The organism is Exiguobacterium sp. PHA03 (assembly GCF_041945985.1).
Taxonomy (GTDB): Bacteria; Bacillota; Bacilli; order Exiguobacteriales; family Exiguobacteriaceae; genus Exiguobacterium_A.
Map to the genome: position 1 here is coordinate 1,085,086 of NZ_JAUTYQ010000001.1, position 57,671 is coordinate 1,142,756.

The 57,671-nt window shown below is 43.7% G+C and carries 60 protein-coding genes and 1 tRNA gene (2 of these 61 only partly in view); 17 read left to right on the top strand and 44 right to left on the bottom strand.

Annotated elements, in window-relative coordinates:
- Both Q7C19_RS05860 and Q7C19_RS05865 read left to right on the top strand, forming a co-directional pair.
- Window positions 1-469 carry the 3' portion of a transporter substrate-binding domain-containing protein gene (locus tag Q7C19_RS05860; RefSeq protein WP_035407369.1) on the top strand. It extends 374 nt beyond the left edge of the window, so the window shows 469 of its 843 coding nt (coding positions 375-843); the start codon falls outside the window, past its left edge; the stop codon is at window positions 467-469.
- The gene (locus tag Q7C19_RS05865) at window positions 469-1,149 is read left to right on the top strand and encodes an amino acid ABC transporter permease (RefSeq protein ID WP_035407367.1); all 681 of its coding nucleotides are present in this window, start codon (window positions 469-471) and stop codon (window positions 1,147-1,149) included. Before Q7C19_RS05860 ends, Q7C19_RS05865 begins: the two co-directional genes overlap by 1 nt.
- An 83-nt stretch (window positions 1,150-1,232) precedes the next feature.
- On the opposite strand, the gene Q7C19_RS05870 is transcribed toward Q7C19_RS05865, so the two are convergent.
- Window positions 1,233-3,074, bottom strand: coding sequence for a putative bifunctional diguanylate cyclase/phosphodiesterase (locus Q7C19_RS05870; protein ID WP_375091867.1), 1,842 nt, complete (start codon window positions 3,072-3,074; stop codon window positions 1,233-1,235).
- Between the two features lie 145 nt (window positions 3,075-3,219).
- Between Q7C19_RS05870 and Q7C19_RS05875 the strand changes: the two genes are divergently transcribed.
- Window positions 3,220-3,849, top strand: coding sequence for an FMN-dependent NADH-azoreductase (locus Q7C19_RS05875; protein ID WP_375091868.1), 630 nt, complete (start codon window positions 3,220-3,222; stop codon window positions 3,847-3,849).
- On the opposite strand, the gene Q7C19_RS05880 is transcribed toward Q7C19_RS05875, so the two are convergent.
- From Q7C19_RS05880 to Q7C19_RS05910, 7 genes are all read right to left on the bottom strand, one after another.
- Window positions 3,846-4,721, bottom strand: coding sequence for a helix-turn-helix domain-containing protein (locus Q7C19_RS05880; protein WP_290775043.1), 876 nt, complete (start codon window positions 4,719-4,721; stop codon window positions 3,846-3,848). The two genes, Q7C19_RS05875 and Q7C19_RS05880, sit on opposite strands and share 4 nt — an antisense overlap.
- A gap of 28 nt (window positions 4,722-4,749) precedes the next feature.
- A complete protein-coding gene (locus tag Q7C19_RS05885; protein WP_375091869.1) occupies window positions 4,750-5,616 on the bottom strand; it encodes a helix-turn-helix domain-containing protein in 867 nt (288 codons plus the stop codon).
- 36 nt (window positions 5,617-5,652) lie between these two features.
- Complete coding sequence (locus Q7C19_RS05890; protein ID WP_035407355.1) at window positions 5,653-6,534, bottom strand: helix-turn-helix domain-containing protein; 882 nt, start codon at window positions 6,532-6,534, stop codon at window positions 5,653-5,655.
- Between the two features lie 83 nt (window positions 6,535-6,617).
- Entirely contained in the window at window positions 6,618-7,508 is an 891-nt protein-coding gene (locus Q7C19_RS05895) for a helix-turn-helix domain-containing protein (RefSeq protein ID WP_375091870.1), read from the bottom strand.
- A 7-nt stretch (window positions 7,509-7,515) separates the two neighbouring features.
- Window positions 7,516-8,403, bottom strand: a complete 888-nt coding sequence (locus Q7C19_RS05900) for a helix-turn-helix domain-containing protein (RefSeq protein ID WP_290751079.1) — start codon at window positions 8,401-8,403, stop codon at window positions 7,516-7,518.
- Window positions 8,404-8,491: 88 nt separating this feature from the next.
- A tRNA-Thr gene (locus Q7C19_RS05905) sits at window positions 8,492-8,562 on the bottom strand.
- Between the two features lie 85 nt (window positions 8,563-8,647).
- The gene (locus Q7C19_RS05910; RefSeq protein WP_035407347.1) at window positions 8,648-8,845 is read right to left on the bottom strand and encodes a hypothetical protein; all 198 of its coding nucleotides are present in this window, start codon (window positions 8,843-8,845) and stop codon (window positions 8,648-8,650) included.
- Between the two features lie 156 nt (window positions 8,846-9,001).
- Between Q7C19_RS05910 and Q7C19_RS05915 the strand changes: the two genes are divergently transcribed.
- Window positions 9,002-10,177 carry a MalY/PatB family protein gene (locus Q7C19_RS05915; RefSeq protein ID WP_052018998.1) on the top strand — a complete coding sequence of 392 codons (1,176 nt, stop codon included), beginning with the start codon at window positions 9,002-9,004 and terminating at the stop codon, window positions 10,175-10,177.
- 260 nt (window positions 10,178-10,437) lie between these two features.
- The gene (putP, locus tag Q7C19_RS05920) at window positions 10,438-11,910 is read left to right on the top strand and encodes a sodium/proline symporter PutP (protein ID WP_375091871.1); all 1,473 of its coding nucleotides are present in this window, start codon (window positions 10,438-10,440) and stop codon (window positions 11,908-11,910) included.
- Window positions 11,911-11,963: 53 nt separating this feature from the next.
- On the opposite strand, the gene Q7C19_RS05925 is transcribed toward putP, so the two are convergent.
- Together Q7C19_RS05925 and Q7C19_RS05930 are read right to left on the bottom strand one after the other, a co-directional pair.
- The gene (locus Q7C19_RS05925; RefSeq protein WP_052018997.1) at window positions 11,964-12,755 is read right to left on the bottom strand and encodes a class I SAM-dependent methyltransferase; all 792 of its coding nucleotides are present in this window, start codon (window positions 12,753-12,755) and stop codon (window positions 11,964-11,966) included.
- Window positions 12,756-12,795: 40 nt separating this feature from the next.
- Entirely contained in the window at window positions 12,796-13,110 is a 315-nt protein-coding gene (locus Q7C19_RS05930) for a hypothetical protein (protein ID WP_023468579.1), read from the bottom strand.
- 202 nt (window positions 13,111-13,312) lie between these two features.
- Between Q7C19_RS05930 and Q7C19_RS05935 the strand changes: the two genes are divergently transcribed.
- From Q7C19_RS05935 to Q7C19_RS05945, 3 genes are all read left to right on the top strand, one after another.
- Window positions 13,313-13,795 (top strand): GNAT family N-acetyltransferase, encoded by a 483-nt coding sequence (locus Q7C19_RS05935; RefSeq protein ID WP_035407341.1) that lies wholly within the window; start codon window positions 13,313-13,315, stop codon window positions 13,793-13,795.
- A gap of 127 nt (window positions 13,796-13,922) precedes the next feature.
- Window positions 13,923-14,621 carry a queuosine precursor transporter gene (locus Q7C19_RS05940; RefSeq protein ID WP_035407338.1) on the top strand — a complete coding sequence of 233 codons (699 nt, stop codon included), beginning with the start codon at window positions 13,923-13,925 and terminating at the stop codon, window positions 14,619-14,621.
- A gap of 57 nt (window positions 14,622-14,678) precedes the next feature.
- Window positions 14,679-15,050, top strand: coding sequence for a PilZ domain-containing protein (locus Q7C19_RS05945; protein WP_308101709.1), 372 nt, complete (start codon window positions 14,679-14,681; stop codon window positions 15,048-15,050).
- 52 nt (window positions 15,051-15,102) lie between these two features.
- Here the strand turns inward: Q7C19_RS05945 and Q7C19_RS05950 are convergent, their stop codons facing one another.
- The gene (locus Q7C19_RS05950; protein WP_375091872.1) at window positions 15,103-16,773 is read right to left on the bottom strand and encodes a glycoside hydrolase family 13 protein; all 1,671 of its coding nucleotides are present in this window, start codon (window positions 16,771-16,773) and stop codon (window positions 15,103-15,105) included.
- Window positions 16,774-16,998: 225 nt separating this feature from the next.
- Here Q7C19_RS05950 and Q7C19_RS05955 point away from each other — a divergent pair, with 225 nt between their 5' ends.
- The 3 genes from Q7C19_RS05955 to Q7C19_RS05965 are packed head-to-tail and all read left to right on the top strand — an operon-like array spanning window position 16,999 to window position 18,941.
- Window positions 16,999-17,616, top strand: coding sequence for a hypothetical protein (locus tag Q7C19_RS05955; RefSeq protein ID WP_035407330.1), 618 nt, complete (start codon window positions 16,999-17,001; stop codon window positions 17,614-17,616).
- A 51-nt stretch (window positions 17,617-17,667) separates the two neighbouring features.
- Entirely contained in the window at window positions 17,668-18,462 is a 795-nt protein-coding gene (locus tag Q7C19_RS05960; RefSeq protein WP_029341960.1) for a thymidylate synthase, read from the top strand.
- On the top strand, window positions 18,459-18,941 hold the full coding sequence (locus Q7C19_RS05965) for a dihydrofolate reductase (RefSeq protein WP_375091873.1): 483 nt from the start codon (window positions 18,459-18,461) through the stop codon (window positions 18,939-18,941). The genes Q7C19_RS05960 and Q7C19_RS05965 overlap by 4 nt, the downstream gene beginning before the upstream one ends.
- A gap of 46 nt (window positions 18,942-18,987) precedes the next feature.
- Here Q7C19_RS05965 and Q7C19_RS05970 read toward each other — a convergent pair whose 3' ends face one another.
- Both Q7C19_RS05970 and fumC read right to left on the bottom strand, forming a co-directional pair.
- Window positions 18,988-20,505: a diguanylate cyclase gene (locus Q7C19_RS05970; protein WP_375091874.1), complete on the bottom strand. Its 1,518-nt coding sequence runs from the start codon at window positions 20,503-20,505 to the stop codon at window positions 18,988-18,990.
- A gap of 81 nt (window positions 20,506-20,586) precedes the next feature.
- Entirely contained in the window at window positions 20,587-21,981 is a 1,395-nt protein-coding gene (gene fumC / locus Q7C19_RS05975) for a class II fumarate hydratase (protein ID WP_035407319.1), read from the bottom strand.
- 115 nt (window positions 21,982-22,096) lie between these two features.
- On the opposite strand from fumC, the gene Q7C19_RS05980 reads away from it, so the two are divergent.
- Window positions 22,097-23,401, top strand: coding sequence for a hemolysin family protein (locus Q7C19_RS05980; protein WP_056062124.1), 1,305 nt, complete (start codon window positions 22,097-22,099; stop codon window positions 23,399-23,401).
- A gap of 22 nt (window positions 23,402-23,423) precedes the next feature.
- On the opposite strand, the gene Q7C19_RS05985 is transcribed toward Q7C19_RS05980, so the two are convergent.
- From Q7C19_RS05985 to Q7C19_RS05995, 3 genes are read right to left on the bottom strand one after another with little or no spacing between them, the layout of a single operon-like run.
- Window positions 23,424-23,825, bottom strand: coding sequence for a reverse transcriptase-like protein (locus Q7C19_RS05985; protein WP_035407314.1), 402 nt, complete (start codon window positions 23,823-23,825; stop codon window positions 23,424-23,426).
- Entirely contained in the window at window positions 23,818-24,777 is a 960-nt protein-coding gene (locus Q7C19_RS05990) for a CobW family GTP-binding protein (protein ID WP_035407311.1), read from the bottom strand. The genes Q7C19_RS05985 and Q7C19_RS05990 overlap by 8 nt, the downstream gene beginning before the upstream one ends.
- An 11-nt stretch (window positions 24,778-24,788) precedes the next feature.
- Window positions 24,789-25,979 carry an HD domain-containing protein gene (locus Q7C19_RS05995; RefSeq protein WP_214854342.1) on the bottom strand — a complete coding sequence of 397 codons (1,191 nt, stop codon included), beginning with the start codon at window positions 25,977-25,979 and terminating at the stop codon, window positions 24,789-24,791.
- Window positions 25,980-26,121: 142 nt separating this feature from the next.
- Here Q7C19_RS05995 and Q7C19_RS06000 point away from each other — a divergent pair, with 142 nt between their 5' ends.
- Window positions 26,122-26,607: a hypothetical protein gene (locus Q7C19_RS06000; protein WP_375091875.1), complete on the top strand. Its 486-nt coding sequence runs from the start codon at window positions 26,122-26,124 to the stop codon at window positions 26,605-26,607.
- A gap of 270 nt (window positions 26,608-26,877) precedes the next feature.
- On the opposite strand, the gene Q7C19_RS06005 is transcribed toward Q7C19_RS06000, so the two are convergent.
- From Q7C19_RS06005 to yvfG, 11 genes are all read right to left on the bottom strand, one after another.
- Window positions 26,878-27,444 carry a deoxycytidylate deaminase gene (locus tag Q7C19_RS06005; protein WP_056062130.1) on the bottom strand — a complete coding sequence of 189 codons (567 nt, stop codon included), beginning with the start codon at window positions 27,442-27,444 and terminating at the stop codon, window positions 26,878-26,880.
- Window positions 27,445-27,493: 49 nt separating this feature from the next.
- Window positions 27,494-28,702, bottom strand: a complete 1,209-nt coding sequence (locus tag Q7C19_RS06010; protein ID WP_035407301.1) for a toxic anion resistance protein — start codon at window positions 28,700-28,702, stop codon at window positions 27,494-27,496.
- A complete protein-coding gene (locus tag Q7C19_RS06015; protein ID WP_035407298.1) occupies window positions 28,689-29,432 on the bottom strand; it encodes a 5-bromo-4-chloroindolyl phosphate hydrolysis family protein in 744 nt (247 codons plus the stop codon). The genes Q7C19_RS06010 and Q7C19_RS06015 overlap by 14 nt, the downstream gene beginning before the upstream one ends.
- A 254-nt stretch (window positions 29,433-29,686) precedes the next feature.
- On the bottom strand, window positions 29,687-31,030 hold the full coding sequence (locus Q7C19_RS06020; RefSeq protein WP_035407296.1) for a sodium-dependent transporter: 1,344 nt from the start codon (window positions 31,028-31,030) through the stop codon (window positions 29,687-29,689).
- Window positions 31,031-31,203: 173 nt separating this feature from the next.
- On the bottom strand, window positions 31,204-32,076 hold the full coding sequence (locus Q7C19_RS06025) for a diacylglycerol/lipid kinase family protein (RefSeq protein WP_035407293.1): 873 nt from the start codon (window positions 32,074-32,076) through the stop codon (window positions 31,204-31,206).
- Window positions 32,073-33,590: an ABC transporter permease/substrate-binding protein gene (locus tag Q7C19_RS06030; RefSeq protein WP_375091877.1), complete on the bottom strand. Its 1,518-nt coding sequence runs from the start codon at window positions 33,588-33,590 to the stop codon at window positions 32,073-32,075. Before Q7C19_RS06030 ends, Q7C19_RS06025 begins: the two co-directional genes overlap by 4 nt.
- Entirely contained in the window at window positions 33,587-34,318 is a 732-nt protein-coding gene (locus Q7C19_RS06035; RefSeq protein ID WP_035407287.1) for an ABC transporter ATP-binding protein, read from the bottom strand. The genes Q7C19_RS06030 and Q7C19_RS06035 overlap by 4 nt, the downstream gene beginning before the upstream one ends.
- Window positions 34,319-34,505: 187 nt before the next feature.
- Window positions 34,506-35,135, bottom strand: a complete 630-nt coding sequence (locus Q7C19_RS06040; RefSeq protein ID WP_290775013.1) for a 3D domain-containing protein — start codon at window positions 35,133-35,135, stop codon at window positions 34,506-34,508.
- 351 nt (window positions 35,136-35,486) lie between these two features.
- On the bottom strand, window positions 35,487-35,696 hold the full coding sequence (locus Q7C19_RS06045; RefSeq protein ID WP_023468601.1) for a hypothetical protein: 210 nt from the start codon (window positions 35,694-35,696) through the stop codon (window positions 35,487-35,489).
- A gap of 60 nt (window positions 35,697-35,756) precedes the next feature.
- Window positions 35,757-36,368, bottom strand: a complete 612-nt coding sequence (locus tag Q7C19_RS06050; RefSeq protein ID WP_035407281.1) for an NUDIX hydrolase — start codon at window positions 36,366-36,368, stop codon at window positions 35,757-35,759.
- Window positions 36,365-36,586: a protein YvfG gene (gene yvfG, locus Q7C19_RS06055; RefSeq protein ID WP_035407279.1), complete on the bottom strand. Its 222-nt coding sequence runs from the start codon at window positions 36,584-36,586 to the stop codon at window positions 36,365-36,367. Before yvfG ends, Q7C19_RS06050 begins: the two co-directional genes overlap by 4 nt.
- 88 nt (window positions 36,587-36,674) lie before the next feature.
- On the opposite strand from yvfG, the gene Q7C19_RS06060 reads away from it, so the two are divergent.
- Window positions 36,675-38,249 carry an FAD-dependent monooxygenase gene (locus Q7C19_RS06060; RefSeq protein WP_035407276.1) on the top strand — a complete coding sequence of 525 codons (1,575 nt, stop codon included), beginning with the start codon at window positions 36,675-36,677 and terminating at the stop codon, window positions 38,247-38,249.
- 33 nt (window positions 38,250-38,282) lie between these two features.
- The gene (locus tag Q7C19_RS06065; protein ID WP_056062146.1) at window positions 38,283-38,600 is read left to right on the top strand and encodes a hypothetical protein; all 318 of its coding nucleotides are present in this window, start codon (window positions 38,283-38,285) and stop codon (window positions 38,598-38,600) included.
- Window positions 38,601-38,643: 43 nt separating this feature from the next.
- Here Q7C19_RS06065 and Q7C19_RS06070 read toward each other — a convergent pair whose 3' ends face one another.
- From Q7C19_RS06070 to recU, 7 genes are all read right to left on the bottom strand, one after another.
- Window positions 38,644-39,198, bottom strand: a complete 555-nt coding sequence (locus tag Q7C19_RS06070; protein ID WP_290751162.1) for a nuclease-related domain-containing protein — start codon at window positions 39,196-39,198, stop codon at window positions 38,644-38,646.
- Window positions 39,199-39,326: 128 nt separating this feature from the next.
- The gene (gpsB, locus tag Q7C19_RS06075; protein ID WP_035407267.1) at window positions 39,327-39,641 is read right to left on the bottom strand and encodes a cell division regulator GpsB; all 315 of its coding nucleotides are present in this window, start codon (window positions 39,639-39,641) and stop codon (window positions 39,327-39,329) included.
- 5 nt (window positions 39,642-39,646) lie between these two features.
- A complete protein-coding gene (locus Q7C19_RS06080) occupies window positions 39,647-40,207 on the bottom strand; it encodes an SLOG family protein (RefSeq protein WP_035407264.1) in 561 nt (186 codons plus the stop codon).
- Window positions 40,204-41,409: a ribonuclease H-like domain-containing protein gene (locus tag Q7C19_RS06085; protein WP_035407260.1), complete on the bottom strand. Its 1,206-nt coding sequence runs from the start codon at window positions 41,407-41,409 to the stop codon at window positions 40,204-40,206. The genes Q7C19_RS06080 and Q7C19_RS06085 overlap by 4 nt, the downstream gene beginning before the upstream one ends.
- Window positions 41,406-43,670: a DEAD/DEAH box helicase gene (locus tag Q7C19_RS06090; RefSeq protein WP_056062151.1), complete on the bottom strand. Its 2,265-nt coding sequence runs from the start codon at window positions 43,668-43,670 to the stop codon at window positions 41,406-41,408. The genes Q7C19_RS06085 and Q7C19_RS06090 overlap by 4 nt, the downstream gene beginning before the upstream one ends.
- Before the next feature lie 97 nt (window positions 43,671-43,767).
- Window positions 43,768-46,464: a PBP1A family penicillin-binding protein gene (locus Q7C19_RS06095; protein WP_375091878.1), complete on the bottom strand. Its 2,697-nt coding sequence runs from the start codon at window positions 46,462-46,464 to the stop codon at window positions 43,768-43,770.
- Window positions 46,465-46,484: 20 nt separating this feature from the next.
- Window positions 46,485-47,111, bottom strand: a complete 627-nt coding sequence (recU, locus tag Q7C19_RS06100; RefSeq protein WP_215148244.1) for a Holliday junction resolvase RecU — start codon at window positions 47,109-47,111, stop codon at window positions 46,485-46,487.
- Window positions 47,112-47,185: 74 nt separating this feature from the next.
- On the opposite strand from recU, the gene Q7C19_RS06105 reads away from it, so the two are divergent.
- On the top strand, window positions 47,186-47,488 hold the full coding sequence (locus tag Q7C19_RS06105; protein WP_023468613.1) for a DUF1798 family protein: 303 nt from the start codon (window positions 47,186-47,188) through the stop codon (window positions 47,486-47,488).
- Between the two features lie 173 nt (window positions 47,489-47,661).
- Complete coding sequence (locus Q7C19_RS06110; protein ID WP_023468614.1) at window positions 47,662-48,576, top strand: DUF3800 domain-containing protein; 915 nt, start codon at window positions 47,662-47,664, stop codon at window positions 48,574-48,576.
- A gap of 38 nt (window positions 48,577-48,614) precedes the next feature.
- Here the strand turns inward: Q7C19_RS06110 and nth are convergent, their stop codons facing one another.
- The 10 genes from nth to panB form a co-directional block, all read right to left on the bottom strand.
- On the bottom strand, window positions 48,615-49,271 hold the full coding sequence (gene nth / locus Q7C19_RS06115) for an endonuclease III (RefSeq protein WP_375091879.1): 657 nt from the start codon (window positions 49,269-49,271) through the stop codon (window positions 48,615-48,617).
- 4 nt (window positions 49,272-49,275) lie between these two features.
- Window positions 49,276-49,854, bottom strand: a complete 579-nt coding sequence (locus Q7C19_RS06120) for a DnaD domain-containing protein (protein ID WP_023468616.1) — start codon at window positions 49,852-49,854, stop codon at window positions 49,276-49,278.
- Between the two features lie 75 nt (window positions 49,855-49,929).
- Window positions 49,930-51,228 (bottom strand): asparagine--tRNA ligase, encoded by a 1,299-nt coding sequence (asnS, locus tag Q7C19_RS06125; protein WP_290751179.1) that lies wholly within the window; start codon window positions 51,226-51,228, stop codon window positions 49,930-49,932.
- 20 nt (window positions 51,229-51,248) lie between these two features.
- Window positions 51,249-52,430, bottom strand: a complete 1,182-nt coding sequence (locus Q7C19_RS06130) for a pyridoxal phosphate-dependent aminotransferase (protein ID WP_375091880.1) — start codon at window positions 52,428-52,430, stop codon at window positions 51,249-51,251.
- 14 nt (window positions 52,431-52,444) lie between these two features.
- A complete protein-coding gene (locus tag Q7C19_RS06135) occupies window positions 52,445-52,912 on the bottom strand; it encodes a hypothetical protein (protein ID WP_035407242.1) in 468 nt (155 codons plus the stop codon).
- Window positions 52,909-53,079 carry a YpmA family protein gene (locus tag Q7C19_RS06140; RefSeq protein WP_012370646.1) on the bottom strand — a complete coding sequence of 57 codons (171 nt, stop codon included), beginning with the start codon at window positions 53,077-53,079 and terminating at the stop codon, window positions 52,909-52,911. The genes Q7C19_RS06135 and Q7C19_RS06140 overlap by 4 nt, the downstream gene beginning before the upstream one ends.
- Before the next feature lie 62 nt (window positions 53,080-53,141).
- Window positions 53,142-55,955, bottom strand: a complete 2,814-nt coding sequence (dinG, locus tag Q7C19_RS06145; protein WP_313492043.1) for an ATP-dependent DNA helicase DinG — start codon at window positions 55,953-55,955, stop codon at window positions 53,142-53,144.
- A gap of 104 nt (window positions 55,956-56,059) precedes the next feature.
- Complete coding sequence (gene panD, locus Q7C19_RS06150; protein ID WP_029341994.1) at window positions 56,060-56,443, bottom strand: aspartate 1-decarboxylase; 384 nt, start codon at window positions 56,441-56,443, stop codon at window positions 56,060-56,062.
- A 2-nt stretch (window positions 56,444-56,445) separates the two neighbouring features.
- Window positions 56,446-57,276, bottom strand: a complete 831-nt coding sequence (gene panC / locus Q7C19_RS06155) for a pantoate--beta-alanine ligase (RefSeq protein WP_035407239.1) — start codon at window positions 57,274-57,276, stop codon at window positions 56,446-56,448.
- On the bottom strand, window positions 57,273-57,671 hold the end of the coding sequence (gene panB / locus Q7C19_RS06160; protein ID WP_035407228.1) for a 3-methyl-2-oxobutanoate hydroxymethyltransferase. Its footprint extends 441 nt past the window's final position; 399 of the gene's 840 nt are visible here — the last part of the coding sequence; its start codon lies off the right edge, out of view; its stop codon occupies window positions 57,273-57,275. The genes panC and panB overlap by 4 nt, the downstream gene beginning before the upstream one ends.

A 57,671-nucleotide genomic window follows, 5' to 3' on the forward strand; every position in this document is an offset into this window, starting at 1 on the left:
TACGTATGGTACGGCAATCGTCCGTAAAAGTGATTTGTCAGGCATCAAGTCTCTAGAAGATCTAAAAGGAAAAAAAGCTGCCGGAGAAGCAACAACGACATATATGCAGATTGCTAAAAAATACGGTGCAAAAGAAGTCACTTACGATAATGCGACGAACGATCAATATCTACGAGATGTCTCAAATGGTCGCACAGACGTCATCTTGAATGATTATTACTTGCAAACACTGGCTGTCGATTTCTTCAAAGACTTCGATATCACGATTCATCCGGACATCGCCTATAACCCGAGCCAAGTCGGTTTAATCATGGATTTAGACAATAAAGAACTTCAATCCAACATTAACGAACAACTCGATAAAATGAAGGAAGACGGTACATTAAAAGACATTTCGAAGCAATTTTATGCCGGAAAGAATGTTTCCCAAATGCCTGACGTCAAAACGACGATTGTCGATGTGAACTAATGATGTCATCGATTGATTGGCGGTCCGTCTTCAATCCTGAATTGGCGGTTGATTCGTTTCCATATATTTTAAGTGGACTTGGACAAACATTATGGATTTCTTTGCTCAGCATGGCGATTGGTCTTGGAATTGGGTTAATTCTTGCGCTTTGTCGTCTCTCTCATTTTCGAGTATTGCGTATTGGAGCGAGCGCCTACATCTCATTTATGCGTGGTGTACCCATCCTTGTGCTATTGTTCATGTTGTATTTCGGGCTGCCAGTCATCAATATTCAACTGAACGCGTTGACTGCTGCGATTACTGGTTTTAGTTTAAATAGTGCGGCATACATGGCAGAAATCATTCGTTCTTCCTTACTCTCGATTGATCGTGGGCAGGAAGAGGCAGCGGCGTCCCTCGGTTTATCTAGGTATCGGACGTTTGTTGGCATCATTTTGCCGCAAGCGATTCGAATTGCCATCCCACCGCTTTCGAACGTCTTGCTAGATCTTGTTAAAGCTTCGTCGCTTGCTGCCATGATTACAGTCCCTGAAATTTTTCAAAAGGCAAAAATCGTTGGTGGGCGTGAATTCGACTATATGACCGTCTATTTTGTCGTTGCGTTCATTTACTGGGGTATATGTTCATGTATCGCAGTCATCCAAGAGATTCTCGAGCGTCGTTTTGCCCGGTATCTCTGATTTATTATCTCCTATATGGTAATACAAACAGGCGATGGACATGATCCTTCGCCTGTTTGTATTTTCAATTGTTTGATATCTGTTTAGCCTTCTCGATACATCGCTAAAAAATGTTCTAATTGTTGCGGCTGTAGCGGTCGATAGAATAGATATCCTTGCAACGTATGACACCCCATCTGTTCGAGCAATGTTGCCTCTTCTTCAAGTTCGATTCCTTCTGCTACGATTGCCATATTTAATCGTTTTCCTAATTGAATGATCGTCTCGATCATTGCTCGTTTCCTTTCAGAATGAATCGCTTCTTGAACGATTTCTTTTGGAATTTTTAATTGATCGAACGGTAGTTCCACGAGTGGTTGCATGGATGAGAATCCAGTTCCAAAATCATCAAGAGCGATTCGAATGCCATACAAATGGAGTGCGTTTAATGTTTTGATAATTTGCTCGGTTCCTTCGATAAAGATATGTTCTGTCATCTCGATTTCAAGTAGGGATGGAGGAAAACCTGTTTGCTTTAATATAGTGAGCACTCGATTCGTAAAATCAGCTTGTCGTAATTCCCACGGTGAAACATTAACCGAAATCGTCAGAGGTTCCTTCCCTTCCTCCAACCAAGCTTTTCCTTGAAGACAGGCTTGACGCATGACCCATCGCCCTAATGTCTCAATAAATCGTGTTCTTTCCGCGAGTGGAATGAACTCAACTGGTGGAACAAGACCGTATTCCGGATGATTCCAACGAATTAAAGCCTCTACACCTGTAATTTGACGCGTTCTCGCATTGACTTGAGGTTGAAATAAAATAAAGAAGTCTCGATCCAATTCTGCATCATATAAATCGCGCGTTAACTGGAGTGCTCGCTTCCGTTCATTTTGTGTTGCTAAGTCTGTGATCGCATACGTGTTCTTTCGATTTGCTTTGGCTGTAAATAATGCAATCTCCGCGTCATTGATGACATGGTCCGTCGATTCATCATTAATATAGGAAACACCAATACTCGCAGTAACATTGATTTGCTTAAAGTCAATTTGTACACGTTCTGATACACTTGATAAAATATCGTCACAGAGGACTCGTGCATCATGATGATAAGGCGCATGAAGTAAAAAAGCACTACCGCTCGCTTTCGCAATCGTACAATCTGAAAAACGATTCATCAATCGTCGACCAATGATGTGTAATGAACGGTCACCAGTTCGGTAACCGAATGCATCATTTACTGTTTTGAAATCATCCAAATCCACGAGACAAATCATATCGCCATCTTGTTTTTTCTTATCTACTTCAATGACAAACGAAGAGCGGTTTGGTAAACCTGTCACGGGATCCGTAAATGCTTGTTCCTGTAAACGGGCTAAGTATTCAATATTTCGTTCAAGACGGGTAACATATTGATTATGGATCAGTAAACTAATGATCGTCGCAATCAAGATAAGTCCAATACGCGCGATGTGATCGGATACAAACATCGAAGTGTTTTCAAGTGATGGAGTTTGATACCAAATATAAAGAAGAGAAACCGTCGTGATGCTTGTTGCGTACAGTAGCATCGTTCGGTTGATGACGACTAAGGAAGCTAATATGAATAGAAGGGCACATGCCCAAACTGTCTGGACTCCCCTACCGATGAATGGATGATAAATATATGGAATCAATAAAAAAACGCTAGACATCATATGTGGCTTTAGTCGGTCTGATAATGTACTTTTACCGATGAAGTATTGAACACTCCCAGCACTCGCAATGACAAGTGCACGTATCCAATCCTCTCCTTTCAAACCATAACTACTAAATGTATTGGCAACGATATATAAAACGGCACCACAACTCGTCAAAATAAAAATGATCATCCCGAACAATTGATAATTTGCCCGAATTTCTCGATGATATTGCTGACTATTGGAAGAACGTCGCTGTGTATTCATCGCCATCCCCTCTTTCAAGTTCCTGTCGTTTATTTTCCTTATCAGAACCAAAATAAAACTTGAATTTTCTAAAAATAATAAAATAATGGGAAGTCATGATTTTAAGCAAAATGGGAATAGATAGGTATAGAAAGGAGCGATCACTATGTCTCATTTACTATTCATCGAAGCAAACGATAGCACGCATCAAAAAAAAGGCATTAGTTCTGAATTAAACGATGCCTTTCTGAATGCTTATCGTGAAAATCATCCTGAGGACAAAATTACGGTTTTGAATTTATTCGAGGAACGTCTTCCCTTCTTTGATCTAAAACTTGCGAACGCGGCAGGGCGGCTATTTAAAGGGGAAGAATTAACTGGAGATGATGCGACTCATGCACAACGGCTTCAAGAATATTTAAACGGATTCTTAGATGCCGATAAAGTTGTCTTTTCATTTCCGATGTGGAACTTAACGGTTCCGGCACCGCTTCACAATTACATGGATTATCTCGCCCAGGCTGGTCAAACGTTTCGTTATACAGCCGAAGGTTCGATCGGACTTGTTGAAGACAAACAAGTGCTGTTGATTCATTCACGCGGTGGTGATTACTCGACAAAAGAGAAAGCCCCAAGTGAACACGCGGTTCGCTATATGTTGAACTTGTTAGCATTCTTTGGGATCAATGATGTATCAACTGTCATTTTAGAAGGACATCAGCAATACCCAGATCGTGCATCTGAATTGATCGAACAAGCGCTTCAAGAGTGCCGACAATTCGGTCGTTCGTTTTAAATTGGGAATAGAACATACTCTGCATATTCTTCCAGAAGACGTTTTTCATGAATCGGCATATCAAATGCACAAAATAAGGAATAGGCCATCGTAAAATCACGCTGGATATCTGAGAGATCACCATTTAATTGCTGCTTAAAGTATCCCCTTTGAAAGTAAAAGTGACCTAAGAAATGACCGTCTTCCAATTGAAGACTCTCCTGAATACCTTGTTCGGTGATTTTTAGACCAGCAAGGTATTTTTTTTGCAGTGAAAGTTGTTGTCCATAGTTATATAAAATCTTGATTCGAACTTTTTTTAATTCGATCGTTTCGTATTTTGCTTGAATCAAATTCTGAAAAAGATCATCCGCTAATTCAAAGTCACCGTGTTCGACATACAGATTCGCCATCCCCATCTGAATCCGTAGATACAAGGTAGCTGATTCAAACCAGAGTTGTTCTTTATTTAGTAACCGTTCGAGCGATTGAACAGCTTTTAAGTAATGAATTTGACCACTTCTTTCCTGCACAATGATTTGATAATATCTTGCTAAATTACGTACCTGTTCATATTCAGTTGTAGACAGTACGTGTTCGCTCAATTTCAGAGCATCTACATATTTATTAGTACGTAACAAGTCCGCTAATTGTTCATCATATGATTGAAAGACATCACTTCGTAAATGATCTTGAAACAACATCGATAATGGTACTTTCAGCCGTTTTGCCACTTGTTGGAGTAAATCAATGGTAGGTGAATTTTTACCGTTTTCGACTTTACTAATTTCAGCTTGGCTACAGATGCCTTCACATAATTCTGCTTGTGTGATCTTTTTTTCTTTTCGAAGTCGCTTGATTTCATAGCCAATGGAGACGGGTAAATGATTCAAATTATACTCCTTTCTTTTACTTCCATGATTACATTTGAAAGTAGAGAAACTGGTTTTTTCCTTTTAATACTAGCGCGGCATGATTTTCATTACCAAAAGCAGTAAAAAGAGAATAGGCGTAGGTAAACGCGTCACGAATATCACTTTCTGCGTAACTCAATTCTTCATAGAAACATCCCTTTTGATAAAAGAAGTGTCCTAACATCGCTGTATCTTTTCGCTCAACGGATAAGGCGATTCCTTTTTCAGTAATCTCTAACCCTGTTACAAAATCATTTTGAAAATAGAGCTGTTGCGCATGATTATATAAAATTTTACATTGTAACTTTTTCAGCGTATCCGTCGAGTAATCATAGGTTAGTAATTCTTGATAAATTTTTCTCGCGTACGGATACTGACTGTTTAAATAATAATAGTTTGCAACAGACATCCGGATACGTAAATAAAGAACAGGGTACTCTGTTTCCATTTGTTGTTCATCCGATAACCGAAGCAACTGTGAGATACATGTTCGATAATCGATATCTTTTTTCCCTTCGCGAGCGACCCATTCAAAATAACGAATCAATAACTGAACGGAAGGAGGAAGACTAGTTGGTAAACATCTCATGAAATCAAGCATCTCATCATAACGACGTTGTCTAGAAAAGTCCGCTAGTTGTACCTCATAGCGCTGAAATAGTTTTACTTCATTTGAATCGATGAAAATCTGATCCATTGAAATATGTAACTTTTGAGACAAACGCTGAACAAGATCAATTGTTGGTATAGTTTTCCCGTTTTCAATCTTACTTAATTCAGCTTGACTGCATACATCCTTCGCTAATTCTTTTTGTGTCAACTTCCTCTCGATCCGTAGTTGTTTGATCTGTTTACCAAATGATTCAATACGCAACGTTTCTCCTCTTTTCTCGTTTGTTAAGCAATGACCTCATTCAGGCATAGACTGCAAAAAAGAACGTTTCACCTCTAGAACGATGTCAGCATATTGTTTCATCTGAAAGGCAGAGAATAATTCGTAGGCCATCGTATAATCATGTTTCGTCTGCAAGATATCTACACCCATTCGCTCATGAAATTCACCACGTTGATAATAGAAGTGCGCTAAATAGGATGTCTGTTTCAATTTTCGACTGAGCAGTATCCCTTCCTCGATGATACGAAGTCCCTTTTCTGACTGATTAACTTTATATAATAATTTCGCATAATTATAAAGAATCTTAAGTCGTTCTTCTTTTAAACCGCTAATTTCTGTCGTGAACTGTAATACGTCAGTATATATTTTTTCTGCTTGTTGATACTGTTCGCACTCCGCATATAAAATGGATAGTGCCATCTTGACTCGAAAGTAAAGAATCGGATCCTGCACCTGTAAACCTTCTTGATCGATCAATCGTGCAAATAAGACTGAGGTCGTTCGATAATCAACGTGCTGTTGCCGATAGGCGATCACGATTTCATAGTATCTCACTATTCGCCTTACTTCGTCAGAAGATCGACGGGATGAGACTTGTTTCATTACACGAAGGCATTTATCAAATTTATTTTCTCGTACTAGCTTACGAAGTGCTTGGTCAAGAATACGAGCTTGTTCCAAACGATGTTCAGCACCATCTTTAACGAGTTCGGATATAGGCACACAAAGTTTTATAGCAAGTTGCTGTAATAATTCAACGGTCGGCATCACCTTACCGTTTTCAATTTTACTAATTTCAGCCTGACTACAGATCCCTGTACTAATGTCTTTTTGTGATACGTTGTTCAAACGTCGATAAAATTTCAGTGTCTCCCCAATTGGATGTACGTTTTTCATCTTATCACCTCTCACTACTCATTTGATTGCACTTTTAATAAAAAAACCTTCTTGTTTGGCAAGAAGGTTACGCATCCTATTTATCACTTCTCAAAGTTAAATAACATATACTTTTCCTTCATGCGAAGAATCATCTGTTTTCGAACATCATGCTCAAACGCATGAAACAACACATATGCGATGGAATACTGTTTTTGAAGTGACATTTCATCTTCACCCGATTGTTCGTGGTAGTGCGCGAGTTGATAATAAAAATGTCCAAATAAAAATGTATGGTTATGCATCAAACATAGTTCGTATCCTTTCTTAGCGATGACGATACTATCCTCAGACTTTTCTTGGTATTCAAGAATCTGACAATGATTAAAATAAATTTTCAGTAACGCATTCAGATGAGCAGTCGACTGGAGCGCTTCAATTTCTTTTTCTAATTCCTGGTATACGGATTCTGTTAAATGAAATAGATCCTGTTCTGAATACATATTCGCAATCGCCATTTTGATTCGAATGAACAATTGAATGGAGTGCGACCACACTTCTTTTTCATTCAACAAGTTACTGAGTAGGCTAGCAGCTGTTCGAAAGTCAATCCGATTTTGTTTTAGATCAATGATCGTTTTAATGTAATTTTTTAAAATATCGACTTCAGTGATCATATTTTTTTCTTGCTGATTAATTCGCTCCATTGCTTCTTCGTACTTCTCTTCTCGAAGCAAATCGGATAAGAATTGATCAATTTGAAAAAATTGTTCTTCATCCGTATATTCTTGAAATAATAAAGAAATGGGCACCTTTAACCTTTTGGCAATTTGTTGCAACAAATCAACAGTCGGTGAATTTAAGCCGTTTTCGATTTTACTGATTTCAGCTTGGCTACAAATATCTTCACATAGTTCATTTTGTGTCATCTGCTTCTCAATTCGCAGTTGTTTGATTTTTGTACCAATCGATGAAGTTAATGCAGTGATCTCCATCGTTTACTCACTCACTTTCATTAAGCGGAAATAAGAGATGTTCGGAAAAATACGTTTCAAGGATTTTTAAATAAGAGTGATTCTGAGTCGCAACAAAAAAGGAATAGGCGGTCGTATAGGCTTCCGTTGTATCTCGTTCCGATGCTTTTAACGCCTCTAACAAAATGCCTTTTTGAAAATAAAACTGTCCAAGATACGTTAAATCTTGCAATTGTTTCGTTTCTTTAATTACCTGCTCAACTTTCTGCAACCCTTCTTCGAATCGTTCAAACTCTACTAAGTTACGAATGAAATTATACATGATCTTCATTCGAATTTTTTTGTATTCTCTCGTTTGATAAGGTAACTCTAATAATGCCTTGTAGATTTGATGAGCACGATTATATTCTTCATGGTTCGTATAAAGTACCGCTATCACCATCTGAATTCGTGTATAAAGTAAAAATGATTTTTCTTCCACCCGTTCCTCACTGACAACTTGCAACAAGGACGCAATACAGGTCCGAAAATCAACATTTCCTCTTTCATATTCAAGTAATTCTTGATGATAACGAATTAAAATTTGAGTTTCGACAGCGTTTTTTGATTTTTCATATAATATTAAGTCCTTTGCCATATCTGAATATGTTTTTTCGCGTAAATGACGAATCATTCGTTGATCAATTTCGTTTAACTTATGTGACACGATTTCATCTTCAAAAAACAATGAAATCGGAATGCGCAGTCTTCGACAAATTTGCTGTAGTAAATCAATCGTCGGAGAATTTCGACCATTTTCGATTTTGCTGATCTCAGCCTGACTACAAATTCCTTCACAAAGTGCTTTTTGTGTCATTCCTTGTTTTTTTCGTTCTTGCTTGATCTTATCGCCAACAGAATGAATGACTGGATGCATGAAGTTCACTCCTCAATCAAAGATGAATCCATCATAAAAAAAGTCTTTCGTTTCAAGTATATATCACTTGAGACGAAAGACGCGTGTATGCTTCCGGCGAGAATCGAACTCGCACTGCAGCATTACCATTGCTGAGGTCTGCCATTAACCTACGGAAGCTTGTAAAATCTGTTTCTAGTATAACTTATAAAAAAAGACAAGACAAGAAGTCGACGTGATTTCCACGCAACTCCTTGTTACTTTTTTACAGTGTCGTTTTTGTTAATGAATTATCATAGACGACTAAAACCGAATAATGTTCATCCGCTTTAGACGCGACGAATGTTGAAAACTTCAACGTAATGATGGCGTTTGACCCAACACCATTGTTCTCAAAAAATTCGTTCAATCGTTCTTCTAATTCTTCAGGTGTTCGCCCGACAACTACTTTAGAATGTAACATGATCATCACTCCGTTCTGTTATGGTAGGTTCGAGTTAAATAATTGCCTGATCGAATAAATGTTAAACCTTTTATTTTCCGACTTGCTCCTTTCTCTCTTTATCCGCTATGGTGAAATGGAGCAGTTTAACTTAAAAAGAATAGGAAGTGAAGTCTGATGGAACAGATTAATTTCGATGAAACGATTGAGAAACGAAATACAGGATCCGTCAAATGGGACGGACTTCATTCACTTTATGGATCCGATGAGCTGATTCCGATGTGGGTCGCCGACATGGATGTCCGTCCACCGCATCATCTCACAGAACGGTTGACAAGACGTGCTGCTACAGGTCATTTCGGTTACTCGATGTTTGAAGAGGAAGCAAAACAAGCGATTCAGCATTGGTTTCTGAAGCGATATGACGTAACGATCACTACCGATTCCATTCTTTATTCGAACGGTGTTGTTCCAGGACTTGCCCATACAGTCCTAGCGCTAACTGAACCTGGTGATTCAATCATCATCCAGACACCTGTCTATCCACCATTTCATCAGATCATCCAGTCTAACCAACGGCAGATCGTTGAGAATCCACTTCTTTTAGAAGAAGAGACGTACCGGACGGATTTCTCGCTTCTCGAACAACAAATGCAGACTGCGCAGATGATGATTCTGTGTAGTCCTCATAATCCAAGCGGAAAAGTCTTTCCTAAAGAGGAATTACAGCGCATCGTAGCACTCGCGAAACAACACGATGTCTACCTTGTATCCGATGAAATTCATGCGGATCTCGTCTATAAGGGTTCTGTGCACACACCAATTCTTGCCTTAGATTATGAAAAAATCATTTTGGTCAGCGCACCATCCAAAACATTCAATATTCCTGGACTTTACGCGTCTTATTTGGTCGTACCAGACACTTCGATTCGTCAACGGATCGAGCGTGTCCAGCAACGTCATTTTGTTCATCCAAACGCATTGGCTTCAACTGCTATTTCGGCGGCGTACGGAGATCATGCGAGTGAGCAATGGTTAGCGCAACTCCTTGTTTATTTGGAAGACAATCGTGACCATGCCGTCCGTCGTATTCGTCAAGAAATGCCGAAATTAAATGTCATCATTCCAGAATCTACATTCTTGTTGTGGATTGATTTCAAAGCACTTAATCTCGATAGCAAAACGCGCGCCGATTGGCTCGTTAAGGAAGCAAAACTCGCTTTGACACACGGTTCTTCATTCGGTTCCCATGGAGAAACGTTTGAACGCTTAAATATCGGTTGCCCTCGCGCACAGCTCGATCAAGCTCTAGACCGCTTAAGCGCTGCGTACGAACGATTTTGGAGCAATTAATTTGACTCGAATGACCTTAAATCATTAAGGTCATTTTTTAATGCAGTGAATTATTCGGAATATTTTGATTAGAAGAACTTTAATAGGGACTAAAACCGTTTCAATCTCTTGAGGCGCTAGGCATGGTGGCACTTTTCCTGAAAATGAAGTGGCTTGCAAAGTCGTTTTATCCCCTGTAAGGTGGGGAACATATCATTTGGCGAACAGGTCAATGTATGCTTGATCGTAAAAAAACTATTGTATTTGGAGGATTTAACTTTATGACGCAAGAATGGATTTCAATCATTCTGTATCTTGTTCTCATGTTGGCAATCGGTTATTTTGCCTACAAACGAACGACGAACACAGAGGATTACATGTTAGGCGGACGCGATCTCGGTCCTGGTGTTACAGCACTTTCTGCTGGTGCATCGGATATGAGTGGATGGATGCTCATGGGACTTCCCGGCGCCATGTACGCGACAGGTGTTTCAGCACTCTGGCTCGCACTCGGATTATTGATTGGATGTTACGTAAACTATTTAGTACTCGCTCCACGTTTCCGACTCTATACGGAAATGGCAAATGACTCGATTACAATTCCTGATTTCTTAGAGAATCGTTTTGAAGACAAATCACGCGTGCTTCGTACTGTGTCAGCACTCGTCATCATCATCTTCTTCACGTTCTACACATCAGCTGGAATCGTTTCAGGTGGAAAATTATTTGTCAGCTCATTCGGATTTGATTACCACTATGGTATGCTCTTGACGATTGCGGTCGTAATCGCCTACACCTTATTCGGCGGTTTTCTCGCAGTTAGTTGGACCGACTTCGTCCAGGGCTGTATCATGTTCATTGCACTCGTGCTCGTTCCTGTCGTTGCATTGACCGACGTCGGCGGAGTCGATGGTGCATTCAACTATGCTGAAAAATTAGACCCTTCGTTGTTTGATCCATTTAAAGGGACAACAGTTCTTGGAATCATCGGATTTCTTGCTTGGGGACTTGGTTACTTTGGTCAACCACATATTATTGTTCGTTTTATGGCAATTCGCTCTGTCAAGGACTTAAAAAGTGCTCGTCGCATCGGTATTGGATGGATGTTCATCTCTATCATTGGTGCCATGATGACAGGTTTAGTTGGAATTGCCTATTTCGAAGGACAAGGGAATGGACTAGGTGATCCGGAAACAGTCTTTATCCGTTTCTCGGATGTACTATTCCACCCGTATATCACAGGGTTCTTGATGGCTGCGATTCTCGCGGCAATCATGTCGACGATTTCCTCACAATTACTTGTCACATCAAGTGCGTTGACAGAAGACTTTTACAAGACGTTCTTGAAAAAGAATGCAACAGATAAACAACTCGTCTTAACAGGTCGAATTGCTGTTCTTGTCGTAGCTATCGTTGCGAGTATCCTCGCTTGGAATCCGTCAGCGACAATTCTTGCACTTGTCGGTTACGCTTGGGCTGGATTCGGTTCTGCCTTTGGTCCGATCATCTTGCTTTCCCTCTACTGGAAACGGATGACGAAACAAGGCGCATTAGCAGGTATCATCTCAGGTGCCTTGACTGTCATCATTTGGGTGCAACTCGGGCTTAGCACGACGCTTTACGAAATGGTACCTGGATTCTTCACCAGCTTGATCTTTACGGCCGTCGTCAGCTTGATGACGAAACAACCGGTCAGTGCCGTTCAGGAAACGTTCGAAGAGATGGAAGACGAATTAAAAGACGCTATTCAATAATCACTATCAACAGTGAGACCTCTGCCGCAAAATCGGCAGAGGTCTTTTTTGACTTACAGTTCAATCACGCCATAATGCAACTTCGACGTCTTACGCTTGGATCGTTCAAATCCAAAGCGCTCAAACAGCGGGCTCTCATAATGTGCTTTTAATACGATGCGCTGACGTGCCACACGCTTCGCCTCAATCATCGCTTCAACAGATAAGGCTTCATAATTCGCAAGTTTTCGTAAAGCGTCGAGATGTGTCGATTCTTCAACAGTCTGTTCAAACATGGGGTCAAAGTAGATGACATCAAAGCAATTATCCGGACATTCTTTCAAAAATGCGAGATGGTGTCTGACTTTCACTTCGATTCGTCGCATCGCCTGATTGATTGGTTCGTAAGATTCTTCCCAGCGTTTTAATCCGTCCTTGACGACAAAGGCTGTCTCAGTCTTGCTTTCTAGACCGATGATCCGCCCCTGCTCTCCAATGGCATGACTCATGACAATCGCATCTGCACCTAAACCGAGTGTACAATCTAACACATGCATCCCTTCTGATAGGCGTCCCATCGCAACGAGAGGATCTCTTCCACCTGCATCAATTTGTTTGATGCGAAAGACCGCACTTGAAGGATGGAAAAAGAACGATGTCGTTTCGCCTAGTGGGTATAAATCTAGTCGTTTCTTATCGACGACTAATACCGGCAATCTCGTCTCCTGTTGTAGGTGTTCTATGCTTTTTTTTTGCCGTGCGATATAGACGAAGTGTATCGTCTCATCCGCTAATAACTGCTTCACACGATGATGCACGACGTCAGTCGGACGAAGACACGTCGTCAGTCCAATGGTTGGTTTCATACTTATTTCCCCCATAAAAAATAAGCCAGCCGCAGCTAGCTCATTTCTTTTTCTTCAATAATCCTTCAATATCTTCGATCAATGCTTTTTTCGAAATCAGGTCTTCTTGCTTTTCCTGTTCGACTTTTGCATCGACCGTAGTCCGTTTCATGAGAGCTTGAAGTGTCTCATCGATGCTTGACTTCAAATGATCACGATCTTCTTTGTTAAGAGAAAGATCATGTTGTACTTCATCCCCTTGTTCATCTAATTGGCGTAAGCGTTCCGTCAATTGTTTCGCTTCACGATTCAAGTCCGAATACAATCGTTCGATTTGCTCTAAACGCAATTTGATTCCGTCACGTTCTGTGAACACGTTTCCAGCCCCTTCCAGTATGCAGTTGTCTACATCATTACTTTACCATATTTCGAGGTAATTAAAACAATCACAAGATGATTACAAAATGATTTTTTTAAATTTCTTCCTGCGGATCGGTTCCAGTTAATTTTTGCAATTGCAAGGAGGGTATCGCTATAATGTAAACGAAGCATCAATTGGGATGAGGGAGGATTTTGTGATGGAATTAAGACGTCGAGCATTACGTCATGTCGATCAAGCTGAGTACGACCATTTCTTGAAGTATGGCGAGCAAGCATATGGGCTGTCTCCGCAAGAAATCAAAGGGTATGACCATGAGCTTGGAGAAGAGCGAGCTTTTGATTCCGTCGAGCACAGTTATCCTGAAGATTACTACTTTGATATCGTTGAAGCAGATACGATCGTCGGGCGGGTTCTACTTTTGAAAATGGGTCACTATTTTCAACTCGACTTTATGGTGTTTGATCCTTATACACGACGTGGTATAGCTACTCAAGCAGTTGCCGAAGCATTAAAGCATTCGGGAGTACTAGATCGTCATGAAGTACGCGCGCGTGTTCTCGATCAATCACCACACGCTTTTTACGCGAAACGTATTTTAGAAGCAAATGACTTTACGTCGATTGAGAACTATTACGTCAAAGGGAGACGACGTCGATATTCTTTACAACGACTCGGTTGAACACTATCTGAAAGACCATGAGATTCATGGTCTTTTTTTATATTGGTCACATGTGTAACTCACCTTTGACAGGCGATCGATTTCAGCGTACAATTTTCATCTGTATGAACAGAAAGGAGTCTACCTCATGAACGAATGGTTATGGATCCCTTCCATTTTATTAACGATGGGATTATTGATTTTCAGTTATTATCTATTTGGAAAGACCGGATTGTTGATGTGGATTGCCATCGCAACAATCATTGCAAACATTCAAGTCACACAAACCGTCGATATTTTTGGTTTCGTCTTCACGTTAGGAAATGTCGTTTATGGCAGTTGTTATTTAGCGACGGATATTCTCAATGAGAAATATGGCAAACAGGTCGCTCGAAAAGGTGTCTATATGGGTTTCTTTTCCTTGATCACGACGACCGTCCTCATGCAATTCAGTCTCTTGTATACCCCACTCGCCGATAAAGCAGCACTCGAAACATCTGATTCTTTACATCTACTATTCGGACTCCTACCATGGATTGCTGTTGGTAGTCTTGCCGCTTATCTCGTGTCGCAATTGTTTGATGTCTTCATTTATTCGAAGATTCGTCAAAAGACAGGCGAACGAAAACTTTGGTTACGGACGACGGGATCAACTGTATTAAGCCAACTGCTCGATACGTTGACATTTTGTGCGATCGCCTTTCACGATATGCCATTCTCTATTTGGTGGCAAATCTTCATTACGACATATCTCGCAAAATTCGTCGTCGCCTGGTTCGCGACACCATTCATGTATTTAGCAAAGCGCATCCATCCGACGAAACGATCAACAGATGCTGCAGCCTGATAAAAAAGACTAGAAGAGTTTTGCGAATTGTCGGATAATGGGAATGGAGGTGCCTAGATGAAGATTAAACGTAATGAACCGTTTCGCTATACATTGAAAACACCCGTAACGGGCGAGTTTTATTTGCTGAAAAATGAGCAACGGACACCAAAAGGCTTGATGAAGATTCATAACATCTCACCAAATGGAATGGCAATCACTACTGCATTAAAACTGCCTCTTCAAAAATCAATGAAAATCGTTGTTGAGTTCTCGTTAATCGAAGGGCACGAGCCGCTCTGCATCGATGGATTTTTATTGCATGAGAAGCCTTCTGGTCCTGAGCGGTTGTACGGTATCCATCTTAATTCGACAATAACTGATCGCGAAAAAATTATTTCACAAGTGAAACAGATCGTGCAATTAGAACGGTCACTTCATAAAGACTAAAATGGCATCGCCCTACATTTGTAAGGGCAATGCCATTTTTTAATCAGAAAATTTAAGCGTCAAACGTTCGGAAAACGACAGATTCATATGGTCGTAATGTCAAGCCATCCGATGTATTGGTGTCAGCGTAGTTACCAATCACGCGATCCGTTGTCGCGTGAGAAATTGGTACATGAATGTCATGATCTGCAAACGAACAATAGATATACCACGTTTCTCCTTCAAGCGTCCGCGAATACGCGTAGACTTCCGGATGATCTTCAAGTAAGGGTTCATAGCGACCGTATACGACGAGTTCATGATCATGTCGTAGTCGAATCAATTGCTGGTAGTAATAGAAGATGGACTGTTCATCGGCAAGCGCCTGTTCCACATTGATGTCTGGATAATTCGGATTGACCTTCAACCATGGTGTTCCCGTCGAGAAACCAGCATTTTCCGATGCATCCCACTGCATCGGTGTCCGCGCATTGTCGCGTCCTTTGATATGGATGGAACGTAGTAGTTCCGCCGGTGATGCTCCTTGTGCCGTACGTTCTTTCCACATGTTCCGAATTTCGATATCTTCATAGTCCGTAATGTCTTCAAACGCGACATTCGTCATTCCGATTTCTTCGCCTTGATAGATATATGGCGTTCCTTTTAGAAGGTGTAAGAGCGTAGCGAGCATTTTAGCTGACTCGACGCGATACGTCGTATCATTACCAAATCGACTGACGACTCGAGGTTGATCGTGGTTGTTCCAATAGAGGGAGTTCCAGCCTGTTTCATGCAACGCTGTTTGCCATTTGGTGAAATTTTGCTTGAGTTTAAGCAAATCAAACGGAATGACATCCCATTTTCCGTTCGGACCTGAATCAAGATCCATATGTTCGAACGTAAAGACCATGTTGACCTCTTTACGTGCCGGATCCGTGTAAAGAATGGCATCATCTGTTGTTGCTCCCGGCATCTCACCGACTGTCAGGACATCGTACTTTCCAAACGATGCTTCGTTCATCTCATGTAGAAATTCATGGACACGCGGTCCATTGATATAGTGTTCTCCACCATCTCCATACAATGCTCCTGGATGGACCGTCGCATCGGGTAATCCAGGTGTCTTTGAAATCAAGTTGATGACATCCATCCGGAAACCATCGATTCCTCGATCTAACCAACGACGGATCATCCCATAAACCTCTTGACGCATCTGTTCATTTTCCCAATTCAAGTCAGGCTGTTTTTTCGAGAATAGATGTAAGTAATACTCATTTGTTGACTCATCATATTCCCATGCAGGACCAGAGAAAATCGAACCCCAATTGTTCGGTAATGAACCGTCTGGATTTGCTGGACGCCACATGTAATAATCCCGATACGGATTGTCCTTGCTTTGACGCGATTCCGCAAACCACCGATGTTCATCCGACGAATGATTGATGACGAGATCCATGACAATTTTGATATCTCGTGCATGCGCTTCATCTAGAAGACGATCAAAATCATCCATTGTTCCGAATTCCTTCATGATGGCTTCATAATCTCGGATATCATATCCATTGTCGTCATTCGGTGAATCATAGACTGGACTTAACCAGATGACGTCGATGCCAAGTGTCTTCAGATAATCCAATTTTTCAACGATTCCGTTTAAGTCACCGATTCCATCTCCATTCGAATCCTTGTAACTACGAGGGTAAATTTGATAAACGACACTATCATGCCACCATTTACGTTCCATCTTCTACACTCTCCTCTTTTATGTACCTGTCGTGCTACATATTGAGCAAACGATTGCATCAATTTGTAAAAGCGCTTTCAATTCTCACAACGTCATCTTAACATGTTCATAAGAGGGTGCTCAAGTGAGAACTTTTACTTATTTGATATCATGGAATATGAAATAGGGGCGTTTACCACATCTAATATAATGGGAAAGAACGGTATGAGAAAGGAGTGTGGGCGAATGTATCGTCGGTATTTGCTCTTCTTGGTCTGGGCGATTGCCATTGTCTTTATCTTGTTATTTGGAAATAATCGTGTCTTTCCGGAAGGTTTCTTAATTTCATTTTTACGTTTCGATCAAAGTCAATTTGATACTTCCGCATTAAGTTTGTTTGCTTTACTTGGCATTTATCCATTTGCTTTCTTTTTATTATTTTTAGATGAAAAACGATTCATGCGACCAGGACCGCTCGTTGCAAGCATAGGGTCGTTCTTCTTAGGTGCATTCGTTTTAATGCCCTATGTCGCACTCGCTATTCCAAGGAAAACCTTTTTACCGTTTCAGCGTCGAGGTTGGATTCCAACTGTCGTCGCTTTACTGAGTGTCGTGACGACATTATTGCTTTGGCTTGCCCTCGCACGTGCCGATTGGAATATTTTCCGCATTTATTTCGAGACGAATCAATTTGTTCGAACGATGACAGTCGATTTATTACTGTTTTATATTCTTCAGATTTATTTATTACGACGCATTCGTCTTCGAAATGAACAATCATTGCAATGGCAAGACGGCATTCCTCTTTTTGGTCTATTCCGCTATCTGTTCACAAGACATCTGCCAGCTTCCTCAAAATCGTGATGGTTTATGATACAATGGAAATTGGATTTTTTTAAAAGGAGCTGTCATCCGATGGAACAATATCATGCACTTTGCGAACACATTTTAGAACACGGAACAAAAAAGGAAGACCGGACAGGAACGGGAACGCTGAGCGTGTTTGGTCACCAAATGCGCTTCTCCCTTCAAGATGGCTTTCCGCTTATCACGACGAAAAAGCTACATATGAAGTCAATCATCCATGAGTTGATCTGGTTTATTTCGGGTGATACGAATATTCGTTACTTGCAGGAAAACGGAGTGCGCATTTGGAACGAATGGGCAGATGAGAATGGGGATTTAGGACCTGTGTATGGGGCACAATGGCGTTCTTTTCCACGTCCTGACGGAACAACGGTCGATCAACTCGCACAAGTCATCGAACAAATCAAGACGAATCCGGATTCCCGTCGTTTGATCGTCAGCGCTTGGAATCCTGGACAAGTCGATGAGATGGCGTTACCTCCATGTCATCTCTTGTTCCAATTTTATGTCGCTGACGGAAAACTGTCCTGTCAGCTGTATCAACGTTCTGCCGACGTCTTTTTAGGCGTACCGTTCAATATTGCATCCTATGCCTTACTGACACATATGATTGCTCATGTGTGTGGACTCGAAGTCGGTGACTTCGTCCATACGCTCGGAGATGCCCACATCTATTCGAACCATGTGGAACAAGTCAATCTTCAGTTGACGCGTACCCCTAAAAAATTACCGACGCTGCGCTTCGCTCGAACAGTCGATCGTATTGAAGACTTCCGCTTCGAAGATATCATCATCGAAGGATATGATCCTGATCCGCATATTAAAGGTGTAGTGGCTGTATGATTACACACATCGTAGCGTACACGAAAAATCATGTCATCGGACGCGATAATGCCATGCCGTGGCACCTTCCATCTGATTTAGCACACTTTAAGCGTACGACGCTTGGTAAACCGATCATCATGGGGAGAAAGACGTTCGAATCAATTGGACGCCCGTTACCTGGTCGAGAGAACATCGTCATCACGCGTGATCAAAATTATGTAATAGATGGCGTGACAATTTGGCATGATTTATCTACCTTACACCCATATGTTGATTCAGAGGAAGAAGTCTTTTTGATTGGTGGAGGAGAATTATTCGCTCAAACGCTTCCTCTCGTACGGCGCATCTATGTAACAGAAATTGATGCGACGCTTGAGGGAGATGTCTATTACCCCGAGATCCCGTCTACTTTTCAAATCACGTCTGAAACGCATTATGATGCAGTAGAAGGAAATGATTACTCCTTTGCCATTCGTCAATATGATCGATCATTATAAAACCAGCCTCTTCCATCCGAATAGCGGAAGGAAAAGGCTGGTTTTTTTACGGTATTTGCATAATCCACTCTGTGATCCATTCTTCCACTTCTTGATCTACATGAGTTACCATCACATAATCGGTAGCACCTCGAGATAAGGCTTCTGCAAGACGATCATCTTCTTGTTCTGTCACGACCAAAACATCAATGATTGAATCTCGTTGTTTTCTCCATTCTTCTAGTCGCAGAAAGTTCTCGATCGCTAATTGATCAAGCGAAAGAATCGCCAGTTGTAGTTGTGTTGTCTGCTGATCGTCTAATGGAACCACTTCGAAGTGGTATTTGGGATGATCGGGTAGATCCAACTGACGGACTTGTTTAAGCAATCTTTCCTCGACACGGATAGACACAGATAATTTTTCAATCGATATTGCCGTAGAGTAGGAAAGGACTTGGTTACGTCCATTACGTTTTGCTTGATATAACGCTTCATCTGCCTCCGCCGTCGCTTGAGCAAGCGTCGTATGTATATCAAATGAAAAGGATAGACCAATCGAAACAGTAATTTTTAATCCATTCGCAAAAACATGTCGTTCGATACGTTCACGTATTTTATTCATATTAGCGATTGCTTGAGGCAATGTTTCTGCTGAAAACAGTAAAATGAATTCCTCACCACCGAAACGAATGAACTCATCGTCGAGACGAGCCGCTTGTTGAACGACGGCCGCTAGTTCGGATAGGACTAAGTCTCCTGTCGGATGTCCATGTAAGTCATTGATTCGTTTGAAGTGATCAAGATCAAAAATCGCTAATCCAAATGTTCGTTGTTCACGTTCTAAACGTGCTGTGCGACGATCAAATGCATTCTGAAGGTATTTCCGATTATAAGCCCCTGTCAATTCATCGACCAAAATTGTTGACGATACAACTCTCAGTTTTCGTAAAAGTCGCGCAAGGCGGACATGACGTTCTTCATTCCTCACAGTTTCATCCCAATAATCATCGGCCCCCATCTCATAACTACTTTGTCGGACTTCTGATTGGCTCGGACCGACGATGATGATCGGAACGAATGCGGATTCCATCTGCTTCATGAGCTTTTTGAACACTTCCACTGAATCAGTGATACATGCATAATCGATGATGACGGCGTCCATCGTAATGTCGTGTGACATTGATAAGGTATCTTCTACCGAGCTAAAAAAACGTGACATATAGCGCGCTTGTTCCAGTGACTTTTTCCATTTAATATTCTCAAGAAAACGTTTTGTCACAGTGACGACTAATTCCTTTCGGACCCGGTTAGCACGTGAGCGCTCTGATAACTGATCGACGATAGGTTGCAATAATTCTTTGACGCTTGACTGATCAATGACAACGTCTACTCGTTCCCAAGTAATTTTTTCATGGCTTACTTGATCGGCGAGTCCCTTAAAGAGTTCCTCTCTGCCGAGTCCTTCCATCCAGCTCGCCAATGCAAGCAATTCTGATCGTGGTACAGCCGGCATCCGAAGTAATGTCTCTACCATGTTGATCGTTTGCTGTAATTGTTTTTCTGCCCGCTTTCGATTTTGCTCCATGCAATTCCCTCTCTTTCTATAGATCCGAATAACGTTTCTCGGATAAAGAGAAAGCGAGGGAATATCCCCCGCTTTTTCAACTCATGCTTTTAAGTTCGGACGAACCATGTCTGCTGGTACAATCCATTGATCATATTGTTCTTCTGTTAGTAATCCTGTCGCAAGTGCCGCTTCTTTTAATGTCGACCCTGACTGATGCGCCGCTTTCGCAATTTTTGCCGCATTCTCATATCCGATATGCGGATTGAGCGCTGTTACGAGCATCAGTGACCGTTCGACGTTCTCAGCGATGACGGACTGCTCAGGTTCAATGCCGATCGCACAATGGTCATTGAACGAATGCAAGGCGTCTGTAAGTAAACGAACGGATTGAATAAAGTTATACATGATGACCGGCTTGAAGACGTTTAGTTCAAAGTTACCTTGACTTGCAGCAAAACCAATCGTTGCGTCATTTCCGAGGACTTGCGCAGCGACCATCGTCAATGCCTCACTTTGAGTCGGATTGACTTTTCCTGGCATGATTGAGCTCCCTGGTTCATTTTCTGGAATCGTGATTTCACCGATTCCTGCTCGTGGACCAGATGCAAGCCAGCGAACGTCATTTGCAATCTTCATCGCGTCCATCGCTAGTGCTTTGACAGCACCATGTGTGAAGACGAGTTGATCGTGGCTTGTTAAAGCGTGGAATTTGTTTTCCGCACTCGTGAATTCATAACCCGTCTCTTCACTCATCTTCTTCGCTGCCAAATCACCAAACTCAGGATGCGCATTAATCCCCGTACCAACTGCCGTACCGCCGATTGCTAGTTCCGTTAATGGATCAAGCGTCCGTTCGATCATTTGCTTCGAAAGCGCAAGCATCCGGACCCAGCCGCTGATTTCTTGACCAAGTGTGATTGGTGTAGCATCTTGCAAGTGTGTTCGTCCGATTTTAACGATATCCGCAAAAGCCTTTGCTTTTTCATCAAGGGTCGCATGCAGCGCATCGATAGCTGGGAAAAGTGATTCCAATAAGACTGTTTTTGCCGCTAAATGCATCGCTGTTGGATATGTATCATTTGAACTTTGTGATTTATTGACATCATCATTCGGATGAATCGTCGTTTCACTGCCTTGTTCCTTTAATTTGCGTGTCGCGACCCGAGCGATCACTTCATTGACGTTCATATTAGACTGAGTACCTGAACCCGTTTGCCAAACGACAAGCGGAAACTCATCATCGAATTTCCCCGCGATGATTTCGTCACATACTTCAGCAATGGCACCAGCTTTTTCTGTCTCAAGCACACCTAAGTCGCGGTTCGCAAGCGCCGCTCCTTTTTTCAGGACTGCAAATGCACGAATGACTTCAATCGGCATTTTTTCCGTTCCGATCTTAAAGTTTTCTAGACTACGTTGTGTTTGTGCGCCCCACTCCTGCGCTTCCGGTACACGAATTTCCCCCATCGTGTCACGTTCTACACGGTATTCCATAAACAAATTCCCCCTTTTGATTACTTCTCTTCTAGTTTACCGGAAAGCTCGCAGAATGGGAATGAGGGAGACAGTTTTGGGGAATAGTTTATTATCGAAAAGGAGTGAAGATTTCATGTGGTTAATAAATTTAATAATTGTTTTATTATTGATTCTGGCGAACGGTATATTTGCGATGACCGAACTTGCTTTGCTCTCTTCCAAACGATCGAAATTAGAAAAAGCAATGGATGATGGTAAAAAATCAGCCCATGTCGCATTAGAGTTGCTGGATCGACCGACTGACCTGTTATCGACTGTTCAAGTCGGCATCACGTTAATTGGAATCGTCAATGGTGCATTCGGTGGTGCCGCGCTCTCTGGTCCTGTCATCAATTGGCTCGCTCAATTTGAATGGATCGCTCCTTATGCTAGTACAATCGGTTATATTCTTGTCGTGACAATCATCACCTATATTTCGCTCGTCATCGGTGAACTCGTTCCTAAACGTGTTGCTCTTGTCAGTCCAGAACGAGTTACGATGTGGCTCGCCCCACCGATGCGCTTCTTCTCGATCGTTCTTCGACCATTCATCTGGGTTTTGAGTAAATCGACGAGTTCCATCTTCCGCTTGATTGGCCTCGATCGATTGCAGACGAAAGACGAGACGGAAGACGAAGTCCGGCAATTACTAATTCGTGGCACGAAAGAGGGAACATTTAATCGTTCAGAAGCTGAGCAAGTTTCTCGTGTCTTTGATTTTCATGATTTATATGCATATGAACTGATGGAGCCCAGAACGGTTACGGAGTGGATTGACTTAGCTGATGAACCCGACACGATCCTACAAGAGCTCCGACAAGCGCGACACCGAAACTTACCGGTCGGTCACGGGGATTTGGATCATTTTGTCGGATTCATCGATGCAAAAGAAATACTATCAACGGAACATCCTGTCAAAGAACTTGAACGATTAATTCAATCTCCACTGATTGTTCCCCGCCAATTGAAAGCAACCGTTTTACTTGAACGGATGCGGAAAGAAACTGTATCGATTGCATTCGTTTTAGACGAGTACGGTGGTTTTCTTGGCATGATCACCTTGTTCGATATTCTCGAAGCATTCGTCGGCGAGATTTCAAGCGTCGAGGAAGAACCGGAACTCGTCATGCGGAAAGACGGTTCGTTCCTAGCGGACGGATTATTGCACATCGATGATTTAAAACGAACGCTCGGCTATACAGATGACTTACCCGGTGAACAGTTAAACGCCTATCATACAGTTGCCGGTTTAATCCTGTATATGTTAGGTGATGTACCAACGCGTGGAAGTGCTGTCGTGATTGGATCATACCGATTTGAAGTCGTTGACTTAGACGGACGTCGCGTCGATCAAATCCTGATTGAGCGCATCGAACATGAACAAACACCCCTTCCATAAGGATAGGGGTGTTTGCCTTCAATTATGCTTCGTATAATCGTAATGCCTCGCGTGCGACGCGATCTGCTTTATTCTCAGACCGCGGAATCCACTTCACGAAGGCGAGTGGTAAGAGTTGATAGCGTTCAAAAGCAGGATCAAAGATCGTCTGCGTTCGTTTATTCTTGACGAATTCACGTTCGACCGCTAATGCAACCGCTTCTGAATCCGTCCGAAACGAAATGACGCTTTCTCCTTGAGTAATTAGTTCGTGCGCCCACTCGACGGCTTTTGCAAATGCGATGAATTCTGCCTCATGATTATTAATTGCTTGAATTTGATACATTTTTTCTGTGACTTCGCCCTCGGAGCTTTTGCTAAACAGTCCAACCGCTGCTTCGTCGTTTGAGGGACGGACCGTTCCGTCAAAATAAAGTTCAACCATGTTCAATTGCCGCCTCGATTCCTTTTCGTATCGCTTGCTCATCTAGCCCTTTTCCAATGAAGACGAGCGTCGTCTTTGGTTGTTCGCTAAATGGTTCTCGGATTGCTGTTCCGTAAATCATCCCTGTCCCTTGTAAGATTACTTTTCGTTCTGTATCTGCAAAATGGATGATCCCCTTATAACGATAGAGATCTTCCGCGTAGGCTTCTAACACCTCACGTAGGACCATACCGAATCGATTTCGATTCAATGGTCGTTCCTCAACGATCGTTAGTGCCGTAAAATCTTCGACGGATTGATGAATCTGATCTGTTTGTTGGCTGAGTCGCACTTGTTCTTCTTTTGGAAAATGGAATGTTTCAAATAGTCGATTTGATTCCAGTTGTCCCTGTTCCGTTTCAATGATGGCTGCAGATGGATTTCGTTCGCGCAGCAAAGCAATCAACGTTTCGCGTTCTGATGCTTTAATTAAATCCATCTTATTTAATACAAGTACATCAGCAAATCCGATTTGTTTCACATTTTCTTGGAACGTCAATTGTCGTTCTAAGTGATACGCATCGATGACTGTGACGACACTTGAAATCTGATAAGACTGTTCAACGGCTGGTTCAAAATAAAATGTCTGAAGAATCGGTCCTGGATCAGCGACACCAGTCGTTTCGATCAATAATCGATCGAATGATAGTTCCCCATCACGGCGACGTTTGGCAATCCGTAGCAATGCATCCCGTAAATCACCTCGAATAGAACAACAGATGCAACCATTTGTCAATTCGATCATCTCTTCATCGCTTCGCTCAATCAATGCTTCATCAATGTGAACAGAACCTACTTCATTGACAAGCAACGCAAACTTCTCTGTCGGTTGAGAAACAAGATGGTTGAGTAACGTGGTCTTACCAGCACCTAAAAAACCAGTAATGACGGTCGTACGTATTTTGTCTTGCATGATTTCACTCCTTAGCGTCCTTGTTGCTGACGCCATTTTTCTTTTCGTGCATCGAGCAGATCAATCGCATGAAGATACCAGGCATCCGCCGTTTGCGGCGTAACACTTGATCCCCACTCGCGTTTCCCATGGTGTGATAATACCATATGCATGAGACGGTGATAGACCGCTCGTGGTAACCGAATATCTTCTTCTCGAAGCGTTTGTTCGAGCACGAAGCATCCGTATGGCATATGTCCTATAAGAACACCATCTGGATCAAGCGCAATACCTGCTAGTTCTTCTTCTTCTTCGGTTACGTGTAACAGTCTCGAAAAACGATCTGTCGATGCACCTGCATGTGTATATTCCCATAGTTTACCGATATCGTGCAATAAAATACCGAGCAACAATTCATTCGGATTCGGTCGTTGATCTAACAGAGCAATTCCTTTTGCTGCTTGATAAAGCGCATCAAAGCTGTCATCCCAAGAAAATTGACGCATCTCTCGTTCAGATGCTTGGAATAGTTCATTTTTGTGATCGGCCTCTGCTTCTTGGATACATTTCAGCAATGTCAAATACGGTTGTTCACTATCACAGATTCCTTGACCAATCGTCATCATACAGGCAGTATGTTTTAATAATCCACCGATATAGGCATGGTGATGAAATAAGGCAGCCGGTCGCGTTGAAAAGTCCGCCCAGTACTGTCTCAGAATCGATAGCGCGATTTCTCGGTAAGGCGTATCTAGTTGATCGATCAATCCAAGTAACTGATCACGATACGTTTCAAGCGACTCCTCTGACGGTAGCTGCGGCAAGAACTGCGTAGGTGAAGCATCATAAATCGGTGTGACGCGTTGAACCGTCAATGATTTATTACCGGATTGCGGCGGATACTCTTCTACTTTTGCTTCGACTCGAACAATTCGTGTCTCGAGATATGGACGGAGTGCTTCTTCTGCTGTTCCTTGATTGATCCATTGTTTTCCTTTACAAGATCCAGCAGGCGAGTTGAATGTAAACTGTAACCACTCTCGTCCGGTTTGACCTGTGCGAATTTCACCCGAGGCAACGAGTAGTACTTCTTCGATTCGCTCACCAGGAACAAGTGTATCTAGTGAAAGTCCAATCGGTTGATTTGATTGATTGATAGAAAAAGCGTCATTTTCATTAGAAGGCATCGTCACTTCTGGAAGCGCCTTGAATAATTGTATCACTTCATCTCACTCCTTTTTCTTCATCCATATCATAGCAGAGACGATTTCATCACGACTACTATCAAACATATATTGTAAGCGTTTTCTAAATGAATTATGATGAACGTGGAAGTCAATTTTTATGCTTAAAGGAGGAGAAACGATGATTCGACCACTTACTCATTTATACAGCGAAGCTGTCGTCACACACGATCAATTGGATACATCCAAAATCGTGACACGCGACCAGATTCGGCAAGCTGTTCAATCGTATGATCCGTACCAATCGCATACGTCGCATGCACTGGAAGAGTTGTTGCTTCATGAGTTACGTCTGGCATGTCATTGTGTTAAAGAAGAAGGACTATCCTTGGCTGATATGCAGACGGAATTGTTGATCCTCTCTGCTTTCCAATGTGATGCAGGTTATTTAGCAGAAGAAATTCAACATTTGTCACCGACCGCTATCAAACGACATCTTTCTACACTTGATGCCGCTTTCAATCGACTATTGTATCAACTGTTTTTACATCAGTCGCAACCAGACATTCTTTGTCAACGGTTTATGACAATCCTCGCGGGTGCAGTCGCTACGAAATGTAAAATCCGTTCTAAGCGTCTCAAGGAAACCATGCTTGTTCATCCATAACAAAAAAATCCTGACTCGTATGAGTCAGGATTTTTCATTCAACGACCTGGCATTCCAGCTCCTTGATTGGTTTTGTATGAAAATGCGGCGTTCCGCTTCGTCATATTCTATTGTCATCATGCCAAACTATTCAAGTCTTGTCAATTCTTTTCTAAAAAAAGTGGACCGATTTTCGATTGAAAATCAGTCCGAATGGAAGAGTGAATAATTACCATGGCAATGCTTGATTTCATCATACAATGCCATGGAAGCGTTTACAACCCTTTTCCGTTAAATTTTTTCAAGAAAATATTCGTTTGCGAGTGGTAAGTGGATGACTTCGATTCCACTTTGTCGCATCAGGTTCAATCCGTCCCCATATTCATATCCTGTCGAATAGACGACACGATCAATTTTAGAGGCAATGAGCGCTAAACTACACGCATGACACGGACTATGTGTGACGTATGCTGTCGCATGACGCGCACTCGTCGAATCGGCAGCTAGCTTACCGAGTGCATTGATTTCAGCATGAATCTCATGCTGCTTCGACCACTCATGATGTTCCTCTTGATTTTCACAACGATAAAAGAGAATCCCGTTTCGTTCAATCGACTCTTCAGTAATCGGATGGTCGGATCTTGATGTATAGAGAATACCCTCTTGCTTTAAGTAAATTTCATTACAATTCACATGCTGACTGGGTGTTCCGTTTATCCCGATCGAAATCGGCTTTTCGTCTTTGACGATGACACAAGCAACGGATTTTGAGGCGCATTTTGAATGACGATCTGCCATCATCCGCGCAAATAATAACCATGTTGTGTCCCACTTCAATTGCTTCTCTTCTATATTCATTTAAAATCCTTCCTTTCATGAAGGAAAGGAACACGAAAATTCGTGTTCCTTAGTATGGTCGATTCGGTAATTCTCTACTTTTTGAGGCAACTTCGATGACTTTTTGTTTCAATTCGTTTTCCATTCGTTCTAATTCATGCTCAGCGTCGCGACGTTTTTGTTTTCCTTCTTGTTGAATGCGTAATGTCTCATCAAGTGTCTCAATCAAGTTTTGGTGTGCCACTTTTAATGATTCGACAGAAACAATTCCTTTTTCGTTTTCTTCCGCAATTTCAATCGACGATTCTTTCAGTAACTTCGAATTTTGCTCAAGTAGCTGATTCGTCGTGTTGGTGACATCCTTTTGCATTTCGAGTGCTGCTTTTTGACGTGATAAACTTAAGGATAAGACGACTTGGTTCTTCCAGAGCGGAATCGTATTGACGACTGCCGATTCGATTTTTTCCGCTAATATTTGGTTGTTTTGTTGAATGACGCGAATTTGCGGCGCCATTTGCAAACTGATCGTTCGTGATAATTTTAAATCATGGATTTTCTTTTCGAAACGGTCCGTCAATTGAATCAAGTCATTTAATTCCTGTAACTTCGTCTGATCCCGAGATATCTCGACTTCTGTCCGTAGCGGTTCGATTTCATGCTGACGCACATGAGCGATTTTCGTCTCGCCAGCCGCAATATAGACGTTCAATTCTTCAAAATAACGTTTATTTTTTTGATACATTTGGTCGAGTAAAGTGATGTCTTTCATCAATCCAAATTTCGATCGATCAAGATTGTGTACGACTTCTTCGAGATAAGCACTCATTTTCTCATACTGCAAGAAATACGTTTCTGCTTTTTTCTTTGCTCGCCCAATAACCGGAACGTTCGACCAGAAACTCTTTTTTTCTTGAAGTGTGTCTGGATCCATTTGACGTACACGTTGCATTAAATCACTCAGCAGTTTTCCTGCCTCCCCGCCGTCCTTCATTTTTACTTCACTTAAGACTTGATCGGAGAATTGAGAGAGTTCACGCTGAACGGGTGCTCCAAATTGCATGACGGCATCCGTCTTTTGAAGATCGATTACTTGCAGCAAACGTTCGATCTTTTGTCGTTGTTCTGCTGGAACATCCGAAGGAATCATCTCTTCGACAGGGCGTGCCGGCATTTTAGGAGGTGTCTCCGCTATATTTAGATCGACCGACGGATCAGAGATCGTTGGTTGATCTTGCTCATCAGGCCATTGTTGCCACGTTTCTTTATCAGAATGGGTCATGTCGGTAACTCTCCTCCTGTTTTTGTTGTTCGGTCTCTTGTGCTAGAACCTTTTCAATCGTCAAGAGTTCCCGTTCTAAATCAACGGTATCCCCTTCGAGCAATAAGGTTTGTTGTTGTTTTAATTTTTGACCAATCATTTTCAAATTCGAAATCAGTTGATTTTTCGTATCAACTTGAACTTGGGCACCTCGGCGTTCCAGATCGGCGTATTTTTCTGAAATCGATAATAAGGAATCTAGGTAGAATGTAAAGAAGTCTCGGACTTTTTTGACGTCTCGTGGACTTTCATATAACTCTTCGAACAATACATGGGCTTCGCGGGAAACCATTCGCATCTCACTTCTAATTTCACCATCTCGTATGGAGGGAACGATTTGATCATACGTCTGGATTTTCACAAATCCTTCCTCAATCGTCCGTTGCAAAACTTGAAGTTCTAAATCATCCGTCTCCTCAAAGCGTCGTGTCGCCCGCTCGGGTTTTAAGATGACACTGCCCACAAACTCATCTTCGTCATCGAGTAGTAGTTTCTTTTTGACATTTTTCCGCTTGATTTCGGTCGATTTTCGTTCAGTCCGATATCGTCGTCCTGGTTTAGTCCGGTAACCACTCCAAATGAACCATAACCCAAGTGCGATGAAGATTCCCGAAAAGTTGAACGTATCAGCCAATTGTAAAAATACGAACATCATACCGATGGAGCCAAATATCCACCATGAAGACTTCATATCATCCCCTCTTCCTTCTTGCTGATTCTTTTATCAGGTCTACGTGTCTTTATTTTAACATTACGTAACGTTTAACAAAAAGTTTCCCGTTTTCCCGAAATGTTACGCCTCGTATATTTATATTTCAACATACTTTTGCAGTAATGACATCAGACCGAAGAACGAACTGTTCGCCTTTTTTTATATCAACTTTTTCGATAAAGAAGGTAGTCGACACACGTTGTCGACTACCTTCCAAGAGTTTTATTTATATATCATCCAAAAATTGGCCAGATGAGAATAATCAAAATCGCAATCGGACTCAAGTAGCATACGCTTACCCGCCACACAGGAACGATTTTTTTCATGAATGGACTTGTTACTAGCTCCTGCTCGATAAGAGTTCGGTCGAGTTTGTAACCGGCAAAAATTGAAATCAATAATGCACCAATCGGCATCAGAATGTTTGAGACGAGGAAATCAACACTGTCAAAGAATGTTTTCCCCATGAATTGTGCATCACCTAGAATTCCAAACGAGAGTGCAGATGGAATCCCGACGATGGCGATTGCGAGTGTCGCAAGCCAAGTCGTCCGCTTTTTATCGCGCATCGTCGCGTTTTCTTTTCGATCCGTCAAGGAAGCAACGACGACCTCAAGCATCGCAATCGATGAAGTGATCGACGCGAAAGCGAACAACAAGAAGAATAGTATCAAGAACAACGAACCAAATTGAATTTGGCTGAAGACGGTCGGCAAGACGATAAAGAGTAACGCTGGACCTTCTGCCGGGTCAAGACCTGAAGCAAAAACGGCTGGGAAAATTGCAAATCCTGCTAATAATGAGACGGCTACATTCATCGCAACAATCCATGCTGCCGAACGGTTAATTTCTCCACGTTCCTTCATATAGGATGCATACGTCAGCATCGCTGATACACCGAGCGATAAGGAAAAGAACGCTTGCCCAAGGGCACTCAGGACAGAAGTTCGGTTGAGCACCGAGAAATCAGGCTGAACGAAAAACTTGACGCCTTCCATCGCACCATCAAGCGTTAACGATCGTAAGACAAGAATGATGAAACACACGAATAATAATGGCATCATGATCTTACTCATTTTTTCAATACCAGATTGAACACCACGTAAAACGATCCAACATGTCAGAGCGAGGAAAATCAATTGCCCCGAGATGACATAAAGCGGTGAGGCTGAAATCGTTCCGAACAATTCACCGAGTGCTCCACTATCCATTGTCGTTAACCGACCTGTAAAACCAAGAATGGTATAAATTAAGACCCAGCCTCCGATGACGCTGTAGAAAGAGAGCAACAAGAAACAGGCGATGACACCCAGGACTCCAATGAACGTGAACTTCTTATGACCAAGCGCCGAGAACGCTTGAAGTGCCGTTTTCCCACTCGTTCGACCGATTAAAAACTCAGCAATCAAGACAGGCAATCCAAGTAGCAAGGTAAACACGAGGAATAAAAGTAAAAAGGCGCCCCCTCCGTTTGTTCCAGTCGTATACGGGAATTTCCAAATGGCCCCCAGACCAATGGCGGATCCCGCTGCTGCTAAAATAAATCCAACTTTTGAAGCCCATGCGTTTCCTTTCATGGTGCTCCACCTCCTTTTCAAAATACTTTTTCATTGTACAGAAAGAAATCATGAAAGTCATCCTTTATCAAATATTTTCTTTAAAGCGTCAAAGCATAACCGCATATACGCATTGCATGAAAATAAAAAAGAAGGTCGAATATTATCTCGACCTTCTCTCGACTCAATTTGTATTAATCAGTGCCACCATACATTCGAAGATATTCCGGTAACACTTTGACGGTAATTGGCGTATGGATGGCTTTTTCACCATCTGTATCAATGACTTTTGCTTCTTTTGTCTTTAATTGAAATCCGCTCGTCAAGATATGGGTAAAAGATGGATCATTGGCGAGACCAATTTTTTGAAGGATGACGTCCCGGATTGTCGTCAGATTTACCTCATCAACAATTACCAAATCTAGTTTTCCATCATTATAAGCTCCATCCGACAAATTCGTCTCGATTCCACCCAGTGATTCTCCATTTGCTGCCAGAATCAACACTGCTTCACCTGTCATATGACGACCTTCATCTAAAATTAATTCATATTCGAATGGTTTTGCTTCTAAACTCGAGCGAATCGTCGATAAATAATACCCCATCTTCCCAAGACGCGCTTTTTCTTCTGTATCGATCCCAATCGATGCTTCGGCGACGAGACCGACACCGAGAAAGTTCAAGAAATAGCTATCTCCGACTTGCCCAAGGTCGACTTGAACGACATGTTGCATAGCAATTGCTTCTGCTGCAAGCCGTGGCGCCATCGGTAAGCCAAGTGTTCGTGCAAAATCATTACACGTACCTCCAGGAATAATGCCAAGTATCGGGCGATTTTCTAATTTCGCTACACCATTGATCGTCTCAAAGACCGTCCCATCTCCACCGATGACGACGACAGCGTCAAACGCGGATGATTCTTCCGCAAAATGCATCGCATCTCCTGCTTGTTTTGTATTTCGAATGACGATCTCGTCGAACAACGTACTTAACGGTTCGATGACTTCTCCAAGTAATCCTGTACCATTCGTACCGGCTGTCGGGTTACTGATCAGTAATAGTTTCATTGGATGATGCCTTCCTTCTTCAAGTAATCGCGGGCGACCGCATTTGCAGTTTTTCCACCATACGCGACAGCTTCGTTCATTTTCGACATCTCTTCATCGGAAATCTTACCCGATAATTGCTCAAGCGCTTGTTTTACCTCTGGATACTCATCGATTGTCTCTTGACGAAGTAAAGGTGCTCCTTCGTACGGTGGGAATAATTGCTGATCGTCTTTTAGAACAAGCATGTCGTATTTCGCAATCTCTGGATCGGTCGAGTACGCATCAATGACATCGATTTCACCAGATTCAATCGCTTTATAACGCAATTTCGGTTCCATCGTGACGACCTTATTGAAATTGACATCATATTTATCTTGGATTCCTTTATAACCATCTTGGCGATCCTTGAATTCTAATGTAAATCCAGCCGTCAGTTGATTCGCGACCTGTTTTAAATCAGAAATCGTCTTTAAATCGTAGCGTTCCGCTAATTTCTTCGGAACGGCTACAGCATAGGTGTTGTTATAGTTCATTGGTGGCAATAAGGTCAAATCTTGTTTTTTTAGACCGGTTTTCGCCTGTTCGTATACTTCTTTTGCATCGTTTGATTTTGGTTTTTCATTCGTCAAACTAGCGAGCACCGTTCCTGTGAATTCTGGATAAGCATCAATGTCTCCTGACTCGAGTGCTTTATAAACGAATGTCGTCTTCCCGAAGTTTGGTTTGACTTGAACCTTTAAATCAGTCTCATCTTCGATGATGATTTTATACATATTCATTAAGATTTCCGGTTCCACGCCCAGTTTTCCGGCAACGACGAGATCTGGTCGTTCGCTACGGCCGAATGCGAAAGGTGCGATGACGATTGCGACCATTAAGACGACTGCCGTCACGAGACGTGCCGTCTGCCGCTTACGAGTTGCGACTTCCGTTTGGCGTAGTAAACCGTCAAATAGAAGAGCAAGGAGAGCTGCAGGAATCGCACCAAGCAAAAGGAGATAGTTATCATTACGGTCAATTCCAAGGAGAATGATCGACCCTAGTCCACCAGCACCGATCAAAGCGGCAATCGTTGCCGTACCAATGATCAATACCATCGCCGTTCGAATTCCGGCCATCATGACAGGCAAAGCTAACGGAAGTTCAACTTTCCATAGACTTTGCATCGGGGTCATCCCACATGCGCGTGCCGCCTCTTTGATTGAAGGATCGACTTCGGCGAGACCTGTGTAGGTATTACGAACGATTGGTAATAAAGAATAGAGAACAAGTGCAATGATAGACGGGACTGTACCAATTCCGACAAGTGGAATCATCAGACCAAGTAGCGCTAATGATGGAATCGTTTGAATGACGGAAGTCACACCAATCGACCACTCACTCAGACGTTTATTCCGTGATAAGTAGATCCCAAGCGGAATGGCGATGATACATGCGATAAGTAACGAAATGACCGATAGTTGAATATGCTCAATTAACGCTTGAAGCAATTCACTTTTCCGATCTTGATACGTTTCAATCAAGCCGTTCATTCGACTTTCCCCCTAACTTGACGCATGAACTCTTGAACAAATGGATCATTACTCGCTAGTACTTCTTCCTTTGTTCCGATGAAAGCAATCTCCCCAGCATTCATCAGACAAATGCGACTGCCCAGTTTTAATGCCTCGTTCATATCGTGCGTAACGAATAAAATTGTTTTTCCAAGCTCTTCGTTTAGATGCAACAAATCATTTTGTAATTGTTCACGTGAAATTGGATCAAGGGCGGAGAAAGGTTCATCCATCAAGATGACATCTTGCTCTGCTGCGAGCGCACGCATGACACCGACACGTTGTTGTTGCCCCCCCGAAAGTTCACTCGGATATTTCTTCTTAAGCGATGTGTTTAAACCTGTCAGACGGAATAATTCATCGACTCGACGCGCCACCTTTTCTTTGTCCCACTTTAATAATTCTGGCACGACACTGACATTTTCTTCGATCGTCATATGTGGAAAGAGGGCAATCTGTTGTAAGACGTAACCGATTCGCCGCCGCAATTCATGTTCGTTGATTGACATGATCGGCTCACCGTCGATCCAAATTTGACCTTCTGTATGATCGATCAATCGATTGACCATCTTCATCGTTGTTGTTTTTCCGCAACCCGATGGACCAATCAAACAAAAAATCTCACCCTGATCAACGGTGAAGTTAACGTGTTGCACCGCTTTTGTTCCATCCGCATACGTTTTGCCGACATCTTTGAACTCAATCACTCCTCATCCCTCGTTTCCCCTGTTTATTATCTTTGTAAAATTCCCCTTTCTCTCGTATTCTAAAACCTATTTTGACCAATTGATCTCTTGTTTCCTAAACAATTTGTTTTACAACCGAATACTGATTCATCTTTACTAACACAAAAAAGACGATGGAGTTTACCCATCGTCTAGTCTCGATATTCATTTATTCGAACGTTACTGTCACTTGGCGGCGTCCCCATTCTAGTGCTTCTTGTTTTGATCCTACTAGAAGGTCCATGATTCTTCCACGAATCGCACCACCTGTATCGAGTGCGATTGCGTCACCAAAACCTTCTACATGAACTTTTGTTCCAAGCGGCACGATAGATGGATCAACAGCCACGATCCGACGACCTTCATATGTAATCGTATTCGTGACGTCATAACCTGATGCCGTTAAGGCACGACCATTATACAAGCGGCTTCCATTGTTTTCTGGATTTGTCGTATACGCTGTCGTTTCAAATGTTACCGTACGTTTTGATGAACGATCCGTCTTCACTTGCTTCCGGCTTTGCTTCGCAGCTTGTCTAGCTCTCTTTTTAGCATTTGCATTTGCTTTCTGCTCCGCTTCTGCTTTTTGTTTGGCTACGGCTTGTAATCGAGCTCGCTTTTTTGCCTCAGCTTGTTCCCGCTTTTTTTGAGCAGCTTGACGTTTCATCTCTAACGGATTTTGTACGATCGTCTTCTCTGTTCCAATCCCGATTTGTGCCGCTGAAGCTTCATGATGCGGCAAAAGAATAAATATGAATCCCGCTAAACAGAGGGATAATAGGAATGATGTTCGTTTCATGTTGGTGCCAACCTTTCTCGCCGTTTTACGACCCGCACACCGTATCACGGCGACAAACCGTTTGAAAAGCGAACACCATGATTTGAAATATATCTGTCAAAAAGTAACGAAATGGTTACACGCTTACAAAAAACGCTCTCATTCGTTGTATAGCAACGTTTTTATATTTTGTAACCGTTCTGTTACGATTTATCTTTTGTTACTCTTTTGTAATAAATGTATCTTTTCGATGTTTTCAGTCATTTCGATTGACCTAACAACACTCCAGCCAATATCATATTTCATTATTATTCATTTTTTTGAATGAACATAAAAAAAGCACACCATAGTAGCTTGGTATGCTTTCATGTATTATTTTGTTTTACGTTCTAACAATTCGATCTCTGACTTTAACAAGACTTGTTTTTCAAATTCTAAGCCGAGTGCCTCAAAGTTTTTCGTATGGGATACATCACCGACGACCGTATTTGTCAATACAGCTGTTACTTCCGCAACCCAGCCTTCTTTTGTTTTTACCATATCACCAACGATATAATCGAATAACTCTTCTGTTTCTTCCATTTGACTCATCTCCTGACACGTTCAATTACAGTTAATCATATAAAATAACGACCAAAAAAGCTAGTCACGCGTCAATTGAGCTAAGAACTGGCGCAAGATTTTAGCGGTTAATCCCCAAATTAGATAATCCCCGTGCTCATAGAAATGCTCCGTGACTGTATACGTACGATCAAGATATGCTTCTCGATTCGCCATTCGTTCGGTCGGCACTTCCTTACCAGGGCGTATCCGCCACTCCATATCCCCTTTGATTGGTTTAGAAGTCATCAATTCTGTCAAGGATACGAGAAAGACATGATCGACTTCTGCCGGTGAAGGATTAAAATCCGTTGCATGTAGAATACCAAGATACGGATAAATAATTGACCGGTTTGGTGTCACGAGTGGTTCGAGCGTTCCAATCACTTCAATCTCGGAAGCACTAACATTTAATTCTTCAACCGTTTCACGGATGGCTGCTGCTTTCGGTAATTCACCGATATCGATCCGACCACCCGGAAAAGCGATTTCGCCTGGTTGCGAACGTAGGGTTTTGGCTCGTACTTGAAATAACAGATAGACTTCGCCATCCTGTTCAACCAAAGGAACGAGTACGGCTGCTGCATGTCGAGGTAAACGTTCTTCTGAATCTACATAGTGTTTTCGGATATCGGCTAAGTTCACCTGCTTCATCGCCCTTCTTGTGCAACATGATGATACGCTTCTTCAAGATGGCGCATACGAACGATCAGATCCGCATTTTTAGCGATCCGGTCCGATAAAATCGATCCCGCTACCGTCTTGTAGTAGGCGTTTAAAGCATTGCGCTTTGTCAGATGAGCCTCGTTCTGACGGATATATTCCTTAAAATTCGCAATCAATCGTTCTGTCGTAAAAAGTTGTTCGTTCACAAGTTTCATCCTTTCACACGTCGAGCGTGTCATCAATAGTTTAATGGTAACGAGTTTTGGCTAAGATGTAAATTAAGGGGGGTTATCCGTGAATAAAAAATTAGATGTCCTCATTATTGGTGCCGGACCAACCGGTTTAACACTCGCACTCGCACTCTCGCGCTATGGATTATCCTTCCGCATCGTCGAACGTGCAAGTGGACCATCTGTCGTCTCCAAAGCCATCGGCATTCAAGCACGTTCCCTTGAATTGTTCGCAAGACTTGGCGTGGCAGAAGATTTAATGGAAAATGCGATTAAAATCAATCAAGGAAACCTCTATGTTAATGGTGCATGGCAGGCAAAGCTTGATTTTACTGATTTAAATACACCTTTTCCGTTTGTTACGCTCTTGCCTCAAAGTGAGACGGAACGGATTCTCGAAGCACGACTCGCCACTTACGGACATACCGTTGAACGAGAGACGGAATTAACAGGATTCGCTCAATTCCCAACGTTCGTTACTGCTACCTTACAACATAAAGGAGAGACAGAGACGGTAGATGCTTCCTTTATCATCGGAGCTGATGGCGCGAATAGCTTTGTTCGTCGAGAACTTGGACTTCCATTTAGCGGAAAATCGTTCAAAGAGTCGTGGGCATTGGCCGATATCGAAGTCGACTGGCCACTCTCTTCCGAAGAGGTCCACATTTTCTTCTCTGATCATGGGGTCATCGAGTCTTTCCCACTTCAGTCGAATTTATTCCGCATTACGGGCAATCTAACGAGCGGACCTGTTCCGACTGATCATAAAGCGATTGATGATTTTTTACAAAATCGAGCCAAAGTACCGTTCGAGCTAAAAAAAGTCCATTGGTATTCCATGTTCCGTGTCCATAATCGAATTATCGAGAAATTTGGTCACCATCGAATTTATTTGATTGGGGATGCGGCACACATCAATTCCCCTGTCGGTGGTCAAGGAATGAATACAGGGATTGCTGATGCGATGAACCTTGCTTGGAAACTTTGGTGTGTGCATCAGTTCAAAGCGAGTTTTCCGTTGCTTGATTCTTACAGTGTCGAACGCCGCGAAGCGGCACAAGGTATCTTACGATCAACGAATTTAGCAACCGAACTCTTGCAGATCAACATTCCGTTTTTGTTGCCTCTACAAGAAAAAGTCATTCGAAATAGTCTCAAGATCGCACCCTTACATCATTTCGTGACAAATCGAATTGCTCAACTCAACAGTCACTACCCAGCAAGCCTGACCTTTGTCACGCAAGGACACTTCAGTCCATTGACACCTAAGCCGGGTGAACCGATGCCCTACAGTGAAGTCGTACATCCGCGGACGAAAAAAAATGAACTCTTGTTACGTCGCGCGGATCGAAATTTCTTATTACTGTTGTTCTTACCAAAAAACGCAACTGACGATCTTCTTGAGCCATTTAAGGAACTCGCCTATACCTATCCAGATCTATTTGAGACAGTACCCATCCATCAATCCCTTAAAGAGGATGGCGTCGTCGATCAAGGTGGCGAACTCGCACGACGCTTCGGCATTAAGCAATCCGGACTATATTTGATTCGCCCTGACGGTTATATCGCGTATCGCCAGCAAGGTTTAAAAAGTAAATCGTTCGCCCGTTATGTTGAACGTTTACTTTATGCGCGCTAACTCGGTATGATAGAAGATGAGGTGAAGGCAGATATGGATATACAACTGATTCGAACGATTTTGATCATTCTTCTGATTGTGGCATTTCTTGTCATCGTCAGTAGACGAGCGAAGGAAAATCTTCGATGGTCGCTTCTCGGAGAAGCATTCGGTGAAAAAGGAGAAGATTTATTGAAGGATGCTGCTCGACTTGAGGCAGCTGATCTAGACATTCGAGTCGAACGCGGCGTCAAGACTTCGTTTTTATTCCGACGCTTCAGTAAAGATTTAGACGATCGCGTAGCGGTGTATGTCTTAAAAGAAGACCTGGATCAAGCCGAGAACATCCTTGCGTCTCGACCAAGACGATAAATTTAAATGAAAGGCAGTGAAGCGTTCGCTTCACTGCCTTTATTCATTCCTGTTGCTGCGCGAGATAAAACGCGACTTGTTTTCGTTCTTGCTCTTGAACAGGAGAGGATTTCTTTGAAACAATGAACGCTCGCACATCTTTGAATGTATGACCCGTCGGAAATTTAATTCGTTCCGTCCGCATCTGTGGTGCATTCGGAAAAAGTGTGATGCCATGAATCGGTATGACGATCCCTTGTTTTTTTAGCGTTTTTCGAACCATTTGGACAATTCGTTTCGATTGATTAATCGGATGGGGTGAAAACACCTTTTTCCCATGCATAGGATCGCTGACATGACAGGATTCTTCCGTCATCCATTCTACGACTGCATCGTTTTGCAACACAAGAAACAACCCTTTTGGACCAATCAAAGCAAAGGGAATGATAATCGTTTCAGTTAGACGTATACGTTCAAATAACATCCAATCAAAACGACATACATGACGGATTTCATTGCAGAGCGCATCTGTTTCATGCGTCATCGTATTCACTTGCTTACTTGCAAAAAAGCGACGGCGTGGTGGTGCCGGAACAGAAGCAGTCATGACTTGTAACATGATTCATCATCCTTTGTAATATGTATTAGTAGTTATCTTAACACCGTTTTCGTATACATGACGATTCTTTCAAAAAGAAGGAAATCAAAAAAGACATTTCTGACGATTGGCAGAAATGTCTTTTTTCATTAGTCTTGATGAGGGCGACCGAAAACCGCCTTCTCAAGATTCGAAATACGACGTAACATATCATAATTGGATGAACTCGACACTTGTGGTTCAACGTGTTCAACACGACGCTCTTCCCGTTTTTCTGGTTGAGCAGGTGCTTGTTTCAACGCCTCATTCTCTTTCTTCAGACGCTCGATTTCACGTTCGAATCCTTCATAGTCTTTAATGATTTGATCCAAGTATCCATCGACATCCTCGATGACATAGCCACGGAGGCCGGTCTTGAATTCCTTTTTGTAAATATCGTCCGCTGTCAACAATGGCTTATACATCCTCTTCACTCCCACTGATCATTGTATTGTAATTCTTGTTCGAGCCAAGATAAATCATCTTGTGTAATCAAAAATAACTGATAATCGGATTGTTCCATTTCCATTCTAGCACGCTCTACTAAAAATTTCGCTGATCCTCCATGCTCTTCATCAAAAACCGACAACAATCCTTGGCTTTTTTGGATCATGAATTCAGTTTTATTACGCAACTGCGATGGATCCGTATACGGTTTCTGACTGATTGCTTCGACAAAGTCAGCTTGTTCAAGAATCGAAAGATACTGTGCTTGGACTGGTTCTTTCCAGCGCGCTTCCTGTTCTAAAAACGGCAAGAGGATACCAAGATGAATATCTGGATACTCTTCTTTTAATTCAAGAACGACCTCGCATGCCCAGATTTCGCATCCAGGCGAGGCATTCGTAATGAACCACTCTGTTCCACGGTCTTCAATCAAGCGAATCATCCGTTCTCGGTATGCTGCCTTTAAGACCCGGATACCCGGGTGTTTTTGATCAAAGATGCCTAGTTCATTTGGTTTGTATCCTGTGATGGCGACTACTTTCACGAGTTACACTTCCTTTTTAACCGACGTTCTCGATGATCCAGTTCAGCTAATATTCGTTCTTTTTTAGTGATTAACCAATGATGCCGTTCGACGTGTTGTCGTGCTCGTTCCGTATAATCATAAGCAAGCACGGGATTTTTTGCAATGTGCTCTGCCCACTTCGCAAGTTCGAGATACCCCAAGTAACTATCGCTTTTTAAAAAGCAGTCTCTAGCTTGTTCATGGTTCTTCATTTTTTTATGCAAATACCCTTGGCGTAGCCATCCTTCTGCTGATAATTCTTTAACCTGCTGAAAATGAGCATGGGATCCTTCATGGATTCCAAGATCCGCTAACCAAATCGCGATGTTCTCTTGAATAGGAGAAGGTGCTTCCGCCCGATGCGTGACAAGACGGTTACACGCATCATACAGTCCAACGAGCGTTAAACAGTCATCTAGATGATGTTGTAAGACGCCCGTCATGATTTCCGGTTGCTGATGTTCGACATATTGGAAATAATGCATTGGTGCCAAAAAACCAGGTAGGTCACCTTCCCGCTCGAATCCAATCCGCTCTTCCATCGCTGTCAATCGATACGAGTCATACATTCCTTTAAAAATGCGTCGCGCAACATGGAGTAAATCAAGATGACCGACTTTCGGTAATCGTGGAACACGTTCCCGAACGAAAACGTGTCGTGTCTTGATTTGCGGCCAATCAAAGCTTTTTCCATTATAGGTCACGAATCGGACATCATCCCCGATATCATGCAGGAAGTGATGGTAAAAGGCAGCCTCAAAGTGCGGATGCGGTAAGAAATATTGTCGCATCAACAATCCTCCCTGCTCAAAGCGCGCAAACCCGAGTAAAAAAATCGTCGTTCCGGCTCCCCGCAATCCTGTCGTCTCCGTATCAAAGAAGATGACCTGCTCAAGTGGGACATCCAGCGCAAGTGGTGGATGAGGAAGCTGTAAAGACTCATACACTTCGGCAAAACTCCGGTCTCCATGCCGGTCCGTCAAAGCATAGCGTTTGTCGACCCTGACAATCCACTCTTGTTCGAATGTTAAGATATCCGCCCCACGATCAATCCAGGCTTGTTGCTCTTCAGTCCATCCGCTTGTTGGCTTTAGCGTTTCCACTTCGAGGACAGAAGGCTCTATATTCTCCGATGAGACGTCTGATGTAGATTTCAGCATTCGTCTAAGACGATTTTTCATGATAATTCCTTCTCCATTTCTGCTAACAACTGAATCGTTCGTTCTTTCTCGTCTGCTACGCCGACCATGCCGATACAAGCAGGACAACCGTCCTGGCAAGGACATGTGACAATCGAATCACGCGCTGCGCGTAGCATGACACCGCGTTGTTTGTAGATTGATTCCGCGAGACCAACGCCTCCAGGATAACGATCATATAGATAGACGGTCGGTTGCTGCGTGTGTGTCGCCTTGACTTGCGGCACGACGAAGACATCACTAGCGTCACACATCAAATAAAGCGGAGCAACACGTCGTAAACTATTCGCGACACCTTCCAACACTTGTTCAAGCTCCGTCGAGGAGCGTGCATGATCGGGTAAGGTGAACCAGACACCTGTCGTATGAATCTCTCGTTCTGGTAAGTGAATCGGACCAGACCCGATGTTCTCATGTGTTCCGAACTTGATCTTCTTGAACATCGTCGCCATCCCCCGAACACTGACATCTCCACGCGCAACACTGTATTCTCCCTCTGCATACTGTTCATCTTCTTCGAGAACGGAAAGGTCGACTGAAAAATTAGCATCTGTATAATAATCAACGTCTACTGCACGGACGAATGCTTTTTTCTCCTCAAAATCCAAGTACTCGACTTGGTATTGATCGGCCCCATGCAAATAAATGGCCTCGTCATGTAACAACGTCATTGCACTAAAGGTATCCATCTCGCCGATGACTCGATTCGGTACCTCGGTCTGATCGACGATGATGACATTCTCTTGATCACTGGACCGTAGCGATATCCCGTGTGCTGGAAACGCGTCATTCATCCAATAAAAACGATCGCCTCGCTCGTGCAGGACACGCTCTTCGACTAAGTACTCGAGGATGTCTTCCGTCTCAAGCGTTCCAAATGATTCGCCTTTCGTAAAAGGCAGTTCAAACGCCGCACATTTGACGTGATCGACGGCAATGATCAAATTATCTGGATCAAGTCGCGCTGCTTCCGGGGATTGATTCAAGAATAACTCTGGTCGTTCCGCAACATATTGATCGAGCATACCAGATGAGGCGACAAGAATGATTAGTGCATCATCTTGCCGACGCCCCGCTCGTCCTGCTTGTTGCCAAAGTGAAGCAATCGTACCCGGATAGCCGTTCATGATACACACTTGCAGTTGACCGATGTCGACACCGAGTTCAAGAGCATTTGTCGAGACGATACCTGTGATTTCTCCTTGGCGTAACCGTCGTTCGATATCGCGACGTTCACTTGGTAAATAACCACCCCGATACCCTTCGATGGATCGAGGACCAAGCTCGTGCGGATAGATACTTCTCAGATACGTCAGTAAGACTTCGACGCGGACGCGAGACCGTGCAAAGACGATTGTCTGAAACTTGTTCTTGATGAAGCGCATCGCTAATTGTTTTGTCTCAAGTGTCGCCGAGCGTCGAATACCGAGTTGTGCGTTGACGATCGGTGGTTGATAGACGAGAAAATGTTTACGTCCTGTCGGCGCACCATTCTCATCAATTAGTCCGACTGTTTTCTCCGTTAATCGTTCGGCTAGTTCCTTTGGATTTGCAATCGTTGCACTTGTCATGATGAAGACGGGATTACTGCCATAATACCGACAAATCCGTCGTAAGCGACGAATGACATTCGCGACATGACTGCCAAAGACACCGCGATACGTATGAAGCTCATCGATGACGATATATTTTAAGTTCTCAAATAGTTCGATCCATTTTGTATGATGTGGTAAGATTCCGGAATGTAGCATATCTGGATTCGTAATGACGATGTTCCCGGCTTTTCGTACTTTTGTTCGAATCGTCGGTGACGTATCTCCGTCATATGTGAAACAACGGATTGGAGCCTCTAATTGATCGATCAGTTCGAGTAATTCACTATTTTGATCTTGTGCCAGCGCTTTTGTCGGGTACAGATACAGCGCTCGTGCGTTTGGATGTTCGAGCAAGTGTGATAAGACTGGTAAATTAAAACAATAGGTCTTTCCCGAGGCGGTTGGAGTGACGATGACCGTCGACTCGCCTGCTTGTACGCGTTCATACGCCAATCCTTGGTGACGGTATAACTGAGTGATGCCACGTGTCCGGAGAGCTTGGCGCAAGCGTTCCGGTAACTGTTCTGGAAAATCGACATAGCGTCCCGCTGTCGCTTCCATCGTTTTCATATACGTAATCCGCTCCATGAATGAACGGTCCTGTTTCAATTCTTCAAGAAATGCAACGAGCGTTTGTTTCGCTTGCATGCCTTCACTTCCTTCCACTTTTCATTATACAAAAAAAGAAGCAAGACCAAAGAACGATCTACTCGTCTTTGGTCTTGTCTTTCTTTACAAGTCGTGCTTATGGTGTTGTAGAATTCGTAGCGTCGTTTCCACGACCATTATTTCCATTATCATTCGAGTTGTTTCGTTCCGTTGAACCGTTCGAATTGTTTTGTGCATTCGCACCATCATTTGAATTCGGTGTATCTGTTGACGGTTCATCCGTCGTTGGTTCGTCTGTCGTTGGCTCGTCCGTTGACGGTTCGTCCGTCGTTGGCTCGTCCGTCGTTGGCTCGTCCGTTGTCGGCTCGTCCGTCGTTGGCTCGTCCGTCGTTGGCTCGTCCGTCGTTGGCTCGTCGGTCGTTGGCTCGTCCGTTGACGGTTCGTCCGTCGTTGGCTCGTCCGTTGACGGTTCATCCGTCGTTGGTTCATCCGTCGTTGGCTCGTCCGTTGACGGTTTTTCTTCTTCAGGATCGGTGACCGTTACCGTCGTCGAGACTGGTCCCGATTTTTCTCCTGACGCTTTCGCTACGACTTGGAATATCGAGCGACCTGGCTTTAATCCACTGATACTGATTCGATTCGTCGTACTCGTTCCGACTGTCGATGATTTACCATCAGCATCTGTCATCTTTACTTCAAATGATACATTATCATACCCATTGGCACGAAGCGCAGCGTCATTGTAGTTCCAAGTCAGTTCACCGCTCTTTTTGTCTTCATCGTAAGATGCTTGTAATCCAGTCGGAGCGGGTACCGTCTTTTTTTCAACGACAGGTTCCTTCGTCCCTTTCACGTATAATTCGTTTCCGATACTGAGGACAGAACTTGGTTGTTCAAATGGCGCTGGCGTTCGATCGCGTGTTTTCGTGATGAAATCTTTCCAGATTTGCTGTGCCATCGTACTGTTATATGGACCACTGAGTCCGGATCCATTGTTGTTTCCTGATTTTGTTGTTCCTGTCCAGACACTGATCGAGACATCAGATGTATATCCTGCAAACCAGACATCTTTATAAGCATTGGTTGTCCCTGTCTTACCGGCTGCATCAAACGATAACCCAGCACTTGGGAACGTACCACCTGGTTTCAAGACATCACGAAGCATATCCGTCAACATATAAGCTGTGTAGTCTTCCATCGCCTTTTTCGATTTGATTGGTGACTTGATTTTAGATCCGTCACTGTACTCAATCGATTTAATGACGTGTGGTTTGATATAATCGCCCCCATTACCCAGTGTTGCATAAGCTCCTGCCATCTGAGTCGTATTAAAACCATGCTTCATCCCACCAATTGCATAAGCTGGTGAAATCGACTCATCGTCTTTCATTTTCAAACCAGACTTTTCAGCGAATGCTTCGACTGCATCCCCACCAATTTCTTGGAACGTTTGAATGGCAGGTGTGTTAGCCGAGATTTTCAACCAATGACGAATCGTATTCGTACCACGATATCCATCATAATAGTTTCCAATCTCTTTTCCGTTAACTTCTGTCGGCTTATCCGTCAATTGTTTCGCAGTCGACCATTTGTCATTTTCGATGGCCGGACCGTATGCGAAGAATGGTTTTGCGGATGATCCCGGTTGATGGGGTTCATTTGCATAGTTTCGTCGCGCTGTTCCTTTACCTGGATTTTTACCATCGACGACTGCAAGAACTTCTCCGGTTTGCGTATTAATTGCCGTAGCAGCCGTTTCAGCATATTCCGGTAATTGAACGATTTGATCTTTTTTGATCGCTTCGTTCATATAGTCATGCATCGGCTTATCAATCGACGTATAGATCTTTAACCCTTGACCATAGATATCTTTTCCTTCTAGACCAAAATCATCTTCTAACTCTTTTGATACCATGTCGAAGATGACACTATCATATGATTCATCCTTCGTTGACTTCGGCGCCGGATTGATTAATTTCGAAATTGGTTGTTTGACCGCTTTATCTCGTTGCGCTTTTGTAATGACGCCTGTCGTTTGCATCGCATTGAGGACTTGTGTCTGACGCCATTTCGTTAGCTTCGGATCTCCTTTGATTGGATCATAAGCTGTCGGACGTTGCGGTAATCCCGCGAGCATTGCAGCTTCCGCATAATTCAACTTATCAACTGATTTATTAAAATAGGCTTTTGAAGCGGTCTGGATGCCAAATGAGTTTTGACCATAGTAGTTTTTATTCAAGTACATCTCTAAAATCTGATCTTTCGTATAATCCTGCTCTAAGCGGATCGCAAGCCATTGCTCTTGGACTTTCCGTGTGATTGTTTTATCAAAGCTGAGGAATGATTGTTTGACGACCTGTTGCGTAATCGTCGAAGCGCCTTCAGAACCAAATCCATCAGTGACGTTCGCGATGATGGCACCTCCGAGACGGCGGAAATCAATCCCGTTATGCTGATAAAAACGACGGTCCTCGATCGAGATGAATGCGTCCTTGACGACTTCTGGTACTTCATCGATCGACACATATTCTCGGCTCGTTCCACCTTTTGTGATTTCCTCTTTATTACTTGCATAAATCTTTAACGGTAAAGCATCACGAAGCTCTGCTTCATCAAGCTCAGGTGCCGTAGCAATCGCATAAGCCGCAAATCCGCCTCCGATCAACATCATCAAGATAAATAATCCGGTAGCAATCAACAATAACTTTTTCCAGAGTGGACCTTTCCCACCGGATCCTCCACCTGATTTTTTCTTTTGGGGACGTTTCGTCCGTTTCATCTTTTTCTCAGATGACTTCGTTTCTTCACGACGTGCGACACGACTTCTTTCCATATGCTATCCTTCTCCTTCAATCAAAAAGTGTCTGAATTGAAATATAGTTCGTCCACTGCCTTTAAATAATCGATAGCAGGGTACGCGCCAGTCTCGACTTTGATACCGTCTCGTTCGATGATCGTCAGCGGAATGGATTTCCGTCCGCTTTCGAGTTGATCCCACCAGGGGAACACGTGCTCGACTGAAAGCACATATTGCACATTATACAGACTGAATCGAATGATGACAAAACAAATTCCTCCATGTTCGACACATTGACGCATGTGTGCGATTTGATGGGGGTGAAAATTTTTTATCGGGAAGGACGTTTTATTTGTCGTCTCCTTCGCTTCGAAATCAATATATTTTCCGCGGTAGACACCATTATAATCGGTCGTCGATGGTTGCTTAAAATAAGCTTCTTTGACGACAGCTGCAGATCGCTTTGGATAATCCACTTGAACGATTTGTAACGGAGTGGGTTTCTTGTGAATGATTGCCCGATTATGAGTCAGATAAAACGTATTACTTTCATTCAATAATTTTTCGAGCGTCATCCCACGATTTGAAAAGGTTGAATCGGTTGATCGTGCCTTCTTGATTCGGGTTCCGTGCGACTCGAGTGGCTTTTGAAATTTTTTCCCATTCGGGTAATTCAAAACGATTCCCCTCCTATCGCGTTTATTGTACCATGATATGTGATTGTACCGTATCGGCCGAGAGGAGTAGTTAAAAACCAATGACAATTGAACCGTTATTACAAGAGATCGAACGTATATATCAAGAAGGACGTGCCGGAACCGAATATGACTTCAATCGAGACGTCGTACCGTTCGTCGAACGAGCAGATCAACTGATTGCGCAGTGGCAAACGAATGCCCAAGATAGTCCTTACTTACGTCCGAGCATGGTCGAAAGTGCTGTGGATCAACTGAAGCAGATTTCTGTCCAAGCCTTTCAGCCAAAGACGAGTCTGAAACGTTTCAATGAAACGATTAAATCCGTCCGCTATATCGATCGATTGATGAATGGCGAAGAATAATAATTAAAAACAGGAATTATCTTCCTTGAGTCGAACACCTAATCTATAAGGGAATGTTTCACCGGTTTCACTTGCCAGGCTATAGCTTTTCAGTCGCCTAGCGTGTAAAGTGGCATCAAGAGCATTTCTTTCTTAAAGACTGTGTAATTATCGTGCAATTGGAGGAGATTCATTTGAACAAACGGGTACAATCGAACGTCAAAGGCGTTGATGTCAAAGGATTTCCTAAGAACTCAACCCCTGCCCCGAAGAAATACATCATGTTCGTTGACGAGACGGGAACACCTAAGGGGAATACACAATTCAATCTAACAGGTGTCTTGATGGAATATAAATATGCCATCGATTCGGATGAGACGGGCGAACCGAGTCCGCTTCGTCAACGTTTGATGGACTTCAAGGCAAAAGTCTTTGAGGATCCACATATTCCGCTTCATCTCAAAGAAATTTTAAAAGCCGAACATCCATATGGAAAAGAAGACGGGATCACGATCGATATGTTGCGTCACTTCTGGATTGCCTTACCGGAATTTTTAGTCGATATCGATTGTACGATCGTCAGTGTCGAAGTCGATAAACAGAAGCTGCAAGACTTCTTCTCGACACCGAAGGATCCGTATGTCGTTGCCTTCGCTCATCTGATGAAATCGTTCTATTCCTTCCTTGATGAGACAGAAGCGACGAGTGCACGTGTTGTGCTTGAAAGTCGTGATGATTATCAGAACTTGCTGATTCAAAAGGCATTCTTCGATATCTTCAATTCAGGAACGGTCCATCTCGACGTTGAAAAAAGCCGTCAAAAAATCAAGGGCTTCATCTTTGCTGAAAAAGACAGCGACCTCTACCAATCTGGTCTTGAGATTGCCGATTTGGTCTGCTTACCTTTGTCCCGCGTCCGTCGTGGTGTCATCGAGGTAAAACCACGGTTTGTCCATTATGGGGACGAAAACCGGATTTTTAAAGCCATCAAAGATAAAATTTACATTCGCCGCGATAGCCCGGACCAAGATTTCCGAAACTGGGGTTTCAAAAAAGTACCGATCACGAAAAAGCGTCGTGAATGGTCCGATACCCCTTGGAATGGTTGATGACTCAAAAAAAGTGGATCCGATAGGGATCCACTTTTTTATGGTGTCGCTAATCCTTTTGTCCGCTTTTTCCCTTCTCGACACATGTCGAGTAACGGGCAAGCTTCACAGTTCGGACGTTGCGCCTTACAGTGATAACGTCCAAAGAAGATGAATTGATGATGGAGTTTTGACCAACGTTCTCGTTTGAAACAGCGCATGAGTGTCGCTTCAACCTGTGTGACATTATCCTTCCACCGACAGATTCCGAGACGTTTCGAGACGCGCTCGACATGTGTATCAACCGCAAATGCCGGGACATCGAAGGCGACAGACAAGACGACGTTCGCCGTTTTACGCCCGACACCAGGTAATGCTTCAAGTCCGGCTCGTTCCGTCGGGACTTCACCGTCGTGTTGCGCAAGGAGTTGTGCTGCCAGTGCCTTGATGTTTTTTGCTTTATTCCGGTATAATCCAAGTCGTTTGATCTTGTCCTCGATTTCCTCAACCGGCGCCGCAGCAAGTGAAGCAGGATCCGGATACGCAGCAAATAATCCAGGCGTCACCTGATTGACGAGTACGTCGGTCGCTTGCGCACTCAGTGCGACCGCGACGACCAGTTCAAACGGATTGCGGTGAATCAACTCGCAAAATGCATCCGGAAACATCTCTTCTAACGTCGCTTCAATCCGATCGATTTCTGCTTTCCGTAACATCTACTCAGCCTCCTCGCCCGGCAAGATCCTCAAGTGTCTTGATGCCTTCGCGTTCCCACGTTCGTAAAATTTGATTGATATAGGTCATCTTGCGAACGTTATGATAGACCGCTTCTCGAAGTGCAGCGAGCACGAGCTCTTCCGAAATATTTTCGATCGTCAACCACTGAATGATTTGCTCCATCTGAAACGGTGACATCATGCCCAGTTCCCGCTCGAATTGTTGGAAGACGGATGGGTTGATCGTATCAAAGTTCGGTGCTTCCTGTTCCGGTGGTGCCATCAGTTTTTCGTAAAGCGGCACAAGCGAATAACGTTCTGATCCGTTGACGTTCTCCATCGCTAGTAATCCTTTTTGTAATAAACCGAGTGTCGTCTCGATTGTTTCCGTCTCGGATAGTCCAAGTCGATTACTTAACTCTTCCGGTGACGGCATCTCCATGCCCTCTGCCCGACAGGCAAACAATTGACCAATCAACGTGAACTCGACAAAACTGATGCCTAACCGTTTTGCCTCGGTGAACAATCGTTTCGGTAAGACGACCGTCCCTTCCTCGAATAATTGCACTAAATTATGATTCATCGTAATTCCTCGATTCTCTAGTCTAAACAAGAAATCGACCCGTCGAGACGATGGGTCGATGTTTTTCCTTACTGCTTATGGATAGAGGCGGTTCAGCAGACGTGGGAACGGAATCGTTTCCCGAACGTGCTCGACGCCTGTAATCCAAGCAACTGTCCGCTCTAAACCAAGACCGAAGCCACTGTGTGGAACAGAACCGTATTGACGTGTTTCAAGATACCATTTATAGGCACCCGTCTCATCAAGACCATGTTTCTTCATCTCAGCGAGAAGTTTGTCATGATCTTCTTCACGTTGTGAACCACCGACGATTTCCCCGTATCCTTCAGGGGCAATCAAATCATCACATAAAACGAAGTCTGGATTTTCCGGATCTTCTTTCATGTAGAACGGCTTAATTGCTTTTGGCCAATGCGTGATGAAGACAGGGCGCGCAAAGCTGTTTGCGATCGCTGTCTCATGTGGTGCACCAAAATCATCCCCGAATTCGATATCGTCGAATCCTTGCTCTTTGAGCATGTCGATTGCTTCTGTATACTTGACGCGTGGGAACGGTGCTTTAATGTTTTCAAGGACCGTCAAGTCACGTCCAAGCAACTCAAGCTCCGCACGGCAGTTCTTCAGTGCCGATTGCACGAGGTGCGAGACGTAATTTTCTTGGACTTCGAGGTTCATCTCGTGATCGTGGAATGCCATCTCTGGCTCCATCATCCAGAATTCGATCAAGTGACGACGTGTTTTTGATTTTTCAGCACGGAACGTCGGACCGAACGAGAAGACCTTTCCAAGTGCCATTGCTGCCGCTTCCATGTAGAGCTGACCAGATTGTGAAAGGTATGCATCTTCATCGAAATATTTCGTATGGAACAATTCTGTTGTTCCTTCTGGCGCACTACCTGTTAAGATTGGCGGATCCACTTTGATGAATCCTTCTTGGTTGAAAAATTCGTAAGTCGCACGAATCAATTCATTCCGAACGACCATGACCGCATGCTGACGCTTTGAACGTAACCAGAGGTGACGGTTATCCATCAAGAAATCCGTTCCGTGTGCTTTTGGTGTAATCGGATAATCGATCGCTTCATGGATGACTTCGATTTTTGAAATTTCCATTTCATGACCGATCGCTGTCCGACCGCCATCTGATTTGATGACACCTGTTACCCAAAGTGACGATTCCTGTGTTAAGCCTTTTGCTTGTTTAAATAAGTTTTCGCCGACCGTTTCTTTAACGACGACACCCTGCATGAATCCAGAGCCATCCCGAAGTTGGAGGAAGGCGATTTTACCACTCGAGCGTTTGTTTGCTAACCAACACCCAATCGTCACTTCTTCTCCTACATATTTATTTACATCCCGAATCATTGTTTTCAACAGTCAACATCCTCTCTCTATTAAACGGCTGTATGGGCCGTGATGAATCCTTCAATCCGGTCGAGTGCTTCTAAGACACGTGCCGGATCCGTTGCATAAGATAGGCGGACATAGTCCGGTGCACCAAATCCTGAACCTGGAATCAAGGCAACCTTCGCTTCAGATAAAACAGCTGTACACCAGTCATCGACATTATCGAATCCACACATGTCAGCAGCGTGCTTTGCATGTGGGAACAAGTAAAATGCCCCTTCCGGCTTCAGACACGTCAATCCTTTAATCTCGATGAGTCGTGCGTAGATTTTTTCAAGTCGTTCTTCAAAGATGACACGCATCGCTTCGACCGGTGCATCACCCTCTGCATACGCAGCAACCGATGCTGCTTGCGCAATCGATGTCGGATTCGACGTTGAATGGCTCGCTAAGTTCGTCATCGCTGCGATGATATCTTTAGGTCCAATCGCATACCCGATCCGCCAGCCTGTCATCGCATGTGATTTTGAGACACCATTGATGATGACCGTCCGTTCGCGCATTTCTGGTAAGGACGCGATCGAGATATGTGTCACACCGTTATAGAGCAACTTTTCATAAATCTCGTCACTGATGACGAGTAAATCGTGCTTGATTGCAACATCTGCTACCATCTCAAGCTCTTCTTTCGAATAAACCATCCCCGTCGGATTCGATGGTGAATTCAAGACAAGTGCTTTCGTCTTCGGAGTGATATGTTGCTCGAGCAATTCCCGTGTCACTTTGAAGCGAGACGATTCGTCCGTCTCGAGAATGACAGGGACACCGTCACTGAGTTTAATTTGCTCTGGATAACTGACCCAGTATGGTGCTGGGACGATGACTTCATCGCTTGGGTCGAGAATTGCTTGGAACAATGTCGAGAGCGCATGCTTTGCGCCAGAAGCGACCATGACTTCTGAACGTTCATATGGCATCCATAAGTCACGGCGTGTTTTTTCAATGATCGCATCCTTCAAGGCAACCGTTCCGCCAGACGGCGTGTATTTCGTATCGCCTGCTTCTGCTGCCTCGAATGCTGCTTGAATGATGAATTCCGGTGTATTGAAGTCGGGCTCTCCCGCACCTAAACCGATGATGTCTTGACCTTCTTCACGTAGTGCCTTAGCTTTCGCAGTGATGGCTAGAGTCGTAGATGGTGTCAATTGTCGTACGCGTTTCGATAACATGTCGCCCACTCCCTTTACTTAATTCGTAATCGTTTGATAAAAGATCCTTCTTGATATGTGTAATACGAATAATCATAGCCTGTCTTCGTCTTTGAAACGATCTCGATGACAGCACGGTCCTCAAAACCGTATTTAGCAGACACGATATCTCCGAGTTCCGGATGATCCGCGATGACCGTTTTAATGGCAATACCATCAGCAACCGGTCGTGTCTCAATCGTTCCTTTTTCCGGAACAAACGCCCGTACCGCCTGTCCACTCTGCTTCATCGTAAAAACGACATATTGGCGTTTTCCGCTAAAGACAGATTCGAACCGGACGTCTGTCGGCTTTAGTTCTTTTTTCAGACGCGTCTCTGCTTGTTCCGCGACGCTCTGTTCTCGGTCTTTTGCCTCAGCGATCGTCACCTGATAAACAGCTGTTCCAAGAACAGCCAAGATGAGGAGTGCACTCAGTAGACCAAGCGTGACTTTCCACTTCATGTGCGATAGATGGTGAAAACCATCTGCTCCTTGTCTTTTTCATCGAGAGCAAGACCGAACATTAAATCTTCCGTTTTCAGCGTCCGGTTCAATAAGTCGACGATTTTATACGTATCGTCATGGCGGTTCACTTTGACGGTCGCAAGTGTTTCAATTTTTGAATCCATCTGTATGTCCTCCCTCATTTTTCTCTATCTATTATAATGCGATAGGGTTTATCTGAATAGACTCAATCGCCATCATTCAAGAACAATTCAAGTTCTGCGGTCAGTTCATCAAGCGGTTTTGATAAAACAGGCACTTTCGGCAGACTCGTAACGAATCGTTTTCCGTATCGCGTCGTCTCAATCCGGCGATCGAGCACGAAGACAACACCACGATCGTTCGTCGTCCGGATCAAGCGACCAAACCCTTGTTTAAAGCGAATGATTGCTTGCGGTAGGCTGTATTCGAAAAATGATGATTTTCCGAGTTTTTCGATCCGTTCCGAGCGTGCTTGGACAATTGGTTGATCTGGTGGCGCGAATGGTAGGCGGACGATGACGAGACAACTGAGATCATCTCCCGGGATATCGACCCCTTCCCAAAAACTAGCCGTCCCGAACAAGATACAGGCATCGAGTTGCTTGAACTGTTTCATCAGTCGTTGCCGTGAACCTTGCGTGACCCCTTGCGAGAGTAATGTAAACCGGTCAGGCAGCAACGGCTTCGTCGCCTCATGCGTCAGTCGTAGCAAGTCGTTCGAGGTAAATAAGACAAGCATCCGTCCCTCCGTCACCTCTGCGATTTGTAAGATTGCTTCCGCAATCGTCTCCGCGAATTCTGGCAATGGCACATCCTGTAAGAGTGGGAGATCCGTCGGAATCATCAGTCGCACATTATCGGCATATCCGAACGGCGACGGCACGACGAAACGACGAGTCTCAAAAGCATCAAGTCCTAATCGGTTCTCAATGAATTGGAATTTGTTCGAGACAGTCAACGTCGCAGACGTCAGGATACACGTGCGTTTTGAAAAGACATCGCGTCGTAATCGCTCTGAAATGTCAATTGGTTGTGTGTATACGCGTGTTAGCTTCCGGTTCTTAACGGACGTCTCGATCCAAGATACCGTCTCATCGTGCGGAGCAAGCATCGTCTCGAAGATCGCGAGCTCTGCTTCTTCGATTTGTGCCGTTATCGCTTTTAAATCCGCGACGAGCGAACGCTCCCGATAACTCATTTGCTCCCGATGTTCATGGAACAGTTTATGAATCGCACGAATTGCTTGACGCAAACGCCGCAACACCAATTCAACCCGCTTGGCACTCTCTTGGACGGCACGCATCGAACGATCAAGTCGCTTAAAGCGAATGCTGACCATTCCTTCCCGTCGTGCTTTGCGGGAAGCCAGTTCGAGCCCATATGCTTGAACGATCATCAGTAGGCCGTCTGCTTCTTCGAGCAACGTCGTCAGTGCTTCATCGACCGTCTCACTATGGGCTTCAACCATCTCGGCAATATCCCATTCTTCCGACAGATCAAGCAAACGGTGCAATAATTTTTTGTCAGATGAATACCCGAGTTGGCGGAACAGACGATCAAACGTATGACCATCAAAAACGAGACCAAAATGATGGCTCGCGACTTCTTCGATTTGGTGTGCCTCGTCGAGAATCAACGGGCTTCCTTTCGGTAAGACCCCTGCTTCGAACTGCAGATCACTAAACAACAACGCATGGTTCGTGACGATAATCGTCGCATCTTTCGCTTGGCGAATCGCATGCTGGAAGAAGTCTCGACTGTACCAGGGATCAAACCGTCCAAGCTGCGATTGACTATCGGATTGAATCAATTGCTTGATTCCGATATTGCCTTGCGCTGCACCACCCGGTAAGCTGACTTCCTCTAAATCTCCTGTTTCCGTCTCCGTCAACCATACGAGAAGAATCGCTTTTGCGAGCGTAAAGTTATAGACATCCTCTTGATCATTCAAGAAAAACTCGAATTTCCGTAAATCGATATAGTTACTTCGTCCTTTAAGCAATGCAATCTGGACCGGCGTATCGAACAATTGACGCAATAGCGGTAAATCACGCGCAAACAGTTGCTCCTGCAATTGAATCGTGTGCGTACTGACGACGATCGGGACTTCATGTTCGAGCGCGTAATGCGCTGCTGGCACCAGATAACCGAGTGATTTCCCGGTTCCTGTTCCCGCTTCGACGAGTAACGGCGTTTCTTGATCAAGTGATTGATAGACATGACGCATCATCTCGAGCTGCCCACGTCGCTCTTCATATCCTTCAAATAGACGAGGAAACGTCACGGCATTCAATTCATCAACGAACGGTCCGAACGGTTTAAGAATGGGCGGATGTGACAAACGTTCTATTGTCTGACGCTTTTTCAAAGCGATTTTACGAAAACGATCGAATCGCTCATCCTCTTCGATGCCGACTAAACGAATCGCATGGTCGATTTCCTCTTCGATGGCACTAAATAGACGTGGTGATAACCGTCTGAGATGTTTTAATGTCTCGAGCGGCAACGTATGTAGTCGCTTGAGTAGTTCAAGTAACAATTCAGCCGTCGCCGAAGCATCACTTCCTGCCCGATGTGCTTCTTGATGAGCAAGATGCAATGATTCTGACAGATGCGACAACGCATGGCTTTCTGCTGTTGGAAGTAAGATTCGCGCAAGTTCTACCGTATCAATGACGGGACCTGTGTACGGCAAGTATCCTTCTTCTTCTAACGCATCGTTTAAGAAGTTTAAATCGAACTGCACATTATGTGCGACGAAGACGCCACCATCGAGCAATGATAAAACTCGTGGTGCGATGACATCGAACGTCTCGGCATCTTTGACATCTTTATCCGTGATGCCCGTCAACTGGGAAATGAATGGAGGAATCGGTTGGGTCGGACGGACGAAGGCAGACAGTTGTTCTGTCAACTGTCCATCTTCAACGACCGCCATTCCGATCTCAATCATCTCATCGCCAGCCTTTATGGAATGACCTGTCGTTTCCAGGTCGACTACGACGTACTTTTTCTTCAACACTGATCCTCCACCTTTAATCCATCCTATCCATGATTGGATGGCATCTCATTCTTCATCTTAACAAAAAAGAGACCCGCTGACATAATCGGGTCTCTAAAATTTCATAAGATCGTGTGGGCGATTTCTTGAGACAACATTTGTTTGATGTCATTCTGCTCATTTAGAACAGCCACTTTTGGGACATGTGTCGCAATTTCTTCCGTCGACAATTGCGCATACGCCATGATAATGACCTCATCTCCAACTTGAAAATGGCGTGCTGCAGCACCGTTCAAACAGATGACACCTGAGCCGCGAGCCCCTTTAATCGCATACGTTTCAATCCGCGCACCATTCTGATTGTTCGTCACTTGGACTTTTTCATTTTCAAGGATCCCGACAGCATCGAGTAAATCCTCATCAATCGTAATCGACCCAACGTAGTGTAAGTTTGCCTCGGTGACCCGGGCCTTGTGTAGTTTAGCATGCATGAATGTGCGTAACATCGTCATACTCCTCTCGTATATAGTAAATTATCGATTAAGCGTGCCGATGCGAACTGCACGGCAACAGCTAAGAGAATCGTAGTCGTTTGTTCAGTGGCAGGTCGTAGTGATGGATAGTCGACAGCTTCGACGTAATCAATCGTCGTTCCCTCAAATTGAAGTGCTGCGCGCGTCTGTTCGAGAACCTTTTCAACAGGCACTCCTTGATCGAGTGCTTGTTTCGCTTGTTGCAACGCCTGTTGAATTCCCGGTGCTTGCGTGCGTTCCGTCTCCGAAAGATAGACATTTCGTGACGATTTCGCTAGACCATCCGCTTCGCGAATGATTGGGCAACGGACGATTTCAACCGGAACGAAGTAATCAGCGACGTACGCTTCAATCAAGGCGAGCTGTTGTGCATCCTTTAAGCCGAAATATGCACGCGTTGGACGGACGACGTTCAACAGCTTACTGACGACCGTCAAGACACCGTCAAAATGTCCTGGTCGCGATGCGCCGCATAAGACATCATCACCGGAGCGGACTGTAACACGGGCCATATCCAGCGGATACATCGTCTCGTTCGTCGGATAAAACAGATAATCGACACCTTCTGCCTCCGCGATCTTCTGATCGCGTTCCGCGTCTCGTGGATAACGATCCAAATCTTCGTTTGGTCCGAATTGTGTCGGGTTGACGAAAATACTTAAGACGACGACATCATTCTCTTGTCGTGCTTGTTTTAGCAATGAGGCATGCCCTTCGTGCAGGAATCCCATCGTCGGTACAAATCCGATTGAACCGGCTCCCGCTAGACGTTCTCGTAACGTCTGAATATCTTGAACAATCTTCATTCCTTGTTTCCTCCATAAAGCGCACCGATTAGTTCCTCGTCCATCTGGAACGAATGTGCAAGTTCAGGGAAGGCACCGGCTTTGACATCTTTGACATAAGCAGCGATTGCTTCTGTTCCTGAAGTATTCCAGTCCGTATACGCTTTGACGAACTTCGGTAAACGTCCGACGCCATACGTCAAGATATCATGATAGACAAGAACTTGACCGGCGACATCTGCACCGGCTCCGATGCCGATGACGGGAATCGAGAGGAGCTCTTGAATTCGTTTCGCGAGCGGATGCGGCACACACTCAAGGACAAGCATTTTCGCTCCGGCACGCTCTGCTTCCAAACTATCTGCAATCAGTTGTTCGGCTGCTTCTAGTGATTTCCCTTGGACCTTGAATCCTTC

What these genes read in the sequence shown, in the direction of transcription:
- Q7C19_RS05865 (WP_035407367.1), top strand. Translation starts at nt 469, where the DNA reads ATGATGTCATCGATTGATTGGCGGTCCGTCTTCAATCCTGAATTGGCG.
- Q7C19_RS05870 (WP_375091867.1), bottom strand. Translation starts at nt 3,074, where the DNA reads ATGAATACACAGCGACGTTCTTCCAATAGTCAGCAATATCATCGAGAA.
- Q7C19_RS05875 (WP_375091868.1), top strand. Translation starts at nt 3,220, where the DNA reads ATGTCTCATTTACTATTCATCGAAGCAAACGATAGCACGCATCAAAAA.
- Q7C19_RS05890 (WP_035407355.1), bottom strand. Translation starts at nt 6,534, where the DNA reads ATGAAAAACGTACATCCAATTGGGGAGACACTGAAATTTTATCGACGT.
- Q7C19_RS05895 (WP_375091870.1), bottom strand. Translation starts at nt 7,508, where the DNA reads ATGGAGATCACTGCATTAACTTCATCGATTGGTACAAAAATCAAACAA.
- Q7C19_RS05900 (WP_290751079.1), bottom strand. Translation starts at nt 8,403, where the DNA reads ATGCATCCAGTCATTCATTCTGTTGGCGATAAGATCAAGCAAGAACGA.
- Q7C19_RS05910 (WP_035407347.1), bottom strand. Translation starts at nt 8,845, where the DNA reads ATGTTACATTCTAAAGTAGTTGTCGGGCGAACACCTGAAGAATTAGAA.
- Q7C19_RS05915 (WP_052018998.1), top strand. Translation starts at nt 9,002, where the DNA reads ATGGAACAGATTAATTTCGATGAAACGATTGAGAAACGAAATACAGGA.
- putP (WP_375091871.1), top strand. Translation starts at nt 10,438, where the DNA reads ATGACGCAAGAATGGATTTCAATCATTCTGTATCTTGTTCTCATGTTG.
- Q7C19_RS05925 (WP_052018997.1), bottom strand. Translation starts at nt 12,755, where the DNA reads ATGAAACCAACCATTGGACTGACGACGTGTCTTCGTCCGACTGACGTC.
- Q7C19_RS05935 (WP_035407341.1), top strand. Translation starts at nt 13,313, where the DNA reads ATGGAATTAAGACGTCGAGCATTACGTCATGTCGATCAAGCTGAGTAC.
- Q7C19_RS05940 (WP_035407338.1), top strand. Translation starts at nt 13,923, where the DNA reads ATGAACGAATGGTTATGGATCCCTTCCATTTTATTAACGATGGGATTA.
- Q7C19_RS05945 (WP_308101709.1), top strand. Translation starts at nt 14,679, where the DNA reads ATGAAGATTAAACGTAATGAACCGTTTCGCTATACATTGAAAACACCC.
- Q7C19_RS05950 (WP_375091872.1), bottom strand. Translation starts at nt 16,773, where the DNA reads ATGGAACGTAAATGGTGGCATGATAGTGTCGTTTATCAAATTTACCCT.
- Q7C19_RS05955 (WP_035407330.1), top strand. Translation starts at nt 16,999, where the DNA reads ATGTATCGTCGGTATTTGCTCTTCTTGGTCTGGGCGATTGCCATTGTC.
- Q7C19_RS05960 (WP_029341960.1), top strand. Translation starts at nt 17,668, where the DNA reads ATGGAACAATATCATGCACTTTGCGAACACATTTTAGAACACGGAACA.
- Q7C19_RS05965 (WP_375091873.1), top strand. Translation starts at nt 18,459, where the DNA reads ATGATTACACACATCGTAGCGTACACGAAAAATCATGTCATCGGACGC.
- Q7C19_RS05970 (WP_375091874.1), bottom strand. Translation starts at nt 20,505, where the DNA reads ATGGAGCAAAATCGAAAGCGGGCAGAAAAACAATTACAGCAAACGATC.
- fumC (WP_035407319.1), bottom strand. Translation starts at nt 21,981, where the DNA reads ATGGAATACCGTGTAGAACGTGACACGATGGGGGAAATTCGTGTACCG.
- Q7C19_RS05980 (WP_056062124.1), top strand. Translation starts at nt 22,097, where the DNA reads ATGTGGTTAATAAATTTAATAATTGTTTTATTATTGATTCTGGCGAAC.
- Q7C19_RS05985 (WP_035407314.1), bottom strand. Translation starts at nt 23,825, where the DNA reads ATGGTTGAACTTTATTTTGACGGAACGGTCCGTCCCTCAAACGACGAA.
- Q7C19_RS05990 (WP_035407311.1), bottom strand. Translation starts at nt 24,777, where the DNA reads ATGCAAGACAAAATACGTACGACCGTCATTACTGGTTTTTTAGGTGCT.
- Q7C19_RS06000 (WP_375091875.1), top strand. Translation starts at nt 26,122, where the DNA reads ATGATTCGACCACTTACTCATTTATACAGCGAAGCTGTCGTCACACAC.
- Q7C19_RS06005 (WP_056062130.1), bottom strand. Translation starts at nt 27,444, where the DNA reads ATGAATATAGAAGAGAAGCAATTGAAGTGGGACACAACATGGTTATTA.
- Q7C19_RS06010 (WP_035407301.1), bottom strand. Translation starts at nt 28,702, where the DNA reads ATGACCCATTCTGATAAAGAAACGTGGCAACAATGGCCTGATGAGCAA.
- Q7C19_RS06015 (WP_035407298.1), bottom strand. Translation starts at nt 29,432, where the DNA reads ATGAAGTCTTCATGGTGGATATTTGGCTCCATCGGTATGATGTTCGTA.
- Q7C19_RS06020 (WP_035407296.1), bottom strand. Translation starts at nt 31,030, where the DNA reads ATGAAAGGAAACGCATGGGCTTCAAAAGTTGGATTTATTTTAGCAGCA.
- Q7C19_RS06025 (WP_035407293.1), bottom strand. Translation starts at nt 32,076, where the DNA reads ATGAAACTATTACTGATCAGTAACCCGACAGCCGGTACGAATGGTACA.
- Q7C19_RS06030 (WP_375091877.1), bottom strand. Translation starts at nt 33,590, where the DNA reads ATGAACGGCTTGATTGAAACGTATCAAGATCGGAAAAGTGAATTGCTT.
- Q7C19_RS06040 (WP_290775013.1), bottom strand. Translation starts at nt 35,135, where the DNA reads ATGAAACGAACATCATTCCTATTATCCCTCTGTTTAGCGGGATTCATA.
- Q7C19_RS06045 (WP_023468601.1), bottom strand. Translation starts at nt 35,696, where the DNA reads ATGGAAGAAACAGAAGAGTTATTCGATTATATCGTTGGTGATATGGTA.
- Q7C19_RS06050 (WP_035407281.1), bottom strand. Translation starts at nt 36,368, where the DNA reads ATGAAGCAGGTGAACTTAGCCGATATCCGAAAACACTATGTAGATTCA.
- Q7C19_RS06065 (WP_056062146.1), top strand. Translation starts at nt 38,283, where the DNA reads ATGGATATACAACTGATTCGAACGATTTTGATCATTCTTCTGATTGTG.
- Q7C19_RS06070 (WP_290751162.1), bottom strand. Translation starts at nt 39,198, where the DNA reads ATGTTACAAGTCATGACTGCTTCTGTTCCGGCACCACCACGCCGTCGC.
- gpsB (WP_035407267.1), bottom strand. Translation starts at nt 39,641, where the DNA reads ATGTATAAGCCATTGTTGACAGCGGACGATATTTACAAAAAGGAATTC.
- Q7C19_RS06085 (WP_035407260.1), bottom strand. Translation starts at nt 41,409, where the DNA reads ATGAAAAATCGTCTTAGACGAATGCTGAAATCTACATCAGACGTCTCA.
- Q7C19_RS06090 (WP_056062151.1), bottom strand. Translation starts at nt 43,670, where the DNA reads ATGCAAGCGAAACAAACGCTCGTTGCATTTCTTGAAGAATTGAAACAG.
- Q7C19_RS06095 (WP_375091878.1), bottom strand. Translation starts at nt 46,464, where the DNA reads ATGGAAAGAAGTCGTGTCGCACGTCGTGAAGAAACGAAGTCATCTGAG.
- Q7C19_RS06105 (WP_023468613.1), top strand. Translation starts at nt 47,186, where the DNA reads ATGACAATTGAACCGTTATTACAAGAGATCGAACGTATATATCAAGAA.
- nth (WP_375091879.1), bottom strand. Translation starts at nt 49,271, where the DNA reads ATGTTACGGAAAGCAGAAATCGATCGGATTGAAGCGACGTTAGAAGAG.
- Q7C19_RS06120 (WP_023468616.1), bottom strand. Translation starts at nt 49,854, where the DNA reads ATGAATCATAATTTAGTGCAATTATTCGAGGAAGGGACGGTCGTCTTA.
- Q7C19_RS06130 (WP_375091880.1), bottom strand. Translation starts at nt 52,430, where the DNA reads ATGTTATCGAAACGCGTACGACAATTGACACCATCTACGACTCTAGCC.
- Q7C19_RS06135 (WP_035407242.1), bottom strand. Translation starts at nt 52,912, where the DNA reads ATGAAGTGGAAAGTCACGCTTGGTCTACTGAGTGCACTCCTCATCTTG.
- Q7C19_RS06140 (WP_012370646.1), bottom strand. Translation starts at nt 53,079, where the DNA reads ATGGATTCAAAAATTGAAACACTTGCGACCGTCAAAGTGAACCGCCAT.
- panD (WP_029341994.1), bottom strand. Translation starts at nt 56,443, where the DNA reads ATGTTACGCACATTCATGCATGCTAAACTACACAAGGCCCGGGTCACC.
- panC (WP_035407239.1), bottom strand. Translation starts at nt 57,276, where the DNA reads ATGAAGATTGTTCAAGATATTCAGACGTTACGAGAACGTCTAGCGGGA.